Origin of the sequence: Pseudodonghicola xiamenensis DSM 18339 (assembly GCF_000429365.1) — a bacterium.
In the GTDB taxonomy this organism is placed as follows: Bacteria; Pseudomonadota; Alphaproteobacteria; order Rhodobacterales; family Rhodobacteraceae; genus Pseudodonghicola; species Pseudodonghicola xiamenensis.
In genome coordinates, this window is the sequence record NZ_AUBS01000019.1 from 1 (window position 1) to 57,671 (window position 57,671).

General features: G+C 63.7%; 50 protein-coding genes, 1 tRNA gene, 1 pseudogene and 1 CRISPR repeat array (1 of these 53 running past the window's edge). Of the genes and pseudogenes, 24 read left to right on the plus strand and 28 right to left on the minus strand.

The genetic code is table 11. The annotated features are described in order from the left end of the window. Window positions 1–290: pseudogene (locus tag G455_RS24235) on the plus strand (IS5/IS1182 family transposase); the annotation flags it as partial. Between the two features lie 26 nt (window positions 291–316). On the opposite strand, the gene G455_RS0114925 reads toward G455_RS24235, so the two are convergent. After that, the gene (locus G455_RS0114925; RefSeq protein WP_028094438.1) at window positions 317–1,189 is read right to left on the minus strand and encodes a LysR family transcriptional regulator; all 873 of its coding nucleotides are present in this window, start codon (window positions 1,187–1,189) and stop codon (window positions 317–319) included. Between the two features lie 103 nt (window positions 1,190–1,292). On the opposite strand from G455_RS0114925, the gene G455_RS24240 reads away from it, so the two are divergent. The 7 genes from G455_RS24240 to G455_RS0114965 all read left to right on the plus strand — a co-directional run bounded on the left by G455_RS24240 (window position 1,293) and on the right by G455_RS0114965 (window position 11,780). Then, window positions 1,293–2,240, plus strand: a complete 948-nt coding sequence (locus tag G455_RS24240) for a serine hydrolase (protein WP_051312540.1) — start codon at window positions 1,293–1,295, stop codon at window positions 2,238–2,240. Beyond that, window positions 2,237–3,211 (plus strand): prolyl aminopeptidase, encoded by a 975-nt coding sequence (gene pip, locus G455_RS0114935; RefSeq protein ID WP_028094439.1) that lies wholly within the window; start codon window positions 2,237–2,239, stop codon window positions 3,209–3,211. Before G455_RS24240 ends, pip begins: the two co-directional genes overlap by 4 nt. Before the next feature lie 65 nt (window positions 3,212–3,276). Further along, window positions 3,277–4,866, plus strand: coding sequence for a peptide ABC transporter substrate-binding protein (locus G455_RS0114940; RefSeq protein WP_028094440.1), 1,590 nt, complete (start codon window positions 3,277–3,279; stop codon window positions 4,864–4,866). A 60-nt stretch (window positions 4,867–4,926) separates the two neighbouring features. Further along, a complete protein-coding gene (locus tag G455_RS0114945; RefSeq protein WP_028094441.1) occupies window positions 4,927–5,850 on the plus strand; it encodes an ABC transporter permease in 924 nt (307 codons plus the stop codon). Next, entirely contained in the window at window positions 5,843–6,970 is a 1,128-nt protein-coding gene (locus G455_RS0114950) for an ABC transporter permease (RefSeq protein ID WP_028094442.1), read from the plus strand. The genes G455_RS0114945 and G455_RS0114950 overlap by 8 nt, the downstream gene beginning before the upstream one ends. Before the next feature lie 13 nt (window positions 6,971–6,983). Then, window positions 6,984–8,630: an ABC transporter ATP-binding protein gene (locus tag G455_RS24245; RefSeq protein ID WP_051312541.1), complete on the plus strand. Its 1,647-nt coding sequence runs from the start codon at window positions 6,984–6,986 to the stop codon at window positions 8,628–8,630. Window positions 8,631–9,398: 768 nt separating this feature from the next. Continuing rightward, window positions 9,399–11,780, plus strand: a complete 2,382-nt coding sequence (locus tag G455_RS0114965; RefSeq protein WP_028094443.1) for a heavy metal translocating P-type ATPase — start codon at window positions 9,399–9,401, stop codon at window positions 11,778–11,780. 289 nt (window positions 11,781–12,069) lie between these two features. On the opposite strand, the gene G455_RS25660 is transcribed toward G455_RS0114965, so the two are convergent. The 5 genes from G455_RS25660 to G455_RS0114995 form a co-directional block, all read right to left on the minus strand. After that, window positions 12,070–13,008, minus strand: coding sequence for a calcium-binding protein (locus G455_RS25660; RefSeq protein ID WP_051312542.1), 939 nt, complete (start codon window positions 13,006–13,008; stop codon window positions 12,070–12,072). Between the two features lie 109 nt (window positions 13,009–13,117). After that, window positions 13,118–15,661 carry a TonB-dependent receptor gene (locus tag G455_RS0114975; protein WP_161629399.1) on the minus strand — a complete coding sequence of 848 codons (2,544 nt, stop codon included), beginning with the start codon at window positions 15,659–15,661 and terminating at the stop codon, window positions 13,118–13,120. A gap of 155 nt (window positions 15,662–15,816) precedes the next feature. Then, window positions 15,817–16,764 carry a FecR family protein gene (locus tag G455_RS0114980; protein ID WP_028094445.1) on the minus strand — a complete coding sequence of 316 codons (948 nt, stop codon included), beginning with the start codon at window positions 16,762–16,764 and terminating at the stop codon, window positions 15,817–15,819. Between the two features lie 95 nt (window positions 16,765–16,859). Further along, on the minus strand, window positions 16,860–17,381 hold the full coding sequence (locus tag G455_RS0114985; protein WP_028094446.1) for an RNA polymerase sigma factor: 522 nt from the start codon (window positions 17,379–17,381) through the stop codon (window positions 16,860–16,862). Between the two features lie 133 nt (window positions 17,382–17,514). Then, window positions 17,515–17,846: direct repeats of the CRISPR family, unit length 27 nt; unit sequence GTTCATCCCCGCGCGTGCGGGGAACAG. A 253-nt stretch (window positions 17,847–18,099) separates the two neighbouring features. Next, window positions 18,100–18,309, minus strand: a complete 210-nt coding sequence (locus G455_RS0114995) for an uL18 family ribosomal protein (protein WP_028094447.1) — start codon at window positions 18,307–18,309, stop codon at window positions 18,100–18,102. 874 nt (window positions 18,310–19,183) lie between these two features. Here G455_RS0114995 and G455_RS0115005 point away from each other — a divergent pair. Next, window positions 19,184–20,407 (plus strand): cation:proton antiporter, encoded by a 1,224-nt coding sequence (locus G455_RS0115005; protein ID WP_028094448.1) that lies wholly within the window; start codon window positions 19,184–19,186, stop codon window positions 20,405–20,407. A gap of 131 nt (window positions 20,408–20,538) precedes the next feature. Here the strand turns inward: G455_RS0115005 and G455_RS0115010 are convergent. Continuing rightward, a tRNA-Leu gene (locus tag G455_RS0115010) sits at window positions 20,539–20,622 on the minus strand. A gap of 96 nt (window positions 20,623–20,718) precedes the next feature. Continuing rightward, window positions 20,719–22,269, minus strand: a complete 1,551-nt coding sequence (locus tag G455_RS0115015; RefSeq protein WP_028094449.1) for a bifunctional ADP-dependent NAD(P)H-hydrate dehydratase/NAD(P)H-hydrate epimerase — start codon at window positions 22,267–22,269, stop codon at window positions 20,719–20,721. 169 nt (window positions 22,270–22,438) lie between these two features. On the opposite strand from G455_RS0115015, the gene G455_RS0115020 reads away from it, so the two are divergent. From G455_RS0115020 to G455_RS0115035, 4 genes are all read left to right on the plus strand, one after another. Beyond that, window positions 22,439–22,777: a P-II family nitrogen regulator gene (locus G455_RS0115020; protein WP_028094450.1), complete on the plus strand. Its 339-nt coding sequence runs from the start codon at window positions 22,439–22,441 to the stop codon at window positions 22,775–22,777. A gap of 44 nt (window positions 22,778–22,821) precedes the next feature. Beyond that, on the plus strand, window positions 22,822–24,228 hold the full coding sequence (glnA, locus tag G455_RS0115025; protein WP_028094451.1) for a type I glutamate--ammonia ligase: 1,407 nt from the start codon (window positions 22,822–22,824) through the stop codon (window positions 24,226–24,228). A gap of 266 nt (window positions 24,229–24,494) precedes the next feature. Continuing rightward, window positions 24,495–25,289 (plus strand): lytic murein transglycosylase, encoded by a 795-nt coding sequence (locus G455_RS0115030; protein ID WP_028094452.1) that lies wholly within the window; start codon window positions 24,495–24,497, stop codon window positions 25,287–25,289. Window positions 25,290–25,477: 188 nt separating this feature from the next. Further along, window positions 25,478–26,356: a hypothetical protein gene (locus G455_RS0115035; protein ID WP_154664397.1), complete on the plus strand. Its 879-nt coding sequence runs from the start codon at window positions 25,478–25,480 to the stop codon at window positions 26,354–26,356. Here G455_RS0115035 and G455_RS24255 read toward each other — a convergent pair. Together G455_RS24255 and G455_RS0115045 are read right to left on the minus strand one after the other, a co-directional pair. Further along, window positions 26,285–27,121, minus strand: a complete 837-nt coding sequence (locus tag G455_RS24255) for a heme-dependent oxidative N-demethylase family protein (protein ID WP_084437096.1) — start codon at window positions 27,119–27,121, stop codon at window positions 26,285–26,287. The genes G455_RS0115035 and G455_RS24255 overlap by 72 nt on opposite strands. Before the next feature lie 56 nt (window positions 27,122–27,177). Then, window positions 27,178–28,068 (minus strand): endonuclease/exonuclease/phosphatase family protein, encoded by an 891-nt coding sequence (locus G455_RS0115045; protein ID WP_051312543.1) that lies wholly within the window; start codon window positions 28,066–28,068, stop codon window positions 27,178–27,180. Between the two features lie 85 nt (window positions 28,069–28,153). Here G455_RS0115045 and G455_RS0115050 point away from each other — a divergent pair, with 85 nt between their 5' ends. From G455_RS0115050 to G455_RS24260, 4 genes are all read left to right on the plus strand, one after another. After that, window positions 28,154–29,377 (plus strand): bifunctional alpha/beta hydrolase/OsmC family protein, encoded by a 1,224-nt coding sequence (locus G455_RS0115050; protein ID WP_028094455.1) that lies wholly within the window; start codon window positions 28,154–28,156, stop codon window positions 29,375–29,377. A 169-nt stretch (window positions 29,378–29,546) separates the two neighbouring features. Beyond that, window positions 29,547–30,851 carry an adenylosuccinate lyase gene (gene purB, locus G455_RS0115055; RefSeq protein ID WP_028094456.1) on the plus strand — a complete coding sequence of 435 codons (1,305 nt, stop codon included), beginning with the start codon at window positions 29,547–29,549 and terminating at the stop codon, window positions 30,849–30,851. 125 nt (window positions 30,852–30,976) lie between these two features. After that, window positions 30,977–31,132 (plus strand): hypothetical protein, encoded by a 156-nt coding sequence (locus tag G455_RS26430; protein WP_154664398.1) that lies wholly within the window; start codon window positions 30,977–30,979, stop codon window positions 31,130–31,132. A gap of 347 nt (window positions 31,133–31,479) precedes the next feature. Next, window positions 31,480–32,442 (plus strand): lysophospholipid acyltransferase family protein, encoded by a 963-nt coding sequence (locus G455_RS24260; protein WP_035366850.1) that lies wholly within the window; start codon window positions 31,480–31,482, stop codon window positions 32,440–32,442. 10 nt (window positions 32,443–32,452) lie between these two features. On the opposite strand, the gene G455_RS0115070 is transcribed toward G455_RS24260, so the two are convergent. Beyond that, complete coding sequence (locus G455_RS0115070) at window positions 32,453–33,169, minus strand: DUF1223 domain-containing protein (RefSeq protein WP_028094457.1); 717 nt, start codon at window positions 33,167–33,169, stop codon at window positions 32,453–32,455. Between the two features lie 231 nt (window positions 33,170–33,400). On the opposite strand from G455_RS0115070, the gene acnA reads away from it, so the two are divergent. Next, complete coding sequence (acnA, locus tag G455_RS0115075; protein WP_028094458.1) at window positions 33,401–36,151, plus strand: aconitate hydratase AcnA; 2,751 nt, start codon at window positions 33,401–33,403, stop codon at window positions 36,149–36,151. Window positions 36,152–36,290: 139 nt separating this feature from the next. Continuing rightward, window positions 36,291–36,629, plus strand: a complete 339-nt coding sequence (locus G455_RS0115080; RefSeq protein WP_229861777.1) for a TM2 domain-containing protein — start codon at window positions 36,291–36,293, stop codon at window positions 36,627–36,629. A 234-nt stretch (window positions 36,630–36,863) separates the two neighbouring features. On the opposite strand, the gene G455_RS0115085 is transcribed toward G455_RS0115080, so the two are convergent. Continuing rightward, on the minus strand, window positions 36,864–37,487 hold the full coding sequence (locus G455_RS0115085; RefSeq protein ID WP_028094460.1) for a glutathione S-transferase family protein: 624 nt from the start codon (window positions 37,485–37,487) through the stop codon (window positions 36,864–36,866). 89 nt (window positions 37,488–37,576) lie between these two features. Here G455_RS0115085 and G455_RS0115090 point away from each other — a divergent pair, with 89 nt between their 5' ends. Then, the gene (locus G455_RS0115090) at window positions 37,577–38,275 is read left to right on the plus strand and encodes a helix-turn-helix transcriptional regulator (RefSeq protein ID WP_028094461.1); all 699 of its coding nucleotides are present in this window, start codon (window positions 37,577–37,579) and stop codon (window positions 38,273–38,275) included. Window positions 38,276–38,479: 204 nt separating this feature from the next. Here G455_RS0115090 and G455_RS0115095 read toward each other — a convergent pair whose 3' ends face one another. The 10 genes from G455_RS0115095 to yajC form a co-directional block, all read right to left on the minus strand. After that, window positions 38,480–39,031, minus strand: coding sequence for a DsbE family thiol:disulfide interchange protein (locus G455_RS0115095; RefSeq protein WP_028094462.1), 552 nt, complete (start codon window positions 39,029–39,031; stop codon window positions 38,480–38,482). Next, window positions 39,024–39,182 (minus strand): heme exporter protein CcmD, encoded by a 159-nt coding sequence (gene ccmD / locus G455_RS0115100; protein WP_028094463.1) that lies wholly within the window; start codon window positions 39,180–39,182, stop codon window positions 39,024–39,026. Before ccmD ends, G455_RS0115095 begins: the two co-directional genes overlap by 8 nt. Next, on the minus strand, window positions 39,179–39,931 hold the full coding sequence (locus G455_RS0115105) for a heme ABC transporter permease (RefSeq protein ID WP_028094464.1): 753 nt from the start codon (window positions 39,929–39,931) through the stop codon (window positions 39,179–39,181). The genes ccmD and G455_RS0115105 overlap by 4 nt, the downstream gene beginning before the upstream one ends. Before the next feature lie 47 nt (window positions 39,932–39,978). Continuing rightward, window positions 39,979–40,635 (minus strand): heme exporter protein CcmB, encoded by a 657-nt coding sequence (gene ccmB / locus G455_RS0115110; RefSeq protein WP_028094465.1) that lies wholly within the window; start codon window positions 40,633–40,635, stop codon window positions 39,979–39,981. Next, entirely contained in the window at window positions 40,632–41,252 is a 621-nt protein-coding gene (ccmA, locus tag G455_RS0115115; protein WP_028094466.1) for a heme ABC exporter ATP-binding protein CcmA, read from the minus strand. The genes ccmB and ccmA overlap by 4 nt, the downstream gene beginning before the upstream one ends. Window positions 41,253–41,331: 79 nt before the next feature. Continuing rightward, window positions 41,332–41,685, minus strand: coding sequence for an Mth938-like domain-containing protein (locus tag G455_RS0115120; RefSeq protein WP_028094467.1), 354 nt, complete (start codon window positions 41,683–41,685; stop codon window positions 41,332–41,334). A gap of 15 nt (window positions 41,686–41,700) precedes the next feature. Beyond that, complete coding sequence (locus G455_RS0115125) at window positions 41,701–42,453, minus strand: sulfite exporter TauE/SafE family protein (protein WP_028094468.1); 753 nt, start codon at window positions 42,451–42,453, stop codon at window positions 41,701–41,703. Next, window positions 42,446–43,417, minus strand: coding sequence for a protein translocase subunit SecF (secF, locus tag G455_RS0115130; protein ID WP_028094469.1), 972 nt, complete (start codon window positions 43,415–43,417; stop codon window positions 42,446–42,448). Before secF ends, G455_RS0115125 begins: the two co-directional genes overlap by 8 nt. A 1-nt stretch (window position 43,418) precedes the next feature. Continuing rightward, complete coding sequence (gene secD / locus G455_RS0115135) at window positions 43,419–45,080, minus strand: protein translocase subunit SecD (RefSeq protein ID WP_028094470.1); 1,662 nt, start codon at window positions 45,078–45,080, stop codon at window positions 43,419–43,421. 79 nt (window positions 45,081–45,159) lie between these two features. Beyond that, on the minus strand, window positions 45,160–45,444 hold the full coding sequence (yajC, locus tag G455_RS0115140) for a preprotein translocase subunit YajC (protein WP_028094471.1): 285 nt from the start codon (window positions 45,442–45,444) through the stop codon (window positions 45,160–45,162). Window positions 45,445–45,706: 262 nt separating this feature from the next. Here yajC and G455_RS25665 point away from each other — a divergent pair, with 262 nt between their 5' ends. Beyond that, window positions 45,707–47,206 carry a pentapeptide repeat-containing protein gene (locus G455_RS25665; protein ID WP_051312544.1) on the plus strand — a complete coding sequence of 500 codons (1,500 nt, stop codon included), beginning with the start codon at window positions 45,707–45,709 and terminating at the stop codon, window positions 47,204–47,206. Window positions 47,207–47,489: 283 nt separating this feature from the next. Further along, the gene (serS, locus tag G455_RS0115150; RefSeq protein ID WP_028094472.1) at window positions 47,490–48,782 is read left to right on the plus strand and encodes a serine--tRNA ligase; all 1,293 of its coding nucleotides are present in this window, start codon (window positions 47,490–47,492) and stop codon (window positions 48,780–48,782) included. Between the two features lie 38 nt (window positions 48,783–48,820). Here serS and G455_RS25670 read toward each other — a convergent pair whose 3' ends face one another. Together G455_RS25670 and G455_RS0115160 are read right to left on the minus strand one after the other, a co-directional pair. Continuing rightward, entirely contained in the window at window positions 48,821–49,450 is a 630-nt protein-coding gene (locus tag G455_RS25670) for a helix-hairpin-helix domain-containing protein (RefSeq protein WP_028094473.1), read from the minus strand. 176 nt (window positions 49,451–49,626) lie between these two features. Further along, window positions 49,627–50,625, minus strand: a complete 999-nt coding sequence (locus G455_RS0115160) for a fatty acid desaturase (protein ID WP_028094474.1) — start codon at window positions 50,623–50,625, stop codon at window positions 49,627–49,629. Between the two features lie 305 nt (window positions 50,626–50,930). Here G455_RS0115160 and G455_RS24275 point away from each other — a divergent pair, with 305 nt between their 5' ends. Next, window positions 50,931–51,989: a calcium-binding protein gene (locus G455_RS24275; protein ID WP_051312545.1), complete on the plus strand. Its 1,059-nt coding sequence runs from the start codon at window positions 50,931–50,933 to the stop codon at window positions 51,987–51,989. Between the two features lie 160 nt (window positions 51,990–52,149). After that, window positions 52,150–53,235 (plus strand): calcium-binding protein, encoded by a 1,086-nt coding sequence (locus tag G455_RS27115; protein WP_051312546.1) that lies wholly within the window; start codon window positions 52,150–52,152, stop codon window positions 53,233–53,235. A gap of 163 nt (window positions 53,236–53,398) precedes the next feature. Here the strand turns inward: G455_RS27115 and G455_RS0115175 are convergent, their stop codons facing one another. The 4 genes from G455_RS0115175 to G455_RS0115190 form a co-directional block, all read right to left on the minus strand. Further along, window positions 53,399–54,634: a saccharopine dehydrogenase family protein gene (locus G455_RS0115175; RefSeq protein ID WP_028094475.1), complete on the minus strand. Its 1,236-nt coding sequence runs from the start codon at window positions 54,632–54,634 to the stop codon at window positions 53,399–53,401. A 57-nt stretch (window positions 54,635–54,691) separates the two neighbouring features. After that, window positions 54,692–55,783 carry a carboxynorspermidine decarboxylase gene (locus tag G455_RS0115180; RefSeq protein WP_028094476.1) on the minus strand — a complete coding sequence of 364 codons (1,092 nt, stop codon included), beginning with the start codon at window positions 55,781–55,783 and terminating at the stop codon, window positions 54,692–54,694. Between the two features lie 258 nt (window positions 55,784–56,041). Next, window positions 56,042–57,505, minus strand: coding sequence for a ribosome biogenesis GTPase Der (gene der, locus G455_RS0115185; protein ID WP_028094477.1), 1,464 nt, complete (start codon window positions 57,503–57,505; stop codon window positions 56,042–56,044). 49 nt (window positions 57,506–57,554) lie between these two features. Continuing rightward, a protein-coding gene (locus tag G455_RS0115190) for a PQQ-binding-like beta-propeller repeat protein (protein WP_051312547.1) crosses the window boundary here: on the minus strand, window positions 57,555–57,671 show its end. Its footprint extends 1,218 nt past the window's final position; the window shows 117 of its 1,335 coding nt (coding positions 1,219–1,335); its start codon lies off the right edge, out of view — the gene reads right to left on this strand; it ends in the stop codon at window positions 57,555–57,557.

Sequence of the window (57,671 nt, forward strand, 5' to 3'; positions counted from 1 at the left end):
GCTTTCAGCCGAAGGACGATGTGGCGCCCGACCGGGACGATGATCCCGGCGCCCCGCCGGATGGCGGTGTGCCGCCCGCATCTGGCCCTGACCGATCCACCGCCGAGCCCGAACCTATGGTCCGCCCCACATGCCGCAACCGCAATGCCGAAGTCGATTTCCGTGGCGAGCGGCGATCGAACGCCACCCATGCGTCGATGAGCGATCCCGAGGCCCGGCTGTTCAAGACGTCTCCCGGCACCGGGGCCATGCTGTGCTTCATGGGCCATAGCCTGATGGAGAACCGTTCCTCACGGCAGCCTTTTTCAGCAGCCTGCTAGGCGATGCTCGCGCTCAGCTGCGCGATCAACTCCTGCGCGGCGCCGCGCAGGGTCTGGCCGCGGCGATAGAACAGGATCAGCGGCACCCCGGGCAGATGCACGACGGGTCGCACCGCCAAGCTGTCCGAACGGATGTTGTCCGCGGTGAGTTGGTCGATCACGCCAACCCCACCGCAGGCCTCGACCAGTTGGCAGACGGTCGAACAGAACGGCACCTCGCAAGACGTATCATAGGCGAGGTTGAACTTCTGAAAGGTCGATCGGATCGTGTCGCCCATCGGTGACCAGGCCGGATCGTAGGCGATCAGACGGCTTGCGGCCAGCGCGGGCAGCGTAATTTCCGCGCTGCCAGCCAGCGGATGCTCGCGCCGCATCACTGCCACCAGCGGGATCGTGGCAAAGGTCTGGGCCTGGAAATCGGCCTTGGCCGGAAAGGCCATCTGCATGCCGAAATCGGCGCGACCGCTGCGCACATCCTCTTCGGGGTCGGTCACCCAGAGGCGTAGCCGCCGCTTCCAATCGCGAAATCCCGCCTGCGCCAACCGCGTGCTGAGAAACCCTTCAACAATCGCCGGAGTGGCCGAGATCGTGACGCTGATGGTGTCGCGCTGTTGCAAGGCGCGGACCCGGGCGTTCACCCGCGCCTGGGTCGCGAAGATTGCGGCGGTGTCGGAAAACAGCGCCTGCGCCTCTGCCGTTGGCATCAGCCGGTTACCGGTCCGTTCGAACAGCCGCAGCCCGAGCTGGCTTTCCAGTCGTTTGAGCTGGGCGCTGACTGCCGGTTGCGACAAGCCCAGCACGCGGGCCGTCTCGATCGTCGTACCGACCCGCATCAGCGTGCCGAACAGCTCCATTTCGCGCAGGTTCACTATCAGAATTCCGATACTAGATGCCTTTTTAATAATTTTACTGATTGGACGGACGAATGCTATCGAAAAGCGACAGAATTAAGTCAGCCGGAAAGCCTCTCACATGTTTCTTACCCAGACCCCGGAATGGACCCGCCGCGGCACGGCGCTTGTCGCACGGATCGAGGCCGCGTTCGGTGCCCGCGGGGTGCATGGCGAGACCATGGGGCTGGTGCTGGTCGAACGCGGCGTCGACGGCCAGCCGCAGGGGTTTTCCTGGCGCGGTGACTGGCGCTGTTATCCGTGCAGCCTGGTCAAGAGCTTCCATCTGCTGCATGCGCTCGATCAACTGGCGCAGGGGCGGCTGGTGATGCACCACGATCTGGATCGTGCCCTGCGCGACATGATCCTGTGGTCGTCGAACACGGCGACGAATTACGTGATCGACCTGCTCAGTGGCACCACCGGCGACACGTTGCTCGAGGGAGCGGCCTTCGAGGCATGGCGTGATGCGCGCGAGGGGCTGAACCGGTATTTCGCCGCGCGGGACTGGCCCGAATTCGCGGGCTGCAACATCACGCAGAAGCTGATGGACGACATGCGCTATGGGCGGGAGGCGCAATATGCCGGGGCCGCGGGGGAATATCTCAACGTGCTGACACCGCTCGCCTGCGCCCGGCTGATGTGGGAGCTGTACGAGGGCGCCGACCTTGGCCTGCCGCCGGCGGAAACGGCGCGGGTCCGGGACGAGATGGCGCGCGACCGGCGCGATCCGCGCGCGCAGATGTCCGCCTATCAGCTGTCGGAATACCTCGGCGGCGGCATGTCCGAGGGCACACGCCTGTGGTCGAAGGCCGGGCACAACACCTGGACCGGCGATGCGGCCAGCTCGTATTTCAAGCATGACATGATGCGCTGGATCCGCCCCGACGGACGCGCACTGATCGTGGTGCTGATGACCCAGGGCAAGGAAACCAGCGTCGACGATCCGATGATCTTCCCCGAGATCGGCGCGCTGCTTGAGGCCGAATTCGCGGCCCCCGCCCCGCACCCCACCGAGGCACTGGCATGACCGCCCGGCGCACGCTGTTTCCCGCCTGCGCACCCTATCACGAAGGGTTCTTGCAGGTTTCGGCCCTGCACCGGATCTATTATCAGGAGGCCGGCAACCCGCGGGGCAAGCCGGCGCTGGTGCTGCACGGTGGTCCGGGCGGTTCGATCAGCGATGCGATGCGCCAGATGCACGACCCCGAGGCCTATCGGATCATCCTGTTCGACCAGCGCGGCTGCGGTCGCTCGACCCCCTATGCCGAGATCGCCGAAAACACCACCTGGGATCTTCTGGCCGATATCGAGGCGCTGCGGGCGCATCTGGGTATTGGCCGCTGGCAGGTGGTGGGCGGCTCCTGGGGCTCGACGCTGGGCCTTGCCTATTCGGTGCGCCACCCCCAGGCGGTGACCGAACTGATCCTGCGCGGCATCTTCCTGATGAGCGATGCCGAACTGGGCTGGTTCTATCAATCGGGTGCCTCGATGATCCATCCCGAGGCCTTCGAGGCCTTCGTGGCGCCGATCCCGCCGGCCGAACGCGACGATCTTCTGGGCGCCTATCACCGGCGGTTGTTCGGCGACGTGCCAGAGGAGGCGCTGATCTGCGCCCGGGCCTGGTCGCGCTGGGAGGGGGCGACGCTGTCGCTGTTGCCCGATCCGGAGCGCGCCGAGGCCTTCGAAGACCCCGAGACGGCGGTCGCGCTGGCCCGGATCGAGGCGCATTACTTCGTCAATCGCGGTTTTTTCCCGGGCCCCGACTGGCTGCTTGGCCAGGTCGCGCGGCTCGCCGGGCTGCCGGTCACGCTGGTGCAGGGGCGGTATGACATGGTGACGCCGATGATCGGCGCGCATCGGCTGGCGCGGGCGCTGCCGCAGGCCGAGCTGATCGTGGTGCCCGATGCCGGGCATGCCGGTTCCGAGCCCGGGATCATCGACGCCATGGTCACCACCACCGAACGCCATTCGCCGCGCGTGCCGATACCGCCCGGCTGACCCATTTCAACCCCACCAGACCCCTGACCAAACGGGGGCCCCCTTCCCAACCGAGAGGATCTTCCATGCAACATCGTTTCCTGCGCTCCACCCCTTCGATGCTGGCGCTACTGGCCGTGCTGGCGCTGCCCGCGGCGGGCTTCGCCGAAACCGTGCTGAACCGCGGCAACCTTGACGATCCGGAATCGCTCGATCCGCACCGCACCTCGACGCTGGCCGAGGCGAACCTGATGCGCGATCTGTTCAGCGGTCTGATCGGGCTCGATGCGGACGCACGCCTAGTGCCCGACGCAGCCGAAAGCTGGACCGTTTCCGACGACGGGCTGGTCTATACCTTCACGCTGCGCGCCGATGGCAAATGGTCCGACGGCAGCCCGGTCACGGCGCAGGATTTCGTCTTTTCCTGGCAGCGCGTGGTCACCCCCGAGACCGCGGCCGAATATGCCTACATGCTGGCGCCGGTAAAGAATGCCTCCGAGATCACCGCGGGCAAGTTGCCGCCCGAAGATCTGGGCATTCGCGCTCTGGACGATCACCGGGTCGAGGTGACGCTGAATGCGCCGACGCCCTATTTCCTCAAGATGTTGACGCATCAGTCGACCTATCCGGTACAGTCCGCCAATGTCGCCAAGTTCGGTGCCGCCTTCACCAAACCGGGCAATCTGGTCAGCAACGGCGCCTATACCCTGACGGACTTCGTGCCCAACGATCACATCACCCTGACCAAGAACCCCGAATTCTGGGATGCGGCAGGCGTCGCGATCGACCGGATCGACTATTACCCCACCGCCGACACCGCCGCTGCGGTCAAACGCTTCGAGGCGGGCGAACTGGACACCAACCGCGATTTCCCGACCAGCCAGACCGAGGATCTGCGCGCAAAATTCGGCGATCAGCTGCGGGTGGGGCCGACGCTCGGCACCTATTACTACGGCTTCAAGACCGATAAGGCACCGTGGAGCGATCCGGCGCTGCGTCAGGCGATCTCGATGCTGATCGACCGGGAGTTCCTGTCCCAGAAGGTCTGGCAGGATACGATGCTGCCCGCCTATTCCTTCGTGCCGCCGGGGATCGAAGGCTATCAGAGCGCGCTTCTGGACTATGCCACATTGGGGCAGATCGACCGCGAGGATGCCGCGACCGAGATCCTGACCGGGCTTGGCATCACGCCCGAGAGCCCGATCAAGCTGGAGCTGCGCTACAACACCTCCGACAACAACACCAACACCGCGGTCGCGGTGCAAGAGATGCTGGCCCCCTTCGGCATCGACGTGAGCCTGGTCAATCTGGATACCAAATCGCACTATGGCTATCTCGAGCAGAAGGGCGATTACGACATGGCCCGGGCCGCATGGTTTGCCGATTATGCCGACCCCGAGAATTTCCTGTCGCTGTGCACCAGCGGCACAGGGAACAACATGACCAATTATGCCAGCCCCGAGTTCGACGCACTGATGGCCGAGGCGGCGGCAGAGGCCGACCCGAAGGCGCGGATGCAGACCCTGCATCAGGCCGAGGCACTCGGGGTGGCGCGCGATCTCTGTGTCATGCCGCTGATGTTCTACAGCTATCACAACCTGGTTTCGGATCGGGTCGAGGGCTGGAACGACAACGTGCTCGACGTGCATCCGAGCCGTTTCCTGAGCGTGAAATGATCGCCCGGTGCCCGGCCTTTCCGGTCGGGCACCGCCCCTGACCGTCGCGAAGGACACTTGATGACACGCTATATCTTCTGGCGATTGCTGACCGCAGTGCCGACGCTGGTCGCCGTGGTCACGCTGACCTTCTTCATGATGCGCGTGGCGCCCGGTGGCCCGTTCGACCAGGAACGCGCGCTGGACCCGGTGATCCGCGCCAATCTCGAACGCGCCTATCACCTCGATCTGCCGCTGATGCAGCAATATACGATCTATCTGGGCAATCTGGTCCGGGGCGATCTGGGTCCCAGTTTCACCATGCCCGAATTCAGCGTGGCCGAACTCTTGGCGGCAGGGCTGCCGGTGTCGGTGCGGCTGGGCGGCTGGGCACTGGTGGTGGCTCTGGTGCTGGGCGGCGCATTGGGCGTCTGGGCGGCACTGCGCCGCAATGGCTGGGTCGACCGGCTGGTGGTGACGCTGGCCACCGCGGGCAGCACGATCCCCACCTTCGTGGTTGCCCCGGTGTTCCAGCTTGTCTTCGCGCTCGGCCTGCGCTGGCTGCCGGTGGGCGGCTGGGACGGCGGCGCGTTTCGCAACCTGGTCGGACCGGTGATCTGCCTGATGCTGCCGCAGCTTGCCGTCGTTGCGCGGCTTATGCGATCCTCGATGATCGAAGCGCTGCACAGCCATCATATCCGCACCGCCCGCGCATTGGGCCTGAGCGAACTGGCGGTGGTACTACGTCATGCGTTGCGCTCGGCGCTGCTGCCGGTGGTGTCCTACGCCGGCCCCGCCGCAGCGGCGCTGATGACCGGCTCGGTCGTGGTCGAAACGATCTTCTCGATCCCGGGCGTCGGGCGCTACTTCGTCGATGCCGCGCTGAACCGCGACTATACCGTGGTGATGGGCGCGGTCGTGGTGCTGGCGGTTTTCACCATCCTGTTCAACCTGATCGTGGACATCGTCTACACGATCATCGACCCGAGGGTGCGCTATGACTGACGTTGCGACCATGCCGGAACCGGCCCCCGAAGGGCGCGGACTGTCGTTCTGGGGCAATGCCTGGGCGCGGCTGCGTCGCAACCGGCTGGCGATGGCAAGCCTTGTCTATCTGGTGCTGATGGTGCTGGCCTGTGTGTTCGGGCCGATGCTCGCGCCCAACAGCTATGACCGGATCTTCCAAAGCTACACCAATGAGCCCGCCAGCCTGGCGAGCCACCCGCGCGCCGAGGCCGTCGGCCCCGCCTTCGAGGCCGCGGCACGGCGCGCCCGGCTCGAGGTGACCGACTGGCGCCGCGAGGGCGACGTGATCCATGCCACCCTCGCCACCGGGGGCCGTGCGGTCGACCCGCGCGCGGCGCGCTATTTCGACCGCTCGGACCTGTTCGAGGGCACCGAGCTTATCCCCGGGGACGCCGATACGGCGCAACTGACCACGCGGATCGAACGGCACCGCTTTCTGTTCGGCACCGATGCCACCGGGCGCGACCTGATGGCGCGCACGCTGATCGCAGGGCGGGTGTCGCTGTCGATCGGGCTGCTGTCGGGGCTGGTCGCGATGGTCATCGGCGTGCTTTACGGCGCGATCTCGGGTTTTGCCGGCCGGATCACCGATCAGGTGATGATGCGCATCGTCGATGTGCTCTATTCGCTGCCCTTCATCTTCTTCGTGATCATGCTGGTGGTATTCTTCGGCCGCAATTTCCTGCTGATGTTCGTGGCGGTGGGCGCGGTGCTGTGGCTCGACATGGCGCGGATCGTGCGCGGGCAGACGCTGTCGCTCCGGCGGCGCGAATTCGTCGAGGCGGCCGAGGCGCTGGGGGTCAGTTGGTCGCGGATCCTGATCCGGCACATCGTGCCGAACCTTCTGGGCCCGGTGATCGTGTTCATGACGCTGCTGGTGCCGAATGTGATCATTCTGGAAAGCTTCCTGTCCTATCTCGGCTTCGGGGTGCAGGAACCGATGTCGAGCTGGGGCGTGCTGATCGCCCAGGGTGCCCGGGCGATGCCTTCGGCGAACTGGATGCTGCTGTTTCCCTCGCTGTTCCTGATCTCGACACTGTTTGCACTGAATTTCCTCGGCGACGGGCTGCGCGATGCGCTCGACCCGCGCGACCATTGAAGGGAGAGGCCGGATGACCAAGCTGGATGAGATTGGCACCACGCCGCCGCTTCTGTCTGTCGAGGGGCTTTCGATCCGCTATCGTGGTGCAGGGGAGCCGATGCTTGCCGTGCGCGACGTGTCCTTTCATGTGAACCCGGGCGAGATCGTCGCGATCGTCGGCGAGAGCGGTTCCGGCAAGAGCCAGTCGATGCTGGCCGCGATGGGCCTCTTGCCGGGCAATGCCACCGCCGAGGGGCGCATCGCCTTCCAGGGGCGCGACCTTCTGGGGATGGCACGCAGCGATCTGCGGGCGCTGCGCGGGTCGCAGATGTCAATGATCTTCCAGGAGCCGATGACCTCGCTCGATCCGCTCTACCGGATCGGCAATCAGATCGTGGAACCGATCCTGCGCCATCAGCGGATCGGGCGCCGGGCAGCGCGGGCGCGCGCGCTCGAAATGCTCAAGCTGGTGCAGATGCCCGATCCCGAGCGCAAGATGCGCGCCTATCCGCATGAGCTTTCGGGTGGACAGCGGCAGCGGGTGATGATCGCGATGGCGCTGGCCAATCGCCCGTCGCTGCTGATCGCGGACGAGCCGACGACGGCGCTGGATGTGACGATCCAGGCCGAGATCATCGCCTTGATGCGCGATCTGCAGCGACAGAACGGCATGGGGGTGGTGTTCATCACCCATGATCTGGGGCTGGTGCGCCATATCGCCGACCGGGTCTATGTGATGCGTGCCGGCGAGGTCGTCGAACAAGGCGCAACCGACGCGCTGTTCACCGCCCCGAGCCATCCCTACACCCGCGCGCTGCTCGATGCGGAGCCGAGCGGACACAAGGCCCCGCCCGCCCCCGAAGCCCCCGAGATCCTGCGCACCCGGGCGCTGCGCGTCAGCTTTGGCAGCGGACGCTCTCGGCTGGAGATCCTGCATGGCATCGACCTTGATCTGAAGGCGGGCGAGACGCTGGGCATCGTCGGTGAAAGCGGATCAGGCAAGTCGACGCTGGCGCGGGCCATTCTTCGGCTGATCGACGCGAGCGGCGAAATCCGCTTTGACGGGCACGATCTGACAGCCTTGGGGCGGCGCGCGCTGCGGCCCTGGCGGGCGCAGATCCAGGTGGTGTTCCAGGACCCGTTCGGTGCCCTTAGCCCACATCTGAGCGCGGGCCAGATCGTGACCGAAGGCCTGCTCGTGCATCGCCCCGATCTGGATGCGGCCGCCCGCGACCGCGCCGCGATCGCCGCGCTGGAAGAGGTCGGGTTGCCCGGTGCGGCACGACATCGCTATATCCACGAATTCTCGGGCGGGCAGCGCCAGCGTATCGCGATCGCCCGCGCGCTGATCCTCAAGCCGCGTCTGCTGGTGCTGGATGAGCCGACCTCGGCGCTCGACCGGATGGTGCAGCGTCAGGTGATCGACCTGCTGCGCGATCTGCAGGCGCGGCATGGGCTGGCCTATGTCTTTGTCAGCCACGATCTGGCGGTGGTGCGGGCGCTGGCGGATCGAGTGATCGTGATGAAGCAGGGCGAAGTGGTCGAGCAAGGCGCTGTCGAGCAGGTCCTGACCGCGCCGCAAACCCCCTATGCCCGCAAGTTGATGGCAGCAGCAGGCCTTGAAGACCTGGGACGCATCGCCAATCCGATCCGCCAGATGCCGGAACTGAGCAGCTAACGATGATGAACCGCTTTGCCCTGCGTCGCGAATGAGCGGCAGCGCTCATCGCGGTTGCGCAGGCATCGGCGGCATATTCGGCGCGAAGACGAGGCAAAGGATCCGATCAGAAAGGATTTGTTCAAGCTTTGGCCAAGGCTGCCTTGGCCAAAGCTTGAGAATACGCGGGGCGCCACTTAACGGAAACCCTGACGGCGATTGAGCTGCAGACCGGTCCCGGCTCCTTGCATCCTGCCGTGAGCGGAGCCCGGGGATGCCCAAGCGGAGAGCGCAGGGGGCGCACAGGTTATGTGCTGCCCTTCATGACCGGCGCCAACCATGCCGGATACATCGCTTCGATGGACGTCAGCAGCATCTCCTCGTCGCGCGGCGCCGGCAATCTCAGCCAGGCCTCCACAGCGCCTGCCGCCCCGTGCCCCAGATAGGCCGCTTGGAGTTTGAATGCTTCTGCATCCCCCCTCGCGGCAGCGACATAGCCCTCGCCCGGGCTAGGCAATTGAGCTGCCCCAGCCGGTCAAGGATATCGTCAAACGATGCGGCGGCGGGACTGCGATTGCCGACCTGACCCAACGGGCTGCGGGCTTGCGATCAACACGACACCGCAAAATCCCGCCCTGTTGAGCGATCAGGTGACCTGCCCTGTCGCGCGCCGCCCGCTACAGAACTTCTCATCATTCGCGCCCCTCTGACATGATCGCCAATCGGACCTTGACCCTCCAGTGGGGGGAAGGACTATTTAACTGTGCGGAACAGTCAGGAATATTCGAAATGTCGCAACATTCCCATCAGCACCACGATCATTCATCCCATGACCACGCGGATCAGGGTCACAGCAGCCATGGCCACGCGTCTGCGGAAGCGGGAGAAACGGCGACTGATCCCGTCTGCGGCATGTCCGTCACCATCAAGCCGGACACCCGGACACGGGATTTCGACGGCGGCACCTTCTATTTCTGCTCAGCGGGTTGCCAAACGAAATTCGACGCCGATCCCTGGTTCTATGCCTCCGGCAATTCGGCGAAGGTGGGCAAGCCCGTCCCACGGGGCACCCAATGGACCTGCCCCATGCACCCGCAGATCGTGCGCGACGAACCCGGCGCCTGCCCGATCTGCGGCATGGCGCTGGAACCGGTGGTGCCAAGCGATGAACCATCCGAAGAGCTGACCGATTTCACCCGGCGGATGTGGATCAGCGCCGCCGCTGCCGTGCCGCTGATCATCCTGACAATGGGTGAAATGATCGGTCTGCCGGTGCGCGACGGGATCGGCCACAGGATCGCTGTCTATCTGGAATTCCTCCTGGCAACGCCGGTCGTCCTCTGGGCGGCGCGGCCCTTCTTCCGGCGCGGCTGGGACTCCATCAAGAACCGCTCGCCGAACATGTGGACACTGATTTCGCTCGGCGTCGGCGCGGCCTATCTCTATTCGCTGGTCGCCACCTTCCTGCCCGGTGTTTTCCCCGAGCAATACCGGTTGGATGGCAACGTCGGCACCTATTACGAGGCGGCGGCGGTCATCATCGCGCTGATCTTTGTGGGCCAAGTGCTGGAACTGCGCGCCCGCGAACGCACCGGCGATGCCATTCGCGCCCTCATGGTTCTGGCGCCCAAGACCGCGCGCCGCATCCTGCCGGACGGTTCTGAATACGACGCGCCGCTGGAAAACATCGTGGCGGGCGATCTGCTGCGGGTGCGCCCCGGCGACAGCGTGCCGGTCGATGCCGAAGTCATCGAGGGCCATTCCTCGATCGACGAGAGCATGATCACCGGAGAATCGTTGCCAGTCGAAAAGACCGAAGGTGATCGGGTGACCGGCGGCACGATCAACAAGAACGGCACGCTGGCGATCCGCGCAACCGCGGTCGGCTCCGACACCGTGTTGGCACAGATCGTCGATATGGTGGCCGGCGCGCGCCGTTCGCGGGCACCGATCCAGGGCCTTGCAGATCGCGTTTCGGAAATCTTCGTGCCAACGGTCGTGGGCATCGCCCTTCTCGCCTTTGCCGTCTGGCTGTTCGTGGGGCCAAGCCCGGCCTTCATCTTCGCCATCGCCGCGGCGGTTTCGGTGCTGATCATCGCCTGCCCCTGCGCGCTCGGGCTCGCGACGCCGATCTCGATCACAACGGCGGCGGGGCGCGGCGCGCAGGCCGGCGTCCTGATCAAGGATGCCGAAGCGCTGGAACGCATGGCCCGCGTCGACACCCTGATCGTCGACAAGACCGGCACGCTGACCGAGGGCCAACCGAAGCTGACCGATGTCATCGCGCTTGGGGACCTCCCAGAGGATGAGGTTCTCTCCTTCGCCGCGGCGCTGGAGCGCGGCTCGGAACATCCGCTCGCCGAGGCCATCGTCGAGGGGGCCCGCGCGCGCGGCGTGACGCTCGAGAAGGCGACGGAGTTCGAGGCGGTGACCGGCAAGGGCGTCACCGGATCGGTGGGTGGCCGGTCCGTCGCGCTTGGCAACAGCGCCCTGATGCAGGCGGTCGGCGGCGATATCGCCACCTATGAAGACCGGGCCGACGCGCTTCGGGCCGAGGGCAAGACCGCGATGTTCGTCGCCGTCGACGGCGCTTTGACCGGCATCGTCGCGGTGGCCGACCCGATCAAGGAGACCACCGCAGCCGCGATCCGCGACCTGCATGCCCAGGGCCTGCGGGTCATCATGGCCACCGGCGACAACCAGCACACCGCCGAGGTGGTGGCCGCAAAGCTCGGCATCGACGACGTGCGGGCGGGTGTCCTGCCAGAGGGGAAAAAGGCCTTCGTCGACGAATTGCGCGCGGCGGGCCGGTCGGTCGCCATGGCCGGAGACGGTGTCAACGACGCACCGGCGCTGGCAGCGGCGGACGTGGGGATCGCCATGGGCACAGGTGCCGATGTTGCGGTGGAAAGCGCCGGGCTGACGCTGCTGGGCGGCGATCTCACCGGTATCGTGCGAGCGCGCAAGCTGGCCAAGGCGACGCTGCGCAATATCAAGCAGAACCTGTTCTTTGCCTTCGTCTACAACGCGGCCGGCATCCCGTTGGCGGCCGGTGTGCTCTACCCGGTCTTCGGCCTGCTGCTCTCCCCGATGATCGCCGCCGCCGCCATGTCGATGTCCTCGGTATCGGTGATTGCCAATGCGCTCAGACTGCGGCGGCTGCAGCTGTAACGGCGCGGATCGCCACGGGCCCCTGACATTGGCCCCAGGTTCGCGGGCCGGGATGGTGTTGCAGTGATGATCGTCTCGCGTGATTGGCGCGAAGTTCGGATGTCACTCGCGGCCCATCCCTGGCCACGAGAATTCTCTTGGTAATCGAAGCAGTTACAAGCGCGGGCCGGTCACCGGCGGGCGCGGCAGGACGATCATCCTGGCGGATGTTGAAGCACGGCCCCCGCAGCCTCTGGCCGCGGGGAAAGGTGCCTTGCTCAGCGGGGTACCATGCCGTTCACGGGATCGCTCAGACGAAGAGGAAATCACCGGTGTCGAGATCGCCCAGCGTGACGCCCAGCAAAGTGATCGAATTGCTGGCGTCATAGCTGATCACCACGTCGCTGCCGACCTGAGCGCTCGCCGCAGAGACCGCCGACCAATCGGCGAAGGCCTCGGTGCTCAGTTCGATCAGATCGACCGAGGACGAAGCACTGCCGGCGTTGAAATCAGTAACCACATCGGCGCCGAAATCCGTTCCGCTGAAGACAAAAGTGTCAGCCCCGTTGCCTCCGGTCAGCGTATCGTCCCCGACCCCGCCATCGAGCGTATCGCGACCGGCACCACCGTAAAGCGCATCGTCGCCGGCCCCGCCCAGCAGCGTGTCCTGACCGGCCTGGCCGCGCAGGATATCATTCCCGGCCCCGCCGTCGATGTAATCGGCCCCGGCCCCGCCGAATACGGTATCATTGCCTGCCCAGGCCTCGATCACATCAGCGCCGCCGGTGCCGTTGATGGTGGTGCCATAGGTGTCGAAATAGCTGTTGAACCCGCTGAAGACCATCCCGAAGGCACTTTGGTCATCCAGCGTGCCATGGTTCGACAGCACATAGATCGCCTCGGTGAATTCGGTGTCAGTACCCTCGATGGTATTGTCAAAGACAACCTCCAGTTCCTCGGTCTGGGCAAAGCCGGTCGTCGACGACCCGTCCAGGCTGTTGCCGAAGGTCAGGCTATCGACATAACCGTTGAACCCACCGGGCGCGCCGTAAGTGAAATCCCCCGACAGGATCGCGGAAGAGGAGGAGTCACTGGTATCCCCGGCGGCCCATTGCGAATAGGATGCCCCCCCATCAGGATAGAAATAACCGCTGTTATCGGCGGTATAGCCATCTTCCCAATCGCTCAGATATTGCTGCAGATCGCTGCTGGCGCTGGTCAGGTTGATCGTCACTGGTTGAAGTGCCATCTTCTGTCTCCTTGATTGCACACTCGTCTTGTCCGCCTCATGGCGAACCCCTTCTCCCGGCTCCGCGCCGGGAATCTCCATGCGATTGCCTTGCGGGTTGTGCTTGGTTTCAGAACGTCACGGTCAATGACACGCGCGCGGTGCGGCCCGGGGAGGGGATCCCCCCCGAGGACAGCGCGGTGTAATAGTATTTGTCGGTAATATTCTCGATGCTGAAGTTCAGCATGGTGGTGTCGTTGAAGGCATAGCTGCCGAACAGGTCATAGACCTCGTAACTCGGCCAGGTGAAATTGGTGCCGACCTGACCCGTTTCGTTTTCCACCGCTCCCCAGTCGCTGCCGAAACGGACACCGGCGAATTGCGCCCGGGCGCCAAGGGTCAGCCGGCGATCCAGCAGACGCGCCCCGATGGATACTGTCCCGGAATATTTCGGCGGGATGTAATTGGCGGTATAATCCCGCCCCAGCGCGTCGGCCGATCCCGGCGTGCCGCATTGGCCGTTATAGCAATATTCGATCGAGTTATACCGCGTCAGCGCCGCCTCGACGAACCAGCCCCCGGCATCATAGGCGCCCGAGATTTCATAGCCCCGGTAATCGGCGCGGTCGATGTTGGTCCACTGATAGGGATACGTTGAGGCCGGGTCGGCCGAGGCGCGCACGATATAATCCCGATACCGGTTGCGGAACAGCGTGGCCTTGAGGCGCAGGTTGTCACCAGGCAGGAACACCCCTTCGCGCAGGACGTTCAGCCCCAGTTCGATGTCCTGCGCCTTTTCACCTTGGAGATCCGGATTGTTGACCAGAAGGTTCTGATAATTCCAGTGGGTTTCCCGCAGACTGGGCGGGCGCAGCCCCTCCTTGTAAAGCGCGAAAAGCTGGATGCCGGCATAAGGCGTATAGGTGATGCCGGCGTTCGGGCTCAGGTGCCCTTCGGACCGGTCGGGGTAATCGGCCAGATACCCCTTGCCACGGGATTCGTAATAATCATAACGCAGCCCACCCCGCAGCTCGATCCGGTCGGTGACATCCGCCCGCAGGTTCACATAGCCGCCGAAGGTCTTGCGGATGCCCGAGGGGCCCGGCGTCTCCCACCGGGTGCCGTTCAGCCACTGATCGGTCGAGGCGTCCTCTCGGGTGAAATTCATCCCGACCTCGATATCGAGCGGGACAAGTCCGACATCCACCGCCGCGGTGTTCGATATATCCCCGCCCCAGGTCCGCACCTGGCTGTTGCCATATGCGGCCGATCCCGGCGCAAAGCTGCCGTTCACCCGGTCAAGATCCGTCATCCAGAGGTTGGCGCGCAGGTTGACCCAGCTATAGGCCGCCGGCTGCCAGCGGTATTTCATCGTATAGGTGTCGACCGTCGTCTGGCTCAGCGCCCGCTGTGCGTTGCCGTACCAGGGGGCATACATCAGCTCCATGATCTCGCCATGGGTGCTGTCATAACGGGAATAGCCCAGTTGCAGGTTGTGGCCGTCGCCCCAGCGCAGGCTGCCCTTCAGCAATATAGACTGGGTATCTTCCGAGGTGTTGGACACCTCCTGCCCCGGCCGCACGATGGAGTTGGCATTGGTCTCGCCCGGGAAGCGGAAATAGGACGGCGCGAGGGACCCCGCGAAATAGTTGCCCTGCTTGCGTTTGGAAAACGCAGCGATGATGTCGAAGTTGTCGCTGGTGGTGGCGGCGGCGATGCTGCCGGTCCAGCTGTCGCTATTTAGAAAACTGGGGTCACTGGCCTGACTGGACGTGCCGATTGCCGACGGTGCCCTGGTATTTCCGCCCAGCCCCCCCTTCAGCCGCACACCCCAATCCTTGCCCTCGGGGATGATATCCTCGGGCAGCAGGGTCCGCACGGCGACCGATCCGCCGATGCCGCCGCCGGCGCCACCACTCGGCCCCTTGGTAATGTCGATGCCACCGATCAGGTCCGGGTCGATATAGGTCTCGTCCCGGCTGCCGATATAGCCGCGATAGGAACTGGTGGTCTGTTCGGTGCCGTCCACCGTCACCTTGACCCGGCCCATTCCCTGCAACCCCCGGATGTTCGGGTTGACCGAAGTGCCGACATGATTGCCTGCAGCGATCACACCGGGCGTGTTCGAGAACATGTCCCCGGCCGAGGTCGGCGGCACCCGGTCGATCTGCTCGCGCGAGATATGCGAGACCGACCCGGCGGTCTTATAGGGGGTATCCTCGGTGAACCCCTGCCCGAGGCTGCTGCTCGCGACGGTGATGGCGTCGAGCACGATCAGCCCATCCTCCGCCCCCAGTTCCGAGGCCATCGGCGGCGCCGGCGCCTGTTCGACAATCACCGCGCCACCCGCGACCCGCCAGCTCACCCCGGTGCCCCCCAGCAGCCGGGTCAGCGCCTCATCCGGGGCCATGGTGCCCTTGACCGGCTGCGAGCGGAGCCCTGCCGAGGTCGCCGAGGCAAAGGATACCGGCAGCCCGGCCTGACGACCGAACTGGCCCAGCGCATCGCGCAGGGGCTGGGCCGGAATGTCAAACGCCCGGGCGCCGGAAACGGACGGGCCCGCAGTCTGGGCACGGGCGACAGAGGCGATCGGCCCCGGTCCCGCCATCAGGGCCGCCAGCGCCACGCCGATCATCAGCAGCCCCCGTCCGCGACGGTGACCTTTCCGATCCAATCCACCCGTTCCCAACATGCGTCTTTGTCCCTTCGTTCCTTCTGCGCACCCCAGAATTTCGGCGCGCTCTCAGGAATAAGGACAAACAGCTCGGCCAAATTGTCAGGCCGGAGACCGGATTTTCACAAATTTCCGATATTTTTTGTCAGAAAACTTCAGAGCCGGGTGATCACCCGCCCCAGTGGAGTGAGATCGCGGACCTTCGCCCCGAAGGGGGCGGCCAGCAGCGCCAGCGCCGCATCAGCGTCGTTCAGGTCTATCAGCGCATTGACCCGTTGCAGGGCCAGGGTGCGATCGGGGATGACGATCCAGGCCGCCGGATGATATCGCCCGACCACCTCCACCGCCTCGGCCAGGGTCATGTCGCTCAGGAACATGCGGCCATCGCGCCAGGCACCGATGTCCTGCGGCGTGACGGTCTCGATCCGTGCGGCCCCGCTGCGATGATCGACGATGATCTTCTCTCCGGGTTTGAGCCGATACCCCGCCCCGGTGGCCTCGGGTGCGGCCTCCACCGCACCGCGGAGCAGCGCGACGGTGGTGGCCTCCGACGTCACCAGTACATCGAAGGCGGTGCCGTGCACCGTGATCTCGACCCCGGCAGCCTCGACGACGAAGGGGCGGGCACGATCCGGGGCGACATCAAAGAACGCCTCCCCCGCCAAGAGTTCCACCTGCCGCACCTTCCCCTTCAGATCGGCGCGAACCGCACTGGCGCCCCCCAGCTCGACCAGGGACCCATCGGCCATATGCACCGTCTCGGTCTCGGCCCGGGCGGTGCGGTAATCGGCGCGCACCGCCAGCAACATCGCCGGCAGCGCCAGCCAGAGCACGGCCGCAGCCGCCACCGCCAGACCGCCGGCCAGCAGCCTCCCCAGGCGCCGCCGATATGGCCGCAGCGGCACCACCGGCGCCGCCTCGGGCACCCCCAGCATGTCCCAGGTGCGCTGAACCTGCTGCCAGGCGACGCGATGGCGTGGATCGGCAAGCCAGCGCTCGAACGCCTGCCGCAGCTCGGCATCCTGCCCACCGGCATTCAGCCGCAGCAGCCAATCCGCCGCCGCCTCGAATACCGCACGCTCTGTTCCGTCTTCGTCGCTCACCCTGCCCAGTCCCTCGTGGCCGTGTCGCTGGCTTTATGGGACAGACCGCTGCGGCTGCCCCCCTTTTCTGTGCTATTCCTTGCCGCGCGCCGCCGCTACTCCACCGCGCTCTCGGCCTCCTCCTGCCTGAGCTGCAGGCTGACCTCGGCCAGCGCGGTCTGCGCCAGCCGATAGGCGGTGCGTTCGGACACCCCCAGATGCGCGGCGATCTCCTTCATCGAATGGCCGCCGATACGATGCATCCTCAGCGCCACGCGCTGATCCTCCGACAGTCGGGACAGACCCCGCATGACCCGCTGCACCCCCTCGCCGAATCGAACCGTTTCCTCTGGCGCCGGCAACGCGGCGGGCAGGCCCCAGTCTGGCACCTCCTGCTGCAACTGACGACGTTCGTAATGATCGCGCCGGCGCAGGTTCAGCGCCAGATTGCGCACAACCCGGAACAGATAGGCCCGCGGGTGACGCATGTGCTCCGGCCCCGATGCAAAGCGGATATAGGCCTCTTGCACCACGTCCTCGGCGGCCTCCCGCGATCCCAGCAGCCGGAAGGCATAGTCGATCAGCACCAGGCGGTTGCTCAGATAGGTCGCAAAGTGGATCTGCGGTTGGTCTGTCATCGGCCCTCGCTCTGGCGGCATACGTCTCAGGACGTTCCGAGGAGCGGCTGCCGTGACCCCATGCGAGACAGGTGGCCTCCTTCTGGGCGCCACCATAGGGCGTCACCGGGCGGGATGGAACCCGCATGAGACAGTTCATCCCCGCGCGTGCGGGGAACAGGACCTCTACACAGACGACACCCATACGGACGCCGGTTCATCCCCGCGCGTGCGGGGAACAGTTTCGCTCGATCCACTCAAGATCCACGGCGTGCGGTTCATCCCCGCGCGTGCGGGGAACAGTTCAACATTCTCGATATTTTCGAGCAGGACGCCGGTTCATCCCCGCGCGTGCGGGGAACAGACGACAGGCCGGGACGGCATCCTATCCAAGTCCGGTTCATCCCCGCGCGTGCGGGGAACAGTGCGTGAGCGGGATTTCCAGCCGCGCGCCGGTCGGTTCATCCCCGCGCGTGCGGGGAACAGTCTTCCTGTAGAGCATTGATCTACCACATTTTTTGCAATGTCAAAGAACGTACCGATTTTTTCGGCGAAAATTCCCGGCCCTCAGCCGCGCTTGTCGGGGAAGAAACTGACCAGCTTCAGCCCGTCGAAATCCACCGGAAGGCGCTGGTTTTTCGGTGATGAGGCCATCATATCCCTGATCCTGCGGCGCATTCCAGACCATCCCGCCATTGCAGCCCGGCGCCGGCGGCGCATTCATGCGCAGGACCCACCCCTAGAGGCTGAGCCCACGCTCCCTGGCCAGTTTCTCCAGCGCCGCAATGGTCCCGTCGTAGGAAGTCCCCGACTTCGGGAACCGGACCCGCTGGTCGCGATAGAATTTCAGCCAACTCCCGAGATCGTCTATCGGATAGGCATTCCACCACATGCCGATCTTCAGCGTGAAGGTATTGGAGGCGGAATCGTAGGTTGCTGTCGCAGTCATGCCCCAGCTTTACGACGGCTCCACGATAGCCTCCAGACCATTCTGCCCCTTCTCTCCAGGCGCCTGGACCACCCCGGGACACCCGCCGTTCCGGCGCGCCGCAGCTTCCGGCCTTCAGATTCTTCTGGCCTATTCTTCTGGCCTATTCTTCTGGCCTGAAATTCTGGCCGCACTTGCTGATCTCCGGTTCAGGATCCATTGATATGTTCGGATCGACATGAACCAGCGTTTGGCAATCACGTGTGAAAGCGCAACATGCCGGGGGCATTGGCTCTGCCCCCGATGGAGGTGCAGGAGCGGCAGGGACCGCAGAGGATGACCGAGCAGCGCAACGATGACATCGGCGCGCAGGCACGGCCCGGCAGACTGCCGGTTGCCGATTACCCGTTGGGGCATCGCGGTTTTTCCGGAACAGGGGTCAAGCTCGGTTCCCCCGAAGGCACAGGGCAGAGCTGTCACTGCCGACAAATCAGGGTTTTATCCGCATCGTCAATCTCCCCCATGAGGACCTGCGCAGTCCCGCGCGCCCGCGCAACGCGCGCATGCCTGCGCGCCTCATTCTTCACGGCCATAACCGGGAGATCGGCCTCTGCGCAGGGCCCGACAGTCGGGAGCCGGACAAGGTGCAGATCAACGGAACCGGCTGCAAGCGCTGGCGCTGGTGATTTCACAGTTTTTTTGGTAAACTGGATACAAGCACCCAGCCGGTCGGGCCCCCCCGATGCAGCACACGCACCGCCCAACGCGTGGGCCCATTGGGATCAGCAGCCCGCTGTCCACAGGCGCCACAGACCATCCTGTCAAATGCGGGGGGGCCATTCGCACAATCCAAGGTGACAAATCGAGACTGACGACTGCCTCACGAGGCGACGCTATGGAACTGTTCTACATTCTCTTGGTCTTGCTCGTCGTGACCCGCGCCTTTGGAGAACTGGCGGAGAGGCTCGCGCAGCCTGCCTTGGTCGGTGAGTTGGTCGCAGGCATCGCCCTTGGTGCGGCGGCAGCAGGATTTCCTGAGACCTTCCCGATATTGAGCGAACTGCCAGACAATGACGTCTTTGCCACGATCACGGATCTGGCGATGTTCTTTCTGATGCTCTACGCCGGCGTCGAGATGCAGTCCGAAAAGCTGTTTCAACGGTCCTCAGCCTCCCTCGCTGTGGCACTCGGCGGCATGATCGCGCCGCTCGGCCTGGGCGTCGCGCTTGGCTTGGCATTTTTGCCGGACACCCCCTTGCGGCTTACGCAATCCCTCTTCATCGGCGTCGCGCTGGCGATCACCGCGGTCCCCGCGACGGTGCGCATCCTCACGGATCTTGGAAACCTCGAGTCCCCTGTCGGCCAGATCATCGTCTCTGCTGCGGTCTTTGATGACATCCTGAGCCTGATCCTGCTGGCCTGGCTTACAGCGATGATCAGCGGCGGAGAGGCTCCGGACCTGGCCGACCTCGCCATTCTTTCCGGCAAGATCGCGCTATTCTTTCTGCTTTCCGCGGCAATCGGAAAATTCATCTTTCCCTGGGGCGGCCGCATCATGAGCCACCTTAAAATTCACGAGCTTGGGATCAGCGCGATATTGAACGGCGGATTTGCCTTTGCCCTGCTCGCCGAAGCGCTGGGGCTGCACTTCATCGTCGGCGCCTTTCTCGCGGGGCTTTTCTTCGGCCGTGGCACCATCGACAACGAGACCTATGAGCGGGTCAGTGAGACATTGTCCGCCGTCACATTCGGTTTCCTGGCGCCGATCTTCTTTGCCTCGATCGGCTTTCATGCCGACTTCTCCGTCATTTCCGCCGTTCCCTGGTTTCTCGCGCTCCTGCTGCTCAGCGCCTTCGTTGGCAAGATCGTCGGAGCCGGCGGCGCGGCGCGCATCTTCGGCTTCACGATGAATGAATCCGTCGCAATTGGTGTGGGAATGAGCCCGCGCGGCGCGGTCGAACTCGTCATTGCGGGGATCGCGCTCGACGCCGGCCTTTTCGTCTCGGTGTCCGAAAACGATGTCATTATCAGCAATCTGTTCTCGGCCGTCGTCATGATGTCGGTTCTCACCACCGTGATAAGCCCCATCATCCTGAAATTGGTCTTCGCGCGGCTCTGATCGCATGCCATCGCGCGGCACCAGCCCAGGCAACAGCCCCCGAAAGCGCGCCGGCATGGATTGGGAAACCTACGACCTCCCCCTTCCGCCCAAAGATGCGAAACAGAGCTCATTATCTTTTGAAATCAATGTGGTGCGGGTGAAGGGACTTGAACCCCCACGCCAAAGGCGCCAGAACCTAAATCTGGTGCGTCTACCAATTCCGCCACACCCGCACTCGGCGGCCCGGGCCGCGCGTGTGGGGCGTCATAGCAAAGCTCTCAGCGCGATGCGAGAGGAAATCCATTCCGCGATGCAGCATTTTCCGCAGATCATAGGCCGAGATCGCGGAAGACCTGCGGAAGGGTTTCAGGCAAATCCTCGGCGATCAGCCCGGGGCCGAAGCGGCGCGCCGCCTCGACATGCAGCCAGGCGGCCGTTCCGGCGGCCTGCATCGGCGGCAGCCCGCGGGCCAGCAGCCCGGTGATCAGCCCAGCCAGCACGTCCCCTGCCCCGGCGGTGGCCAGCCAGGGGGCGCTGCGGTCATAGATCGCCGCATGTATCGCGCAACGGCCATCCGGCGCGGCGATCACCGTCGAGCGCCCCTTCAAAAGCACCACGCACCCGGCCCGCTCTGCCGCCGCCCGCGCCGCATCCACCGCCGAATAGGCCGGACCATGTTGCGCCGGCGCAGCCAGACGCCGGGCCAGATCGGGGAAAATCCGCGCAAACTCGCCACCGTGCGGGGTCAGCACGCAATCGCTGTGCAACAGTTCGAACAGCTCTTCGGGCCCGTCACGAAACAGGCTCAACGCGTCAGCGTCCAGCACGGTCGCCCGACCGGCGGCCAGCGCCACCTCGACAAGTGCGCGGGAATGCTGCGTCACGCCCAGCCCCGGCCCGAGACAGAGCGCATTGAACCGGCGATCCTCCAGCACTGACCTGAGCGCTGCGAAATCGACGACCTCGACCATCATCAGCGCGGTGATCTGCGCCGCAACCTCTTCCATCGCCGATTGCGGCACCCCGAGGGTGACCAGCCCGGCCCCGACCCTGAGCGCCGCCCGCGCCGCCAGCCGCGCGGCGCCGGTATGCCCGGCGCCGCCGGTCAGCACCAGCGCATGGCCCTGAGTATATTTGTGCCCCACGCTGGGCTTTGCCAAAACCTCCGCCCGTGGCGCCCGCAGCAGGCACACCGCTCCGCGGCCGGCCGTCTGCGGCAGGCCGATATCATGAACCACCAACCGCCCGCAGTGTTCTTCTGCCGCGCCCAGATAATGGCCCAGCTTGGCGGTGTGGAAACTGACGGTCAGATCGGCGAAAACTGCGTGCCCCAGTACCCGACCGCTGTCGGAACACAGGCCCGAGGGGATATCGACCGCGACAACCTTTGTCCCGGCATCGACGCGCAGCGGCTCCAGCCGCCCCAGCAACATCGCGAGTTCGCCCTCGAGCGGCCTGGTCAGCCCGGTCCCGAACAGCGCATCGACCACGAGATCGGGAGCCGCCGCCCCAGAGACCGCGACGTCATCAAGGATCGAGGCATCGAGGCGCTCGCAGCCGCCGAGTTCAAGCCAGCGGTCATGATTGGCCCGTGCATCCTGCGGCAACCGGGTGGCATCGCCCAGAAGTGCCAGCCGCACTTGCCACCCCCGCGCCCGCAACATCCGCGCAACGACGAATCCGTCACCCCCATTGTTGCCGGGACCGGACAGAACGAGCGCCGATCGTGGCGCCGCCGCCAGTTCGGGCCAAGTCGCGAAAATCGCCTCGACGACCCCGCCGCCCGCGCGCTCCATCAGCTCGAGCCCGGACGCCCGCCCGGCCCCGATTTCCGCACTTTCCAAGCTGCGCATTTCTTCAGCGCTCAATATTCCCGTCATGCCAAGCCTTCGGCGTTTCATAAACGCATATAATTTAGTCATGTCGCACAAAAAGTAATCACACACCGAATTTCAACCCTTCGGTGCTTGACCACGGGTCGCTATCGGATTGTCGCTAACATTTAGAAATGATCTCACCCGGCGAGACAAGGTTGCGAGGAGTTCGTCGATGAAAAAGATCGAAGCCATCATCAAGCCGTTCAAACTGGACGAGGTGAAAGAGGCTCTTCAGGACGTCGGCGTCCAGGGGCTGAGCGTGATTGAGGTCAAGGGCTTCGGTCGCCAGAAGGGCCATACCGAACTCTATCGCGGTGCGGAATACGTGGTGGACTTCCTGCCCAAGGTGAAGATCGAGGTCGTGCTGGATGACGACCAGGTCGACGCCGCCATTGACGCCATCATCGCAGCAGCCAAGACGGACAAGATCGGCGACGGCAAGATTTTCGTCAGCACCGTCGAACAGGCGATCCGCATCCGGACTGGTGAGTCCGGCTCGGACGCGCTGTAACCCACACTCTCAAAGAACGACCCTACAAAAAAGGACATTGCAGAATGAGCAAGGATGCAGTTCTCCAACTGATCAAGGAAGAGGAAGTCGCCTACGTCGACATCCGGTTCACGGATCCGCGCGGCAAGTTGCAGCACGTCACCGTGGTCTCCGATCTGGTCGATGAAGACTTCCTTGAAGAAGGCTTCATGTTCGACGGCTCCTCCATCGCCGGGTGGAAGTCGATCGAAGCTTCCGACATGAAACTGATGCCCGACACCGACAGCGCCTATATCGACCCCTTCTATGCCGAGAAGACCCTGTGCATCCACTGCTCGGTGGTCGAACCCGACACTGGCGAAGCCTATGAGCGCGACCCGCGCGGCACTGCGGTGAAGGCCGAAGCCTATCTGAAGTCCTCGGGCATCGGCGATGCGTTCTATTGCGGCCCGGAAGCCGAGTTCTTCCTGTTCGACGACGTCAAATACTCGAACACCATGAACAAGGTGTCCTTCGAGGTCGACGCCACCGATGCGGCCTGGAACACCGACACCGACTATGAAATGGGCAACATGGGCCATCGCCCGGGCGTCAAGGGCGGTTATTTCCCGGTCAACCCGACCGACGAGGCGCAGGACCTGCGTTCGGAAATGCTCTCGACCATGAAGCGTCTGGGCATGAAGGTCGACAAGCACCACCACGAAGTGGCGTCCTGCCAGCACGAGCTGGGGCTGATCTTCGGGTCGCTGACCGAACAGGCCGACAACATCCAGAAGTACAAATACGTGATCCACAATGTGGCCCACGCCTATGGCAAATCGGCAACCTTCATGCCGAAGCCGATCTATGGCGACAACGGTTCGGGCATGCATGTGAACATGTCGATCTGGAAAGACGGCAAGCCGCTGTTCGCAGGCGACAAATACGCCGATCTGTCGGATGAGGCACTGTATTTCATTGGTGGCATCCTGAAACATGCCAAGACGCTGAACGCCTTCACCAACCCCTCGACCAACTCGTACAAGCGCCTGATCCCGGGGTTCGAGGCACCGGTTCTGCGCGCCTATTCGGCCCGCAACCGTTCTGGCTGCGTCCGTATTCCGTGGACCGAGAGCCCCAAGGCCAAGCGCGTCGAAGCCCGTTTCCCCGATCCCTCGGCGAACCCCTATCTGGCCTTCGCAGCCCTGCTGATGGCCGGTCTGGACGGGATCAAGAACAAGATCGATCCGGGCGAAGCCATGGACAAGAACCTCTACGACCTGCCCGCCGAGGAACTGGCCGATATCCCGACCGTCTGCGGCTCGCTGCGCGAGGCGCTGGAATGCCTGGCCGCCGACCACGACTTCCTGCTGCAGGGCGACGTCTTCACCAAAGACCAGATCGAGGGCTATATCGCGCTCAAGATGGAAGAAGTGCAGACCTACGAGCACACGCCGCACCCGGTCGAGTACGGCATGTATTACAGCTGCTGATCGGATCCCGATCGCAGTGGAAGGGCGCCCCTTGGGCGCCCTTTTTCGTTGCGAGAGCTGGGCTATAGGGGCGGATGCGTTCTGTCTGATGTCACAGGGGCTCCGCCCCGGCCGTGGGCTGTCGCCCGCGACCTCCCCGGGATATTTTCAGCCAGAAAAAGATCAGGGGCTCCCGCAGACCGCCGGGCTGAGAACGGCTTTGACGGTTGCCAGCCCGGCGCGACGCAGGCAAGCTCGGGCCATCGCCCGGATACGCCGTTGTCGTCATGAAACGCCTTGCCATCGCCTGTCTTCTGATCCTGCTGCCCGCCGCTGTCGGCGCGGCACCTGCCTGCGGCAATACCGCGGCGGGTTTCGAGGCCTGGAAGGCCGGCTTCGCGACCGAGGCGCGCCGGGCCGGAGTGGGCACCCGCGGATTACAGGCCCTGGCCCAGGCCCGCTATGCGACGCGCACCATTGCCGCGGACCGCAATCAGAAGAGTTTTCGCTACAGCCTAGAGAAGTTCATGCAGCTTCGTGGCGCCGATGCAATCGTGGCCGAGGGCCGCAGGCGCAAGGCGCGCGATCCCGCCTTCTATGCGTCACTGGAGCGCGCCTATGGGGTGCCGTCAGGCGTGCTGATCGCCATCCACGGGATGGAGACAGGGTTCGGGCGCTTCATGGGCGACAGCCCGGTGGTCTCGGCCATCACCACGCTGGCCTACGATTGCCGCAGGTCGGATTTCTTTGTCCCCCATGCGCTGGCGGCGCTGACGCTGGTCGACCGGGGCGAGATCAGCATCAATACGCGCGGCGCCCGGCACGGAGAGCTGGGCCATACCCAATTCCTGCCCGGAAATGCCCTGACCTATGGTGTCGACGGCAATGGCGATGGACGGATCGACTTCTACGACATCTCGGACGCGCTGGCCTCGACCGCGAATTTTCTGCATCGGAAAGGCTGGCGCCCCGGGCGCGGCTATCAGCCGGCAGAGCCCAACTTTGCGGTGATCCGCCAATGGAACGCGGCCAGCGTCTATCAGCAGGCGATCGCCCTGATGGCGGCGCGCATCGACCGCTGACACCACAATTTCGCCACATTCCCCAAGGCTCAACCAAAGGTATACCACGCCTTTCCTGCAGGTTTCCCGCCCGTCCAGATGGCGCGGTTTGACGGCTCTGCCCCGGACTTCCCCGGTTTCGGACATATTTCTTCCTCAATTCCTCAATAATTTTACTAAAGACGAGAGGACAACGGAGGTCATCCACCGTGCAACAGAGCTGCAGGTATCACGGTGGATTGGTTTTCTTCGAAGCCCCCGGCGGCGCGCTGGACCGTTTGGGCCAGATCGCCACCGCCACCTTCGGGGAATATGGCCAGTCGGTTGACCGGCAAAGCCTGCTGCCTGACGGACGGCTGCGTCTGGTCACCCCACGCTACACCCTCACACTGCGCTTCGATCCGCTGCCCTATGCCGGCCCGCTGGTCCGGCCCGGCACCGAATTGCAGGAGATGCTCCGAGGGGTGGCGCTGAAGCGTATGACGCTGGAGCTGTGTCCGGTGCCGGGCCTGCGCGAGGATATCGAGACCTCGGAACAGCTCATGGTGGTGATGCTCTACCGCATGTGCGAAACTTATCCGGCGCATCAGATCGAATGGATGGATCCCGAAATCCGCGTCGGGGTGGAGGATTTCCTCGGCGTCTTCGCCGCCGCCTGGCCGCGCCGGATCGAGCGGCAAAGCGCCCGACACTACGCCAAGGCGCAGATGTTCATCCCCGTCGACGAAGTGGCCGGCGATCTGTCGCAGCAGGCCGAAACGCTTCACAACCAGCTTCTGGCCAGTGTCGAGGACGGGCTGCCGCCGCTGCGCCCCGAACAGGCGCTGGCCCTGGCATTCCGCGCCGGACCGGGGGTTGCCATCGGCCGGCCGCCGGCCCCCACGGAACTGCAACGCATGTCCGCCTGGGGATTGACCGCGCTTCTGGCCTTCGTATCGCTGCCGATGGCAGCGGGGCTGGCGACGATGAATCTGATCCGGGGAGAGGATTTCCGTCTGAATTCAAAGATCGCCGCGCTAACCGCCGGCTGTGTCTCGCTCAGCAGCTCCGGCCTGCTGGGCGCCATGCTCGCCCGGCTGCCGATCTGACCCCCCGCCCTGGTCCGCGGCTGCGACCCCCATATCGACACGGGCCACCACGAAGGTATGAACCCCGAAGACCACGGCCCGGGTTTCTGGCAGGCGCCGCATGGTCTGGCGTTCGCTGCGGAAATAGCCGGTGCCCGGCGCCGTCCGATGCGGCCGCTGATCGCTTTCCCGCCGGGGATGGAACAGTTCGGGATCGTCGTACCACAACGCGTTGAACCGCCAGAGCGGCCGATCCACCTGAATTCCGTCGAACAAGCGCTGCACCCGGGCCGCGATATTATCGTCATAGGAGGGCACCGGCACATGAATGCGTGTCAGGGGCTTCATGAATTTCTCTGTCAGCGTCCAGCTTGCCGGAAAACACAAGACGCCCGCGGTCAGGATATGCTCAGCCGCCGCCTCGGGCTTTTGCAGGATCAGGAAATCCTCCTGCACCAGCCGACCCAGCGTGGCCATCGGATCGTCGCGGTCAACCGGCACCCGAACCCCGTCGGGCCGCAACACCTCCGGCACATCCGCCCCGGCCTCGGGATAGGCCGCCGCCAGCACCATATCCAGCAATTCCAGCGCCGCCGGCCGCGCGCAATCGTCCATCACGATCACCGCCGCGCGCCGGCTTGCCAACAGATCGTCCCGCCGCGCCATCTGGCCGGCAAAGGCCTCGTCCCGGATCAACCAATCCGCCACCGGCAGCGGCTGGATGCCCGGAAGGCGGCGCAGCGCACTGACGTCATAGGGAATGTTCTTCTGCAGAATCTCGCTCATGCCCAAGCCTTAGCAGCGCCGCCCCGCGCTGTCGGCGAAAAACATGCCCCTCCACTTCAGGGCGCCAGAAAAACCCGCCCCAAGACCCCCCGGTGATCAGAGCCCAGGCGGTCGAGCACCGTCACCCGCCCTGCCCCGCCGGTGGCCAGGATATGGTCGATCCCCACACCCAGCCCACCATGCGGCAACGCAAAGGTCGCGGCCTCGTGACCGATCCTCTTGGTGTCGCTGGCCCGGGCGATCCGGGCGACCCCTTCGGACCAGGCGACATTGTTGAAGTCCCCGCCGATCAGCTTGATGCCGCGCATGTCCCGCAACAGCGGCTCCAGTTGCGAAATCTGCCCTGGCTGCGGGAACGGCCAGGGCCAGCGCAGGTGCAGTGACACCGCCCAGATCACCCCCCAGGGTGCCTTGACCTGCATCGCCGCAAGCCCCGGACCACAGACCGCGCTTCCCGCCACCATCGGCCAGCGCGACAACACCGCCGGGCCTCCGACCTCACGGAAATCGCAGAAATTCTGCGATGGGAAATCCTCGCGCAGTGCCGCCAGCACCGCCTGATTGGGCCGCGAAACCTCCTGCACGGTGACCACATCGGGGCGCCGGGCACGAATGTCCTGAACTACCTGGTCAGGGCTTTTGAGCCGAAACAGCAGGTTCTTCTGATAAAGCACCGCCTCATGCGCGCCGGGCACGGGCTCCGCCTCGGGATGCCAATGCGCCAGGACCCGCGGCGCCACCGCCGCCGCCAGCAGCAGGACCAGCGGCAAAACAGCCCAGAGCGGTCGGCGCAGCACAAGCAGCAAGACTGCGGTGCCCAGGGCCAGCGGCACCCTGAACACGGCCCAGGAATCCAATGCAGGGTGCAAGCCGCCACCGAAACCGGCCGCCACCGCCGCCAGTCCGGCCCCCGCCAGCACCACCCCGAGTCCACGCAAGAGTTGCATCCGGTCGTCGTCCTTTCGCCTGACAGGGGTTGATAACACGGGTTCCAGTGCCCAAGCCTTAGGGAAACGACTGAAAGGACCGCTCATGCCCTCCGAACGCATCACCTTCCCCGGCCATTCCGGCGCCGCGCTCGCCGCCCGGCTCGACCTGCCCGAAGGACAACCGCTGGGCACGACGCTTTTCGCCCATTGCTTCACCTGTTCCAAGGACATTCCCGCCGCCCGGCGGATTGCCGCGCGACTGACAGCGATGGGGCTTGCGGTGCTGCGCTTCGATTTCACCGGCCTGGGGCACTCCGAGGGTGAATTCGCCAATACGGATTTCAGCTCGAATGTCGAAGACCTGAAGGCCGCGGCCGGCTATCTGGCCGCACGCGGACTGCCTCCGGCGTTGTTGATCGGCCATTCGCTGGGCGGCGCCGCTGCGATCCTCGCCGCCCCGGAGATCGCCACGATCAAGGCGGTGGTGACGCTGGGGGCACCGCATGATCCGGAACACATCACCCATCTGATCCGCGATGCCCTGCCCGAAATTCAACAAAAGGGCGTGGCAGAGGTCGAGCTTGACGGCCGAAGCTTCACCATCACCCAAAGCTTTGTTGAAGACATCCAGGCCAGCAAGCTCGACGCCGCGCTGCACCGGATGAAGGCGGCACTGCTGATCATGCACGCGCCCTTGGACGATGTGGTGGGGATCGACAACGCCACCCGCCTGTTCCTGGCCAAGAAACATCCCAAAAGCTTCGTCACCCTCGACACCGCCGACCATTTGATCAGCCGCCCCGAGGATGCCGAATATGCCGCCGAGGTGATCGCCGCCTGGTCGCGCCGTTATCTCGACCTGAAGCTCCCCGCCACAGCGGCGACCGCTCCCGAAGGCGTCGTCCGGGTGACCGAGGCCGATCCGGCGAGTTTTCTGCAGGATGTGCAGTCCGGGCCTGACCACCACCTTCTGGCGGACGAGCCGCGCGAGGTCGGCGGCAGCAACCGCGGCCTGTCGCCCTACGGGCTGGTCTCGGCCGGGCTCGGCGCCTGCACCTCGATGACCATCCGCATGTATGCCCGCCGCAAGGGCTGGCCGCTCGACGGCGTCAGCGTCGATATCTCGCACGCCAAGGTCCATGCCGAAGACGCCGCCAGCGGCCAGCCGGCGCAGATCGACCGCTTTACCCGGGTGGTGCGCCTGACCGGCGACCTGGATCAAGACCAGCGCGCCAGGCTTCTCGAGATCGCCGACAAGTGCCCGGTCCACCGCACGCTCACCCAGGGCGCGGCAGTCGAGACCACCCTGGCCCCATCGGACGCCTGAACTGCCAACCCTATCCAGCCTCCCCCTTCGATCTGGCGGCAAGTATCCCGGGGGAGGCTCCGCAGGAGACGGGGGCGGAGCCCCCTGCCGCCTTGTCGCCGCGCCGCCATCGGTTTATGACGCGCTCATATCGCCCCCGCACGACATGTACGAAAAGGTCACGCTGCCCATGATCCCCCGCTATTCCCGCCCCGAGATGGTCGCCATCTGGTCGCCCCAGACCAAGTTCAAGATCTGGTACGAGATCGAAGCCCATGCCTGCGACGCCCAGGCCGCGCTGGGGGTGATCCCGAAAGAGAATGCCGAAGCCGTCTGGAAAGCCAAGGACGTCGAATTCGACGTGGACCGCATCGACGAGATCGAGGCGGTGACCAAGCATGACGTGATCGCCTTCCTGACCCATCTGGCCGAACATGTGGGCTCGGAAGAGGCCCGCTTCGTCCATCAGGGCATGACCTCCTCGGACGTGCTCGACACCACGCTGAACGTGCAGCTGGTGCGCGCCGCCGATATCCTGCTGGCCGATCTCGACAAGGTGCTCGCCGCGCTGAAGAAACGCGCGCTGGAACATAAATACACCGTCCGCGTCGGCCGCTCCCACGGTATCCATGCCGAGCCCACCACCATGGGCCTGACCTTCGCCCGCTTCTACGCCGAGATGGACCGCAACAAGAACCGGCTGGAAAAGGCCAAATGGGAAATCGCCACCGGCGCGATCTCCGGCGCGGTCGGCACTTTCGCCAATATCGACCCGGCGGTCGAGGAACATGTCTGCGAAAAGATGGGCCTGCGCCCCGAGCCGATCTCGACCCAGGTGATTCCGCGTGACCGCCACGCGATGTTCTTCGCCACCCTGGGCGTCATCGCCTCCTCGATCGAGAATGTCGCGATCGAAATTCGCCACATGCAGCGCACCGAGGTGCTGGAAGGCGCCGAATTTTTCTCGATGGGCCAGAAAGGCTCCTCGGCGATGCCGCACAAGAAGAACCCGGTGCTGACCGAGAACCTCACCGGCCTCGCCCGTCTGGTGCGCATGGCGGTGGTGCCGGCGATGGAGAATGTGGCGCTCTGGCACGAACGCGACATCTCGCATTCCTCGGTCGAACGCGGCATCGGCCCGGATGCGACGATCACGCTCGATTTCGCGCTGAACCGGCTCGCCGGTGTGGTCGAAAAGATGCTGATCTTCCCCGACAACATGCTCGACAACATGAACAAATTCCCCGGCCTCGTGATGTCGCAACGGGTGCTGCTGGCGCTGACCCAGGCCGGCGTATCGCGTGAGGACGCCTATACGATGGTGCAACGCAACGCGCTCAAGGTCTGGGAAGATCGCGTCGATTTCCGCGAACAGCTGCTGGCCGACAAGGATGTCGTCGCGGCCCTGGGCGTCGACGGGATCAACGCCAAATTCGACATGGATTATCACACCAAACACGTCGACACGATCTTCAAGCGGGTGTTCGGCGAATAAGCCAGGCCGCCCGGCAGACGATCAGACCGCGCCCCGGCCCAGCCCGGCGGCGCGGTTTTTCTTTGGAGCGGAACACCTCTCGGGTTACCTTAGGTCAGGTAACCAGGCCCGAAAGGAGTATCCCGATGTCGATCAGAACCGTTCTTGCCAGTCTGGCCCTCTGCGTACTGCCGGCTGTCAGCTTCGCCTCCTGCCCTTATCACGAGCAGGCGCAGAGCTGCGCGCCAGGCACCTCCTGGGATACCGCGCAATCGGCCTGTGTGCCGCAGACCAGCAGCTAATCCCCCCGTCGGGCCACAGCAGCAGTTCGCGCCCCTGTGATCGGTGAGCGCCCGCACCGCCGCGCCCGGGCGGGCCGCCTATGCGGCTGTCCGTTGGCCGCCCCATGTGAAAGATAGACAACGGGACCGCCTCCCGCCTGTTGCGGCGGCTGTGATCCCCCTGTTCCCCGCCCGGCCCCCTGCCCGCAACGATCCGATCGCCGCCTTGATCTGGCGGACTGCCACAGTCCAAAGACCCTCCAAAGCTCTGGACGATCCTCGGCGTGCTTGTGATCGCGGAGGCCCGGCTCTATGTGTTGCACCGCGAGACCTGTCGCAATCAACCAGAGCCGAGCTTTCCAAACCGCATGCCCGCCGATCCTTCGACCCTCACCGCCGCAGAGCGCGCCAAATATTATCTGTCCGACCTGTTCCTGCGCGGGGTGATCGGCGCCGCCAAGCTGATCCCCTATCGCTGGCGCATCCCGACGATGGGCTGGCTTGTCAGCCGGGTGGCGCCTCTGGTCGGATGGACCGAGCGGATCCGCGACAATCTCAAGCTGGTGATGCCCGATCTGCCCGAGGCAGAGGTTGCACGGCTGTGCCGGGCAGTTCCCAATACCGTGGGCCGCGCCGCGATCGAGTTCTATTCCGGCGCCGAATTCGCCGAACGGGCCCGTCGCGCCCCTCTCACCGGACCGGGCGTGGCTTATTTCGAGGCCGCCCGCGCCGAAGGCCGGCCGGTGATCCTGATCACCGGGCATTTCGGCAATTACGATGCGGCCCGCGCCAATCTGTTCGGGCGCGGTCATCCGCTGGGCGCGCTCTACCGGCGCATGGCCAACCCCTATTTCAACGACCATTACGTCAAGGCGATGTACAGCGTCGGCTCTCCGATGTTCGAACAGGGCCGCCGTGGCATGATGGAAATGGTGCGCTATCTCAGAGGCGGCGGCACCATCGCCATCGTCAGCGACCTGCACGCCCATGGCGGCGAAAAGCTCGACTTCTTCGGGAAACCCGCCGTCAGTTCCCTAGTGCCAGCGGAGCTGACGCTGAAATACAACGCCGCCCTGATCCCGGCCTATGCGATCCGTCGTCCCAACGGGCTGGATTTCGACATCGTGATGCACGAGCCGATCGCGCATAGCGATCCGGTGACGATGATGCAGCAGGTCAATGACGATCTCGAAGCGCTAGTGCGGACCCATATGGACCAGTGGTTCTGGATCCATCGGCGCTGGAAACCCTATATGCCGGAGCTGGAAGACATCGCGGCGACCGAGGGCGGTGAAGCCGAGGACGGAGAAGCGCCAGCAGCCAAGGGCTGAAGCCGCGCTGTCAGCGCGTCACCCGGGCAGCTCCGATGATCGGGCCAAAACCGGCCTGTTGCACCAGCACCGCGCCGGGCCGGTCATCATCCTCCTCCAGCGGGCTCTGGAAGTTTGCCTCCGAGGTGCCGTCCCACCGGCCCAGAAGCTGCCAGCCGTCGACCACATTGACATAGTCGATGTTCTTGCCCGCGTTCTCCCCCCGGGCGATCCGCACATGTTCGATCGGAGTATAGCGCACCAGCTGCACGTCATAGGCCCCGGCGACCGTGGCCACCGGCCGCAACCGGACCGCGACACTCCCCGCCTTTCCACGACGGGCCGAGATCTCCACCTGCTTCGGCCGGCGCAACTGCGCCATGATCAGATCAGCCAGCTCCATCGCATCGGCGCCGACCACATCATCCTGCCCCATCACCACGATCTGCGGCGTATAGATCATCCTGCGCCCTGCCGCTCGGGCATAGCCCTTTTGCCGCAGGGTGAAGAAAGGATCGGCGAACGTGTCCTTCCAGCCGATATAATCCCAATAATCAACATGCAACGCCAGCGGCAGCACATCCTCGCGCCCGGTCAGCTTCTGCAACAGAAGGTCTGCCGGCGGACAGGACGAACACCCCTGTGAGGTGAAGAGTTCCACCACCACCGGCCCACCGCTTTCCTGCGCGGATAAAGGCCCTGCGAAAGCCATCCAGGCCACAGCCAGACTCGCGACGATGCGTTTCATCAGTTCAGCAATTCCCCCTGACGCCGTGTTAAGGTGTAGCCGTCCCGACACGCAACAACCAATCAATGTTTCTTGAAACCGCCGCGATCCCGGCATGGCAGCGAAAAATTGTGTGCAATGGTATACAAAAACGCCGCAACCGTGATGAACGCTATTGAATGCCGTGGCCGGCTGTTGCAGAACGCAGCCAGCGAATTCCCCTTTTCCACGACTCTCTGAGGGAGGCCATACATGCCTATCACCGTTGGACAGGATACAGCCAAGACACGCAAGACGCTGAGCGTGAATGGTCAATCCATCTCTTACTACTCGATCCCCGCGGCGACCGCAGCCGGTCTGGGCGATTTCTCGAAGCTGCCGGCTTCGCTGAAGGTCGTCCTGGAAAACATGCTGCGGTTCGAAGACGGCGGCTTCACCGTCTCCGTCGACGACATCAAGGCCTTTGCCGAATGGGCGCAGAAGGGTGGTAAGAACCCGCGCGAGATCGCCTATCGTCCGGCCCGCGTGCTGATGCAGGACTTCACCGGCGTACCCGCCGTGGTCGACCTGGCCGCCATGCGCGACGGCATCAAGGCGCTTGGCGGCGACGCCAAGAAGATCAACCCGCTGGTCCCCGTCGACCTGGTCATCGACCACTCGGTCATGATCGACGAATTCGGCAACCCGCGCGCGTTCCAGGCCAACGTGGATCGCGAATACGAACGCAACATGGAGCGTTACCAGTTCCTGAAGTGGGGTCAGGGCGCATTCGAGAACTTCCGCGTGGTGCCGCCGGGCACCGGCATCTGCCACCAGGTGAACCTGGAATACCTGGCCCAGACCGTCTGGACCGATAAGGACCAGAACGGCGAGGAAGTCGCCTATCCCGACACGCTGGTCGGCACCGACAGCCACACCACCATGGTCAACGGCGCCGCCGTTCTGGGCTGGGGCGTTGGCGGTATCGAGGCCGAGGCCGCGATGCTGGGTCAGCCGATCTCGATGCTGATCCCCGAAGTCGTCGGCTTCAAGCTGACCGGCGCGATGGTCGAAGGCACCACCGGCACCGACTTGGTGCTGAAGGTCGTGGAAATGCTGCGCAAACACGGCGTGGTCGGCAAATTCGTCGAATTCTATGGCGAAGGTCTCGACAACCTGCCGCTGGCGCAACGTGCCACCATCGCCAACATGGCTCCCGAATACGGCGCCACCTGCGGCTTCTTCCCGGTCGATGCCGAAACCCTGCGCTATCTGCGCCAGACTGGCCGCGACGAAGAGCGGATCGCCCTGGTCGAAGCCTATGCCAAGGAAAACGGCTTCTGGCGGGATGCCGATTACGCACCGGTCTATACCTCGACGCTGGAACTCGACATGGGCACCATCGTGCCGGCGATCTCCGGTCCGAAGCGTCCGCAGGATTACACCCCGCTGACCAGCGCCGCGCGCGCCTTCTCCAAGGTGGTCGCAGATTACCGCGGCGTCGACATCTCTGCCGCCGCCTCCGACATGGCCGAAGAAGGCAACGTCAACACCAAGCCCATTGACGTCTGCAAGACTGCCAAGGTCGAAGGTCAGGATTACGAAATCGGCGACGGGTCGGTTGTGATCGCCTCGATCACCTCCTGCACCAACACCTCGAACCCCTATGTGCTGATCGGCGCAGGCCTCGTCGCCCGCAAGGCGCGCGCTCTGGGTCTGAACCGCAAGCCCTGGGTCAAGACCTCGCTGGCGCCGGGTTCCCAGGTGGTGACCGAGTATCTCGAGGCCGCGGGCCTGCAAGAGGATCTCGATGCCGTCGGCTTCAACCTGGTCGGCTACGGCTGCACCACCTGCATCGGCAACTCCGGCCCGATCGCGCCGGAACTGTCGAAAACCATCGCCGACAACGATCTGGTTGCCACTTCGGTGCTCTCGGGGAACCGGAACTTCGAAGGCCGGATCAGCCCCGATGTGCGCGCAAACTACCTGGCCTCGCCGCCGCTGGTCGTCGCCTATGCGCTCGCCGGTGACATGAACATCGACCTGACCACCGAACCGCTGGCACAAACGCCGGACGGCAAGGATGTCTATCTGAAGGACATCTGGCCGACCGATGCCGAGATCGCCGAGCTGGTGGAAAAGGTCGTCACCCGCGAAGCGTTCCAGGCGAAATACGCCGATGTCTTCAAGGGCGATGAAAAATGGCAAGCCGTCGAAGTCTCGGGTGGTGAAACCTACGATTGGCCGCCGGAATCGACCTACATCCAGAACCCGCCTTACTTCCAGGGCATGGCGCAAGAGCCGGGCGTGATCTCGAACATCAAATCGGCCCGCGTTCTGGCCGTGCTGGGCGACATGATCACCACCGACCACATCAGCCCCGCCGGGTCGTTCAAACCGACCACCCCCGCCGGCAAGTACCTGACCGAACGGGGCGTGGAGCCGCGTGACTTCAACAGCTACGGCTCGCGCCGCGGCAACCACGAAGTCATGATGCGCGGCACCTTCGCCAACATCCGTATCAAGAACGAGATGCTGGACGGTGTCGAAGGCGGCTTCTCCAAAGGCCCGAACGGCGAGCAAACCACCATCTACGACGCGTCGATGGAATATCAGGCAGCCGGCACTCCGCTGGTGGTCTTCGGTGGCGAACAATACGGCGCCGGGTCCTCGCGGGACTGGGCGGCCAAGGGCACCAACCTGCTGGGCGTCAAGGGCGTGATTGCCGAAAACTTCGAACGGATCCACCGCTCGAACCTGATCGGCATGGGCGTCATTCCCTTCGAGTTCACCGGCGGCGACACCCGCAAGACGCTGGGCCTGACCGGCGACGAGGTGGTCACCATCGAAGGCCTCGAAGGCGACATCAAACCGCTGAGCCTGGTGCCCTGCACCATCGAATACAAGGACGGCACCACCAAGACGATCCAGCTCAAGGCCCGGATCGATACCGAGGTGGAGATCGAATACCTGAAGAACGGCGGCGTTCTGCACTATGTGCTGCGCAACCTGGCCAAGTCGTAAGACCGGCCGGAACTTATCTGAAAGAAAGGGCCGTAGCGAAAGCTGCGGCCCTTTTCCATTCCCAATTTCCAATTTCTTCTTGCCGAAAATAAAATGATCCCTCAGCATTGAATCCTAGCGTAATTTCATCGAGGGTTTCATGGTGACACTTTCAACAGAACAGCAAATGCTGGTCGAACAGCGCCTCAGCAATGATAAAAAATCAATGCTGGTTTGCTATCTTCTATGGTTTTTCCTTGGTGGGTTCGGCGCTCACAGATTCTATCTCGGCAAGACTCAAAGCGCTGTCATCATGTTGATTATATATATTCTCGGCTGGCTCATGCTTTTCATCTACGTCGGTGCCATTCTTCTTCTCGGGATTGTGGTCTGGCTTATCATCGACGCCTTCACCATCCCCGGAATGGTTGAGCAGGATTCACAAAGGCGGCGCGAAACCATCCAGCGGGAAGTTGGCCTCGCCTCTAAGGCAACCTAACTCCAGACGACAAAAATAGAATGCTCCCTCCATCTCACCGGCTTCCAAATCATTTATATCAGGAGCGGCGCACCGGAATTCGGAAAATAACCTGTTTTCCCATCCCGACATCATATTCGATCTTCAATCCCCGGCCGATTTTCTCCCGCCCCTTCTTCTCGGCGCAAATACGGTCGGGGGTGAATTGGGCCGAAGGCGCAAGAGGGGGCAGATAGCCCCCTCCCCGCCTCGAGCTCAACGCCCCGCCAGCTCTGCCTGCGCGCGGGTCTCGTGCTCCAGGATCGGCACCGTGCCGACCCGCGCCACCACCCGCGCCACCCAGTCGCGTACCGCCGGCTGATCGGGGGTGTATTTCGACGCTGCCCATTGGAAGGCCGAGGCCATGATCAGATCGGCGATGGTGAACCGCTCTCCCAGCAGGAAGGGCGCATCCCCCAGCCCCGCCATGATCTGCGCGCCGATCTCCTCCATACCGCGGAAAGTGGCGGTCATCGCCGGATGCTCTACCCCGGCGATGGCACAGAGCAGCGCCGGTTCCACCACGCCACCATAATAGCACATCCAGGACAGGAAGGCACCGCGCCCCGGCTGCCCTGGCGCCACGCCCAGAGGATAACCGAAAATCTCGTCGAGATAGAGCATGATGGCGGCGGATTCCCGCACCGCCTCGCCACTGTCGGTGATCAGATAGGGCACCTTGCCCTCGGGATGCGGATTGCCCATGTCACGCGCGCCCGATCCGTCCTGGCGCGGGATGGTGACCAGGCGGACATCGACTGCGTCGAGCTTGCCCATCAGCATCAGCTGGGTGATGATCCGGGTCGAACGGGTCATCGGCGAATGATAAAGGATCGGCATCAAAATCTTCCTTGGCTAGTGTAGATGCCCGCGGTATGGCAGAATCCTCCTGACAGAATCCGTCAAGAGAGATCCGCGATCCTGATCCCATGGCAAAATCCGACCGCCTGTTTCGTCTGCTGCATCTGATCCGGGGCCTCAGCCCGCCGGTCACCGCGGCGCGTCTGGCCGCGGCGATGGAGGTCTCTGAACGCACCCTCTACCGAGATGTCGAGGCGCTGCGCGCCGCCGGCGCCCGGATCGAAGGCGCGGCGGGCCTCGGCTATACGATGACCGAAGACCCCGCCCTGCCGCCGCAGACCTTCACCCAGCTCGAGCTCGAGGCGCTGGTGCTCGGTCTGTCCGAGGTCGAGGCGCGCGGTGATACGGCCCTTGCCGGCGCCGCCAGCGACGCGCTGGTCAAGATCACCGCCACGCTGAACGAACGCCAGCAACGGCAGACGGTTCAGGCAATCACCCTGGTGCACCGCTTCGCGCAACCGCCAATGCCGGCGGTCGACATGACCCTGCTGCGCGAGGCGAGCTGGGCCGAGGAGGTTCTGGAAATCACTTATCGCGACAATCACGGCGCCGAAACACAGCGGCGCATCTATCCACTGGCGCTGGCCTATCTCGACCATGTGGTGATGCTGCTGGGCTGGTGCTGCCTGCGCCAGGATTTCCGCCAATTCAAGGTGACCTCGATCCTCACCGCCAGACGCTGCGGTGAAAGCTTCCGCCCCCGCCGGGTGGCACTGCTGCGCGATTTCGTGGACCGGCTGCGGGCGGGCCGCCAACCGGATGGCTGACGGCCCTGCTTCTTCTCGGCACAAATACGGTCGGGGGTGAATTGGGCCGAAGGCGCAAGAGGGGGCAGACAGCCCCCTGTCCCTGCCCGTCGCCAGACGAACCGGTGACGGAAGAACACCAGGCCGAATTACGTCCCGCAATCCCCTGAGACGCAGCAGGCCGCGGCTTGGCGCCGCCCCCTCACCGATGGTCTCCGGCTCCGATCACTCGGCCGCGGCCGATTTCTCCGCCTTCTTCAGCAACGGGCGCAACTTCTCGGCGATCACCCGCTGGGTGATCGGGCCGGCAAAGCGCATCAGGACGGTGCCCTCGCCATCAATCAGATAGGTCTCGGGCACGCCATAGACCCCCCAATCCAATGCCATCTTACCCTCGGGGTCACGGCCCAGCGCGGCATAGGGATCGCCCAACTCGCTGAGGAACTTGACCGCGTTCGAGGTCTCGTCCTTGTAATTCACCCCCAGCACCTCGATCCCTTCGGCGGCCAGCGCGGTAAGATTCGGATGCTCCACCCGGCAAGGTGCGCACCAACTGGCCCAGAAGTTGACCAGCTTCACCCCCGGCGCCCTCAGGCGGGCGTCGTCAAAACCGTCGTGGCTGGGAAATTCGCTCAGCAGCACCGGCGGCGCGCTCTGCCCGATCCGGGCCGATGGCAGCGCCTCGGGATCGTCGCGAAACATGCCGACAGCAGCCAATACCACGAAACCCGCGAAGATCACCGGCGGGATCAACATGATCGGGGAAACCTTAGCCATCGCGGCGCATCCTTTTCTCAAGCGCGTCCATCTCAGCCCGGACCCTGCGGCCCCGCCAGAGGCTGATCGCCACCAGTCCGATCAGCAGCAGGATCGAGGCGCCATAGGCCGACAATACCGTATCGGCGTATTTTCCCAGATCAGGCATCATGCCCCCGCCCTTTCGCGTGCTTCCAGCGCTCGGATTCGGCGGGCACGGATCTCGGTTCCCGTGCGATAGAAGACCAGCGCGATGAACAGCAGGACGAACCCCGCGATACAGACCAGCAGCGGGATATAGAAGACATCCGCCACATTCTCTTTCTTGTCGAGGCTGAGCGACGCCCCCTGATGCAACCCCTGGTTCCAGAAGTTCACCGCATAGCGGCTGAGCAGCGCGAAGACCGAGCCGACGAGGCAGAGGACCGAGGTCAGATCGGCCGCGGTGTCCGGCTCCTCGATCGCCGACCACAGTGCCATATAGCCCAGGTAGAACAGGAACAGGATCAGGAAAGAGGTCAGCCGCGGATCCCAGGCCCACCAGGTGCCCCACATCGGCTGGCCCCAGATGGCGCCGGTGACCAAGGCGATCACCGTCATGGTGGCGCCGATCGGAGCCGCCGCACGGGCCGCCAGCGCGCTGACGTGATGGCGCCGGATCAGCCAGATCAGCGACATCACCAGCATCATCAGCCACCCGTTGATAGCCATCAGCGCCGAAGGCACGTGCAGATAGATGATCTTGACGGTAGAGCCCTGGCGGTAATCATCGGGGGTGAGGAAGAACCCCCAGATCAGCCCGACGATCAGGCAGGCGCCCGACAGGGCCCAGAGACCGGGCAGCATCCGCTCGGTCACCGCCAGAAACTTTCTGGGGTTGGCATAGGACCACAGGCTGTTCAATTTCTCGCTCGCCGCCATGATGCTTCTCTAGCCCCTCCTCCGGTCCGGCTCAACTCACAACACATTCAGCGCAGATTGACACGTAGCACCGCGGCGCTGGCGAAGGGCAAGAGCGCGATAACCCCGGCGCTGATGCCCGCCAGCAACAAAAGCGGCGTTGTCAGCTCCATCCCCAAGGCTCCGCGGCGGGCGACCTCTGCCCCGAAGATCAGGCTGGGCACGTAGAGCGGCAGCACCAGCAACGATAACAACAGCCCGCCGCGTTTCAGCCCCACGGTCAGCGCCGCGCCGAAGGTGCCCAGCACCGACAGCGCCGGAGTACCGAGCGCCAGCGAGACCAGCAGCCACAGATACCCCTGCGGCGCCAGGTTCAGCAGCACGCCGAGAAGCGGCGCCACCAGCACCAGCGGCAGACCGGTGGTGAGCCAATGCGCCAGCGCCTTGACGCTCACCACCGCCTCCAGCGGCAGCGGCGCCGTGGCCAGCAGATCGAGCGTGCCATCCTCCCAATCCAGCGCGAAGATGCGGTCGAGCGAAAGCAGGCAGGCCAGCAGCGCCCCGAGCCAGAGAACCCCCGGCGCGATGGAGGACAGCAGCGCGGTTTCGGGGCCGACACCGAAGGGCACCAGCACGGTAACGATCAGGAAGAACGCCAGCCCCAGGCCAAAGCCACCGCCGGCCCGCACCGCCAGCCGCAAATCCCTGAGCAACAGCGCAATCACAGGAAGGCCTCGTCGAAGTCGTCACTGACGGGGGCGAGCACCGTCTTGAAAGGGGCGAGTTCCAGCACCCCGGCCTCGGACAGGCCCAGGTCGATATGGGTGGCGATCAATGCGAGACCGCCCCAGGCCAGATGTGCGCGGACCGCTTCGGCGAAGAGACCCACGGCGTGGGTGTCGAGCGAGACCGTGGGTTCGTCCAGTACCCAGACCGACCGCCCGGTGACCAGCAGCCGCGCCAGCCCCAGCCGGCGTTTCTGCCCGGCCGAAAGGCTGCCGGCAGCGCGATGCGCCAAGGCCCCCAGCTCGAAAGCATCGAGCGCGGAGCCGATATCGCCGGCCCCGAAGACGCGGGCCCAGAAGGTCAGGTTCTCCGAAACGCTCAGTGTCGGTTTCAGCCCGTCGGCATGGGCGGCATAGGCGACGCGATCCTCCGCCCCCTCGATCCGGCCCGCAACCGGCGGCTGCAACCCGGCAATGGTGCGCAGCAAAGTGGTCTTGCCGATCCCGTTCGGGCCGCGCAGGATCAGCGCCCCTCCCGGCTCCAGCACGAAGCTGAGGCCAGAGAGCACCGGCAGCCCGCCCCGGGCCACGGTCAGATCGGAGACACGCAAATCCATAAGCCCCCGCTTACCCGATTGCTCTCTACCGAAAAAGACGCTTTGCGACGGACGACGCCGCAAGATGCAATCGGCAGGATCAGACCGGCAGCAGCGCCATGGCGACGCGGCGGCCTTCGGACAACAGCACGTTGTAGGTGCGGCAGGCCGCCGGCGAGGCCATGACCTCAACCCCCAACCCGGCCTCTTCCAGCGCGCTGCGCAGAGCAGTGGGAATATGGCCGATCTCGGCCCCGGTGCCGATAAAGATCACGTCGACCTCGGTCGCCAGCGCCAGCAGCGGCCCGGCATCCTCGAACCCGTCCCAGGCTGCGGTGCCTCTCGGGCCGGTCAGGACCGCCCCCTGGAACACCTTGCCGCCGATGCGGAAGAACCCCGGCCCATAGCCTTCGATCGGGCTCGAGTCGTTATAGACAACTTCAGTGACACGCATGTCGGTTCCCCAGAATTAGCCCCAGATCGGCAGCCCGGTCAGGGCAGATCCGGCGATGATCGTATAGGCGGCGCCGCGATAGGCCTTTTCAAGGCCGGGGCGGAACATCCGTCCGCCCACCACGTTGCCCGCGAGATTGGGCAGCGCCAGCATCAGCCCCAGCCAGACCGGCACGCCCCCCAGCAATCCCTGCCAGATCAGAAAGACAAGCAGCAGGGTATCGTAGAGAAACAGATAAGACAGGGTCGAGGCGCGCACAACCGGCGCCGGATGCGGGCTCGCCATGTACAGCAGGATCACCGGCGGCCCAGGCAGCCCGGCCGCGCCGCCAAGAAAGCCGGCCATGCCGCCAGTGCCGAAGATCAGGCCCGGCCCCAGCCGCCCGTGATAACGTAGCCCAGCGATCAGGCAGAACAGCATCCCCAGCGCCAGCAAAGACACGCCATAGCGAAACACCTCGGGCGCCACCGCCTGCAGCACCCAAAGGCCCAGCGGCAGCCCCAGAAGCGTGGCCGCCAGCATCCGGAGAAGATCGCGCCGGTCGGCGATCCGCAGCGCCCCGGGCAGGTTCGGCACAGGCCCGAACGCGTCCATCAACGCCACGGTGACGATAGCCCAGACCGGCGGCAGTACCAGCGCCGCCACCGGCATGAACACCAATGCAGTGCCAAAGCCCGAAAACCCGCGCACGGTGCCGGCCAGAAAAGCCGCCAGAGCCAGCCAGCCCAACCCCGGCGTCGCCAGGGCCTGGGCCAGAGCGTCAGGCATCAATATTGGCGAATTGATTGCCGCTCTGCTTGGGGTCGGGTTTGGACCAGTCGCGTTTGACGCCCAGGAACAGCAGGATCGCCGACGCCACAAAGATCGACGAATAGGTGCCGACGATCACGCCCCAGGTCATCGCGAAGACGAAGCCGCGGATCACGTCGCCGCCCAGCACCAGCAGCGAGATCAGCGCCAACAGCGTCGTGAGCGAGGTCATCAGCGTCCGGCTCAGCGTTTCGTTGATCGACAGGTTCAACACCTCGGCCAAAGGCTTCTGCTTGTACTTGCGCAGGTTCTCCCGCACCCGGTCGAACACCACCACGGTATCGTTCAGCGAATAGCCGACGATGGTCAGCAAAGCCGCGATGATCGACAGGTCGAACTTGATCTGCAGCTCCGAGAAGATGCCGATGGTCAGCAGCACATCGTGAACCAGCGCGATCACCGCGCCCAGAGCGAACTGCCATTCGAACCGGAGCCAGATATAGATCAGAACCGCCCCGATCGCCAAGGCAACGGCCAGAACCGCGGTCTGGATCAGTTCGCCCGAGACCTTGGGGCCAACGGATTCGACCGACACGAACTTGATGTCCGGCGCCACACCCTTCAGCGCGGCTTCGACCTTGTCGACCATCTCGGTCGAGACCGCCTCCTGATCGTCCTGGGCCTGAATGCGGATCATTGCCACATGCTGATCGGCGCGGAAATTCGGATCGAACACCTCGGAGATCAGCACATCGCCCAGCCCCAGCGGAGTGAGCGCGTCACGATAGGTGCCCACATCCACCGGTTGGGTGCTTTCGGTGCGGATGGTGGTGCCGCCCCGGAAGTCGATCCCGTAGTTCAGCCCCTGCATCAGGAAAGAGACCAAAGCCACCACCATCAGCGTGGCGGAAAAGCCCAGCCACAGCTTCCAGTGCTTGAAGAAATCGAAAGAGGTATGGTCGGGAACCAGTCGCAGTCTCATCTTACACCTCGATCGTTTTCGGGCGGCGGCGATCGTACCAAGTCGAGATCAGCAGCCGGGTGACATAGATCGCCGTGAAGACCGAGGTGATCAGCCCCAGCCCCAGCGTGATGGCAAAGCCACGCACCGGGCCAGAGCCGATGGCAAACAGGATCACGGCGGTGATGAAAGTGGTGATATTGGCGTCGAGAATAGCACTCAGCGCCTTTTCATAGCCCAGCTCGATGGCGCGCGCCGGGCCCTTGGCCGTCTTCAGCTCTTCTCGGATGCGTTCGAAGATCAGCACGTTGGCGTCGACCGCCATGCCGACCGTCAGCACGATACCGGCGATACCGGGCAGCGTCAGGGTGGCGCCCACCATCGACAGAAGACCGAACAGCAGGGTGACGTTCAGGATCAGCGCGATATTGGCGAAGATGCCGAACAGCCCGTAGGCCAGTGTCATGAAGACCAGCACCGCGGCAAAGGCCACACCCGTCGCCAGCTTGCCGGCGTCGATGCTGTCCTGGCCGAGTTCAGGGCCGATGGTGCGTTCTTCAAGGAAATCCAGCCCCGCCGGCAGGGCGCCGGCACGCAGCAGCACCGCCAGATTGGTGCTTTCCTCGACGGTGAAATTACCGGTGATGATGCCGGAACCGCCGGCGATATGCGCCTGAATCACCGGCGCACTGATCACCTCGTCATCCAGCACGATGGCGAAGGGGCTGCCGATATTGTCGCGGGTGTAATCGCCGAACTTGCGCGCGCCCGAGGTGTTGAAACGGAAACTGACCGCGGGACGGCCATTCTGATCGAAGCTCGGCTGAGCATCCACCAGCTCCTCGCCGGTGACGACAGGGGCGGCTTCGATGGTGTAATAGACGCCCGGTTCGTTCTGCGCCGGCACCAGCTTGTTGCCGACCCCGGCCGAGGCGTCGGGATTGGTGCCGCGGCTGACCACCGGGTTGAAGGTGAGCTGCGCCGTGGTGCCGATCACCGCCTTGAGCTCTGCCGCACTGCCGATGCCCGGCACCTGGATCAGGATGCGGTCGGAGCCTTGGCGCTGGATGGTGGGCTCGCGGGTGCCGACCTCGTCGATGCGGCGGCGGATGATCTCCAGCGACTGGCGCACGGTGCGGTCGTCGGTGGCCAGCTTTTCGGCATCCGACAGCTTGACGGTGATCTCACCGCCCTGCCCCGACACAACGATATCGCTGGAGCCGGCGCCTGACAGCGTCTGGATCGGGCGGGACAGGCCGCGCACGACCTCAAGCGCCTTGGCCATGCCGTCGGGCTGACTGATGCGGATCCGCAGTTCGTCATCCGGCGAGGGTTGCAGCCGGATGGTGCCGACGGTGGCCCGTTCGCCACGCAGCGCATCGCGGATTTCCGGCCAGAGCGCCTCCATCCGCGACTTGTAGACATCGGCGACGCGGACCTCGGCCAGCAGATGCGCCCCGCCCCTCAGGTCGAGCCCGAGGTTGACCAGATCGGAGGGCAGATAGGATGGCCAGCGCGCCGCCTGCGCCTCGAGCGCCGGGGTGGCGCCGGTCTTCTCGATCGCGGCGCGGGCGTCATTGGCCTGCTCGACCCGGGTGTAGAAGGCGTTGGGCAGGGAGAGGATGATGCCGGCCGCGCAGACGGCCCAGATCAGCACCCGTTTCCAGAGTTCGAATTGCAGCATTACCCGGCCTTTTAAGTGGGTTCGGAAAGCAGGTTAAGGCTGGGGCCCGACCGGCCCCCAGCCAAAGGAGCAGGTGCGATCAGCTCGCCGGTTCTGTCTTGCTCAGCACCTGAGCGATGGTGGATTTGACCACCCGCACCTTGACGTTCTCGGCGATCTCGACCTCGATCTCGCCATCTTCCTTGACCTTAGAGACCTTGCCGATCAGCCCGCCCTGGGTCACCACCTGATCACCGCGGCGCAGCGCCTCGACCATGGCCTGATGTTGTTTGACCTTCTTCTGCTGAGGACGGATCAGCAGCAGATACATGATCGCGAAGATCAGGATGAGCGGGAGAAACTGGGCGATTGCGCCACCTTGCATGTGGTGTTCCTTCTAAACGGAGACAGGCGGGGCCAGCCCCCGCGAATTGCCGGGAACCTATGTCGGGACGGGGTCCAATGCAAGGCAACGAATGGGCGCACCAAAGCCTGTTCCGGCGACATTTCCGTGAAGCTGGACGGTCCGGGTGAAATGAGGGGCATCGCGGCAGCCGTCTTGTTGCCGTTCCGGGTCCCCCGCAGGAAACGCTTGGCCCTCCCCGCCCGGCGCGGCATGGTGAGCCGATCCACAACCGGAGCGCGACATGAGCGATCAGACCACCACCCTGCCGATCCCGCCCGAAGTCTTCTGGGCCATCGCCGGGATCGGCGGGCTTGCCCTGCTGACGCTGGTGATCTTCGGGGCGATGATCCCCACCGGCTCCGGCCATGTCGCCCCATTGGAGCGATTGAAGGATCGGCTGGGCCTCGCCAGCCTGAACTCCGGCCTGTTCCTGATCGCCTTGGCGTTCTGGGGTGCGCTGTTCCTGACCCTCACGGTGGGACTGATCTGGCTGATCTGGGATCTGATCTGGATGGGTATCCCGGAAGATACCGCGAAGGTCTGGGGCTTCTCCATCGCCCGCATCGCCGGGCTGACGGCGACATTGGGGGCGGTAGTGGCGCTGCCCTTCACGCTGATCAAGGTGCGGATGACCGGTGAGCAGACCCGGACGGCGCAGGAGGGGCTTTTCAACGAGAAGATCAAGGCAGCCAGCGACGATCTGCACGCAATGCGGCAACGGTGGGATGGGGAAGCGAAGCAAAACATCTGGGAAGCAGATATCGTCCGCCGTAACGCCGCCATCCACCGGCTGGAGGGGCTGGTGCGGGAGCGACCCGAGGAAGCACCACGCGTGTCGCGCTTGCTAAGCATCTATGTGCGGGAGATGTCGCGCGAAGTGCCTGCAGAAGAAATGCCTAAAGCGAAACCTTCGACCGAAAAAATGAAACTCTGGGCAGAATCACTGACCGTCAAACGTTCCGATATGGAAAATGCAGTGCGCGCGCTGGGACGTCTCAGAGAAATAAATGGAGTTGAGCAGAAGAGCGTCGTCATCGATCTGCGGCGTGCCAATCTACAGGGTTTCGATTTCCGTCTGCTCAATTTCAATGGAGCAGACCTCAGCGAGGCGCACTTACAGGGCGCAAACCTAATCATGGCACAGTTTCAGAAGGCTGACTTCTATGAGGCAAAAATGCAGGGAGCAAACCTGTTCTTAGCACACTTACAGGAGGCAAACCTCACTCAGGCACATTTACAAGAAGCGTTCCTAAATCGCGCGAAGTTAAAAAAGGCAGAGTTCAGAGGGACGCAGTTACAAGGCGCAAACCTAAGCGAAGCGCACCTACACGATGCCGAGCTCAACGGCATGCGGCTGGAGAGAGCAGTGCTCTTCAAGACTCAGTTGCAGGGGGGAGTTCTCAGCGGGGCAATGTTACAGGGAGCAATCCTCATGAACGCGCAGTTGCAAGGGGCCTGCCTCAAGGGAGCAGAGTTCAACGGGGCAACCAATCTAGCCAACACAAATTTCAGGGGTGCGGCCGTCACTTCTATCGATTTTACCAATACACCTCAAATTACCCCGCATATTAGCGAAATCTTCGGCGACGCCTCCGTCATCCTGCCTGGCGGCGTCACCCCGGATCACCCGAACTGGCCGCTGCATTTCTCGAAAGAAAGATTGAACGACAGTGCCTTCCACACCGCCTGGCGTGCCTTCCAGGCCTCCATCGGCTTCGACCTTGACGATCCATCGACGTGATGACCTCGCCCATTCAAACGTCAGCCCGGACGTAGGCCGGGCCGCGCCCGACCCTCCCCACGGGAGGGCGCATTGTTTGCCTTGTGCGCCGAAGCGATGTTCGGCGGGGTGGCGGCGTTATGCGCCGATCACGCGCTGCGGCGCCCCCCAGAGTCAGGCGCGTCCCTTTGTGCGTTGCCTCCTGCCGTTCCCCCGAATTCCCTCGCTGCGCGCAGCATGTTTCCCCGGCCCGCGGTTTGCGGCATAACCCCGGCCAAACCGACTCAACCCCGAGGATCATCCCATGCATGACATCCGTGCCATCCGCGAGAACCCGCAGGCCTTCGACGCCGCGCTTGCACGCCGGGGAGTTTCGGCCCTCTCGTCGCAACTCCTCACGCTGGACGAGGCGCGGCGCGCCAAGATCCTGGCGGCCGAGACCGCGCAGGCGGATCAGAACAAGGCCGCCAAGGCCATCGGCGCCGCCAAGGCCAAGGGCGACGAGGCCGAATTCGAACGGTTGCGCGCCGAGGTGGCGGACAAGAAATCCGAAGTCGCCGCCATGCAGGCCGAAGCCAAGGATCTGGACATCCAGTTGACCGAGATGCTGGCCGGCATCCCCAACCTGCCCTATGATGACATCCCCGATGGCGAAGACGAGGCCGACAATATCGAACTCCATCGCTGGGGCACGCCGAAGACCTTCGCTTTCAAGCCGAAGGAACATTACGAACTGGCCGGCGTGATCCCCGGCATGGATTTCGAGACCGCCGCGAAACTGTCGGGCGCGCGTTTCGTCGTACTCAAGGGGGCGGTGGCGCGTATCCACCGGGCCTTGGCGCAGTTCATGCTGAACACCCATGTCGACGAAAACGGCCTGACCGAGATGAACACTCCGGTCCTAGTCCGTGAAGAGGCGATGTATGGCACCGGCCAATTGCCCAAGTTCGGCGAGGACAGCTATCTGATGCGGGAAGGGCTGTGGCTGATCCCGACCTCGGAAGTGACGCTGACCAATACCGTCGCCGGCGAAATCCTCGATGAGGCCGCCCTGCCCCGGCGGATGACCTCGCACACGCTGTGCTTCCGGTCCGAGGCAGGCTCGGCCGGCAAGGACACCTCCGGCATGCTGCGCCAGCACCAGTTCGAGAAGGTCGAGATGGTGTCGATCACCAAGCCCGACGAAAGCGACGCCGAACAGCAACGCATGCTGCGCTGCGCCGAGGGGATTCTGGAAAAGCTGGGCATCCCCTATCGCACCATCGTGCTGTGCACCGGCGACATGGGCTTCGGCGCGCGCCGCACCTTCGATATCGAGGCCTGGCTGCCCGGTCAGGATACCTATCGCGAGATTTCCAGTGTCTCCACCTGCGGCGATTTCCAAGCGCGGCGGATGAACGCGCGGTTCCGCCCCGAGGCCGGCGGCAAGCCCGAATTCGTCCATACGCTGAACGGCTCTGGTCTGGCCGTCGGGCGCTGCCTGATCGCGGTGCTGGAGAATGGTCAGCAAGAAGACGGCTCGGTCACCCTGCCCGAGGCTCTGGCCCCCTATCTGGGCGGCAAGCTGACGCTGACCGTCGCGGGCGAACTGGTCTGATCAACGGCGCCGGTCGGGAAACCGTCCGGCGCGCGATCTCAATCTTCTCCCTTCTTGGCCTTGACCTTCTTGGCCTTTTTCATGGCCTTGGCAGCCTTGGCTGCTTTTTCCTTTTTCTTCGCTTTCTTGGCCTTCTTCTTGGCCTTCTTTTCCGCCGCCTCGAAGGTCTTGGTGAGCGCTTCGGCCTTTTTCAGCGCCTTGGCCGCCTTGGCCCGCGCCTTGGCCTTTTTCAGCGCGCCGGGTTCCTCGGCAGCAACAGGGGCAGAAGGCTGCAATGGGGCCGCCGGCATCGCCGGGGCCGAGGTCGCCGGCATGGCACTCTCGGTCAGTTTGGTCGCCTTGCGCGGTCCGGACCGTGGCGTTCGCTTGACGGCACCGGCGCGGGCCCGGGTGCCACGCGGCTTTGGTGCGGATTTGGCTGCGCCCGTCCCCGCGACCTCCCCAGTGGCGGCTCCGGCCACGTCCTTGGCGTCGCTTTGCTCGCCCGAGGCGATCAGCTCCTGCGCAGCCGCGATCATGGCAGCGGCGCGGACGACGCCGATCCGCGGCACCGCCAGCAGCTTGGCCGGCTCAGCTTTCGCCAGATCGATGACGCTCCTCACTCCCTGCGCGTCCAGTGCTTTCACCAGCGCCGGACCAATCCCGCGAATATCGGTCAGTTTGAACATAGGTCCTCCTTCCGGGGTGCGGCGGGACATGCCCCGCCCGCCTTCGTCATCCATACCGACACTGCCGGCCTGGACGAAGATTAACGCAGCAGCGCCCCGAATGTATATACAAAAAATATACAAAAATGCCGCCCCCTGAGGAGCGGCACCATCGTCCCGTTCTGTCGCAGTCCGGCTTACTCAGCCGCCTGAGCCCGACCGCGCACCGTTTCCTCGCCCCGTTTTGGGAAGGGCACCGGCCGCTTGCCCTCCTCATCCCAGAGCTTCAGGTTCAGCGCCGCCACCGCTTCGGGGAACTTGATCCGCCTCAGCGCGAACTCCTCCGGCAGGCCGTAATGGCAGGCCCGCAGCCGATAAGACGGAAGCCGCGAATTGAAATGATGGATATCGTGCAGGTTGATGCACCCCACCACCAGATCGAAGACCCAGCCGAAATTCAGTGCCGAGGATCCCCGCAAAGCCGCCAGCCTCGGGTCGAGATCGGGACGACGATCCCAATAGGTGTCTTCGAAGTTGTGTTGCCGGTAAACGAGGAAAACCCCCATCATCCCGCCGATCACCGAGAAGGTCAGGTAGATGCCCAGCCCGGTCCAGCCCGACAGGGCCCAGATCAATGCCAGCCAAAGAAGAACCACCGCCACATTGTGCAACAGCACGCTGCGCACCCCGTATTTCACCGTGTTGCGCGGCCAGCGGTAGCGGATGAAGTAGGTATAGATCGAACCAAGGGGAATCAGGATGAAGGGGTTGCGGTAGAGCCGGTAGAACAACCGCTCCCCAACACCGGCCGCCTTCCACTCCCGCAGGGTCATCGTGTAGATTTCCCCGGTTTCGCGATGCTCCAGATTGCCGACACCGGCGTGATGCTCGTTGTGGTTGCGCATCATCACCGTGAACGGAGAAAAGGTGAAGGGTGACAGGAACTCTCCGGCCAATTCATTCTGGCGCCGCGTCTCGAACAGAGAATGATCGCCGCAGTCGTGCTGCAACACATACAGGCGCACCGCGCAAAGCGAATGCACCAGCCCCGCAGGCAGCATGATATACCACCAGCCCGCATAGGCGATCATCACATAGAGCGATGAGAAATAAACAGCGAAGGTTCCGAAATAGCTAAGCGCCGCAAGACGGTTATCCTGCTGAGCGTATTGGCGGGTGTAGGCGGGAAGATCCATGATCGTCCCGTTTCTGCAGTGCTCCCGGTTTCTCTTGCAAACGAGTTGATTCAGTTGCGGCGAACACCCCATCTTTGCCGACGGAAGCGAAAAGAACGCAATGTCGCGCCCCAGCTCTGCCCCTCCGCCGGTGCCATTCGCCTCCCATGCGACAATCTCCACGGACAAATCCTTCGGATACCTTAAGGGAACGAATAAAGAACATCTTTAATCTGAAAATCTAAAAAACAACCTTAAGATATATGTTAACCCGTCAAGATCAGCCTGAGGGAGATCAGCAACCCGCATATTGGAGGAGCATCCCGATGGCAAATATCACCCTCTATTCCAACCTTCACGGCTGGAGCTTCGATGACTTCTGGTCAATCGACTTCGACAGCGCCAGCATCCTCAAGGCCACGTCTTCGACGCTCGCCGGATATTTCGACGGGGCCTTCGTCGCCGCGACGGGGTCCTTCACCATCGACGGTGGAGAGCTCGCCGGGGGGACCATCCGGAACCTGAGCTTTTCCGTCGGAGGTGACAGCCTGGCAGTGATCTCGGGGCTGTCGCTGGATGTCGATGATCTGGCCTCCAGCTCTCCGAGCTGGTTGGAGCAAAATGTTTTCAACCGCGCCGATATCCTGACGTCGAGCTGGAACGGCAGCGGCAGCTACGCCACCGGCGGTGGCGACGATCGGATCAGCCTGGGCGCGGGCGACGACATCGTCGATGGTGGCGCCGGTCTCGATACATTCGTTCTGGGCCTCGATTACGAACCGGATACGATCAGCCTCATTGACGGGGCGGTGGTGATCGACAGCGCCTTGGGGCACGACCGGCTCACCGGCATAGAGCGGATCGAATTCACCGACCGCAGCATTTCGGTACAGGTCGGCGGTGCGGGGCGGGATATTCTGCGCGGCGACAGCGATGCCTCCAGCCCCTGGGATATCCTGTTCGGTGGCGCTGGCGACGACCGGCTGGCAGGCCGCAGGGGCAACGACCGGCTGTTTGGCGGCGATGGCGACGACCGGCTCATCGGCGGCGCCCGGGCCGATCATCTGGACGGTGGCGACGGGGCCGATATCCTGCGCGGAGGCGGCGGTCGCGACAGGCTGATCGGCGGCGGTGGCGACGATATCCTGACCGGCGGCGCTGGCCGCGATACCTTCGTCTTCACCCCTGGCGACGGTCATGATCGGATCACCGACTTCCAGCTCGGGATCGACACGATTGCCATCGCCGACGGGGTCTCCGGCCTTGCAGATCTGGATTTTGTCCAGGACGGGTCCGATGTGCAGATCAGTTTCGCCGACGTGACGATCACGGTCGAGGATATCACCCTGGCCGATCTGCGGACGGCGGGAAATTTCGATTTTTGACGTCTCCGTCGCGGCATAACGCGCCAACGCCAAGCTTTGGGACTTGATCCCCCGCTTTTCTCATGAATTGATTTCAGAACCTGTCGGATGATCTAATGGGTTCTGAAAATCCGTTTCGGCAGGCGACTTTCACTCTCTGGTAATAAAGGCCGATCCCGTCATGACGACTTTGACGATTTCTTCATCCTTGAACGGTTGGAGCTATGATGACTTTCTGAGCATTGATTACGATGCCGTCTCCTCCCCTTCGATTTCCTCATCAGCCATTTCGGGGTACGTGGACGGTATTTATTTCCTGGCACGCGGCTATTTTACCTATGATTCCTACGGGATCACCGGCGGACGGCTCGACAGCATTCATATCAGCTACAGCGGCTCCTCCCTGGCGTCGATCACTGATCTCGGGCTCGACCTGAACAAGCTCGCCTATGCCTCTGAGGCCGAAATCGAGCGGATGATCTTCGGTGGTGATGATGTGATCTTCTCCGACTGGTCGGAGGGGTCCACCTATGCCACCGGCGCCGGCGATGACCGGATCACCCTGGGCATTGGAGACGACACCGTCGATGGTGGCAGCGGCGTCGACACCTTTGTCCTAAGAGCCCCCTATGCGCCGGGCAGCATCGGCTTTAACGGCAGCGCGGTGGTGATCGACGGCGACATGGGGCGCGACCAGCTTCGCAATATCGAACGTCTTGAATTTTCGAATAAAACCGTTGCGGTCCAGACCGGTGGATGGGGCAATGACGTGCTCAAGGGCGACACCTACGACGATGCGCTGACCGATATCCTGTTCGGTGGCGGCGGGGAGGACCGGCTGAGCGGCGGCAAGCTTGGCGATCGCCTGTTCGGGAATGCCGGCAACGACAAGCTCTATGGCGGCGCCGGCAGCGACATGCTGAACGGCGGCACCGGCAAGGATCTGCTGAAGGGAGGCACCGGCAACGACATCCTGCGCGGCGGCGGCGGCAACGACCGGCTGGTCGGCGGCAAGGGCAATGATGTGCTGACCGGCGGCGCCGGCCGCGACAGCTTTCTGTTCGCCCGCGGCGATGGCCACGACCGGATCACCGATTTCGAAGTCGGCCGGGATACCATCGTGATCGGCCGCGGCGCCACGGAGCTGTCGGACCTCGATTTCGCCCGCAAGGGCGCCGATGTGCTGATCAGCTTTGCCGATGTCACCATTCTGGTGGAAGACGTGAAGGTCGCCGACCTGAAAGATGCGGGAAATTTCGATTTCTGATCCCCTGTCCGCCCAGGATATTCCGGTGTCGGAAACAGGCGAATGGTTCGGGGCGCGACAGGGATAAACGAAAGGCCCGATTGTGCGCCCCACAATTCGCAGTATGAAAAAGGCGGGCCTAAATGGCCCGCCTTTCCTTTTCTCCAGACAGGAAAACCCTGCCTTACGCGTTCCAGGGATGATCCCCGCGCGCATCCTTCACCCGGGTCGGCAGGCCGATTTGGTCCAGAATGGTGAAGAAGGGTTTCGGGTCCAGTTCCTCGACGTTCTTCATGGTCTTGGCGTCCCAGTCACCACTGGCCACCAGCATGGCAGCCGCGACCGGCGGCACCCCGGCGGTGTAGGAAATGCCCTGCGAGCCCACTTCCTCATAAGCTTCCTTGTGATCGGCGACGTTATAGACGAACAGCTCGATCTCTTCGCCGTCCTTCACGCCCTTGACCAGATCGCCGATGCAGGTCTTGCCGGTGTAATTCGGCGCCAGGCTTGCCGGGTCGGGCAACACGGCCTTGACCACCTTCAGCGGCACGACCTCGAGCCCCTCGGCGGTTTTCACCGGTTGTTCGCTCAGAAGCCCAAGGTTCTGCAAAACGGTAAAGACATTGATGTAGTGATCGCCAAAGCCCATCCAGAACCGCACATCGGCCTGGGGATAGTTGGTGGCAAGGCTGTGCACCTCATCATGGCCCGACTGATAGGCGCGCTGGGTGCCGACGACGGGCAGCTCCCAATCGCGACCGCTCTCGAACATCTTCTTTTCCTTCCACTGCTGGTCTTCCCAGTAGTAGACGGTGCCGGTGAATTCGCGGAAGTTGATCTCCGGATCGAAGTTCGTGGCGAAATACTTGCCATGAGACCCGGCATTGATATCGACGATGTCGATCGACTTGACCTCATCCATCTGGTCGATGGCAAAGCGGGCGAAGGCATTGACCACACCGGGATCGAAGCCGGCGCCGAGGATGGCGGTGACGCCCTTCTCGGCGCAGAGATCGCGTTTCTTCCATTCGTAGTTGGCATACCACGGCGGGGTTTCGCAGATCTTGGCCGGATCTTCGTGAATGGCGGTGTCGATATAGGCCGCGCCGGTTTCGATACAGGCGTCGAGCACATACATGTTCACGAAGGCAGAGCCGACGTTGATCACGATCTGCGCCCCGGTGTCCCGGATCAGATCGGCCACCGCCTTGGTGTCCATCGCGTTCACCTGATGGGCCGCCAAGACGCCCTCTTGTTTCATCGCGCCCTTTTCGCGGACCGACTCAAGGATCGCCTCACATTTGGAAAGCGTCCGGCTGGCGATATGGATATCGCCAAGCACATCGTTATTCTGCGCGCATTTATGCGCCACGACCTGAGCGACGCCGCCAGCGCCGATGATGAGAACGTCTCGTTTCAACTCAAGGGACCTCCTTCGTGTTCCTGTAGTTCGGGGTAAAGCCTCAGTTTCAAGGTTTCACGACAAAGCGGCCGTGAAATCCTCATAGGTGAAATCGCGCACCAGGCGGGTGCTGCCATCAAGCTCCCGGATCGCAATGGCCGGCATCTTGACGCCATTGAACCAGTTTTTCTTGACCATCGTGTAACCGGCGGCATCCTGAATGCTCAACCGATCGCCGGCCTTCAGCGCCTCGGGAAAACGGAATTCACCGAAGATATCGCCGGCCAGGCAGGATTTGCCACAGACCATCCAGTCCTGATCACCGCTCTCGTCCATCTTGGCACTTTCGCGGTAGATCAGCAAATCGAGCATATGCGCCTCGATCGAACTGTCGACGATGGCCAGGTTCTTGCCGTTATAGAGCGTATCCAGAACCGTGACTTCCAGCGTGGTCGACTTGGTGATCGCCGCCTCGCCCGGCTCCAGATAGACCTGCACCTGGTTCTGGTCGGCGAAACGTTTCAGCCGGTCGGAAAGCTTGTCTAACGGATAGCCTTCGCCGGTGAAATGGATGCCGCCGCCAAGGCTGATCCAGTCCATCCGACGGATCAGATGGCCAAAGCGCTGTTCGATCGACCCCAGCATGGCGTCGAAGCGGTCGAAATCCGCGTTCTCGCAATTGTTGTGGAACATGAACCCGGTGATCTGATCCAGCACCGGTTCGATATCCTTGGGATCATGTTCGCCCAAACGGCTGAACGGCCGCGCCGGATCGGCCAGATCGAAGCCCGAGGTCGAGACCCCCGGGTTGACCCGCAGGCCGCGGATATGCCCCCGGCTGACCTCTTCAAAGCGGGTCAGTTGGCCCACCGTATTAAAGATGACCTTGTCGGAATTCTCCAGCACTTCGTCGATCTCGTGATCGGCCCAGGCCACCGAATAGGCATGGGTTTCTCCGGGAAATTTCTCCCGCCCCAGCTTGACCTCATAGAGCGAGGAAGACGTGGTACCGTCCATGTATTCGCTCATCAGGTCGAAGACCGACCAGGTGGCGAAGCATTTCAGCGCAAGAAGGGCCTTGGCGCCGGAATGCTCCCGCAGCCAGGCGATCTTTTCCATGTTCGGCAATAGCCGAGCCTTGTCGATCAGATAATAGGGGGTTTGCATCAGGGGTGCGCCTCCGACCAATAGGGACCCATAACCGAGAGCGGGGACTTAACAGGTTCGCGCCACAAAACAACCCCGGAATTTCGGGAATTTGGGAGAGATGTGGCTGGACAGCCATGGCACAGGAGGATTTGGCCTGTGGCGTGGCCCCTTCCTGGCCCTCCCGCCCCGACAAGCGCAGGGTCAGGCGGCAGGGTCGGGCGAAGGGGCTCCTCATGGAGAGAGGCGATTGAGGAAGGGACGCCTTGGCCCCTCCCCCTATTTCAGGTGCTTCCTCAGCGCCGAGGGCCCTGATTTCTTCCGCCCCTTGTAGGGGTTCTTGTCATTCTGGCTGCGCAGGGTCAGCCGGATCGGCGTGCCGGGCATATCGAAATCCTGCCGCAAGCCGTTCACCAGGTAACGGGTATAGCTGTCAGGCATCTTGTCGGGATGGCTACACATCACCACGAATCCCGGCGGCCGCGTCTTGGCCTGGGTCATGTAGCGCAGCTTGATCCGCTTGCCCTGCGGCGCGGGCGGCGGGTGCTGTTCCAGCATGCCAATCAGCCAGCGGTTCAGCTTCGCGGTGGAAATCCGGCGGTTCCACACGTCATAGGCACGCAGGATTGCACCGTGCAGCCGATCGAGCCCCCTGCCCGTCTTGGCAGAAACCGTGACCAGCGGCGCACCGCGCAACTGCGGCAACAACCGGTCGAACGCCTCTTTCAACTCGCGCAGCTTTTCCTGCTTGTGCTCCTCGACGTCCCATTTGTTGACGGCGACAACCACCGCGCGCCCCTCGCGCTCCGCCAGGTCGGCGATGCGCAGATCCTGTTGTTCAAAGGGGATGGCCGCATCCAGCAACACCACCACGACCTCGGCGAATTTCACCGCGCGCAGCCCGTCCGAGACAGAAAGCTTTTCCAGCTTTTCCTGCACCTTGGCCTTTTTGCGCATGCCGGCGGTATCGAAGATCCGCATCGGCGTGCCGTCCCAGTCGATGCGCAGGGAAATCGCGTCGCGGGTGATCCCGGCCTCCGGCCCGGTCAGCAGCCGGTCCTCGCCGAGGATCTTGTTGATCAGCGTCGACTTTCCGGCATTCGGGCGCCCCACCACAGCCACTTGCAGCGGCTTGGCCGCAGTCGGCACCGGAGTGGCGGCGATCTCTTCACCGTCCTCGTCGAAATCGACATCCTCGTCAATCTCCACTTCGGTCTCGGGCGCATCCTGGGCGGCGCGTTCGGCGAAATCGTCGGCGATGGGCATCAGCTGCGAATACAGATCATTCAGCCCCTCGCCATGTTCGGCCGACAGCCGAATCGGTTCGCCAAGCCCCAGGCCATAGGCCTCGATCACGCCGGCATCGGCAGCAGCACCCTCGGCCTTGTTGGCCGCCAGCAGCACATGGGCAGAGCGTTTGCGCAGGATATCGGCGAAAATCTCATCCGTCGGCGTCACGCCCACGCGGGCGTCGATCATGAACAGACAGACATCGGCCATATCCACCGCGCGTTCGGTCAGCCGCCGCATACGGCCCTGCAGGCTGTCATCAGTGGCATCCTCAAGCCCGGCGGTGTCGATCACGGTAAAGCGCAGATCGCCCAGCCGCGCCTCGCCCTCGCGCAGATCTCGGGTCACGCCGGGCTGATCGTCGACCAGCGCCAGCCGCTTGCCGACCAGACGGTTGAACAATGTGGACTTGCCGACATTCGGCCGGCCCACGATGGCGAGGGTGAAACTCATGCGAACGGACTTTCGAAAACCTGAATGCGCCCTTTAACGCATCCCCGCGTCAACGGAAAGCGTAGAGTGTTCCCTTGGTGCTGACCACGTAAAGCGTGCGCCCAGCGACAACCGGAGCCGAGGCCGCGCCTTCCGGCACCGACAATGCCGACAGCCAGCTCCCATC

Bases quoted from the DNA above. Each gene is read 5' to 3' on its own strand.
- secD (WP_028094470.1), bottom strand. From the start codon at position 45,080: ATGCTGCAATTCGAACTCTGGAAACGGGTGCTGATCTGGGCCGTCTGC.
- G455_RS24260 (WP_035366850.1), top strand. From the start codon at position 31,480: ATGCCCGCCGATCCTTCGACCCTCACCGCCGCAGAGCGCGCCAAATAT.
- G455_RS25670 (WP_028094473.1), bottom strand. From the start codon at position 49,450: ATGTTCAAACTGACCGATATTCGCGGGATTGGTCCGGCGCTGGTGAAA.
- yajC (WP_028094471.1), bottom strand. From the start codon at position 45,444: ATGCAAGGTGGCGCAATCGCCCAGTTTCTCCCGCTCATCCTGATCTTC.
- purB (WP_028094456.1), top strand. From the start codon at position 29,547: ATGATCCCCCGCTATTCCCGCCCCGAGATGGTCGCCATCTGGTCGCCC.
- G455_RS24245 (WP_051312541.1), top strand. From the start codon at position 6,984: ATGACCAAGCTGGATGAGATTGGCACCACGCCGCCGCTTCTGTCTGTC.
- serS (WP_028094472.1), top strand. From the start codon at position 47,490: ATGCATGACATCCGTGCCATCCGCGAGAACCCGCAGGCCTTCGACGCC.
- G455_RS0115085 (WP_028094460.1), bottom strand. From the start codon at position 37,487: ATGCCGATCCTTTATCATTCGCCGATGACCCGTTCGACCCGGATCATC.
- ccmD (WP_028094463.1), bottom strand. From the start codon at position 39,182: ATGATGCCTGATCTGGGAAAATACGCCGATACGGTATTGTCGGCCTAT.
- G455_RS0115160 (WP_028094474.1), bottom strand. From the start codon at position 50,625: ATGGATCTTCCCGCCTACACCCGCCAATACGCTCAGCAGGATAACCGT.
- G455_RS0115020 (WP_028094450.1), top strand. From the start codon at position 22,439: ATGAAAAAGATCGAAGCCATCATCAAGCCGTTCAAACTGGACGAGGTG.
- G455_RS0115090 (WP_028094461.1), top strand. From the start codon at position 37,577: ATGGCAAAATCCGACCGCCTGTTTCGTCTGCTGCATCTGATCCGGGGC.
- G455_RS0115050 (WP_028094455.1), top strand. From the start codon at position 28,154: ATGCCCTCCGAACGCATCACCTTCCCCGGCCATTCCGGCGCCGCGCTC.
- G455_RS25660 (WP_051312542.1), bottom strand. From the start codon at position 13,008: ATGGCACTTCAACCAGTGACGATCAACCTGACCAGCGCCAGCAGCGAT.
- G455_RS0114950 (WP_028094442.1), top strand. From the start codon at position 5,843: ATGACTGACGTTGCGACCATGCCGGAACCGGCCCCCGAAGGGCGCGGA.
- G455_RS27115 (WP_051312546.1), top strand. From the start codon at position 52,150: ATGACGACTTTGACGATTTCTTCATCCTTGAACGGTTGGAGCTATGAT.
- G455_RS24240 (WP_051312540.1), top strand. From the start codon at position 1,293: ATGTTTCTTACCCAGACCCCGGAATGGACCCGCCGCGGCACGGCGCTT.
- G455_RS0114985 (WP_028094446.1), bottom strand. From the start codon at position 17,381: ATGACAGACCAACCGCAGATCCACTTTGCGACCTATCTGAGCAACCGC.
- G455_RS0115015 (WP_028094449.1), bottom strand. From the start codon at position 22,269: ATGACGGGAATATTGAGCGCTGAAGAAATGCGCAGCTTGGAAAGTGCG.
- secF (WP_028094469.1), bottom strand. From the start codon at position 43,417: ATGAGACTGCGACTGGTTCCCGACCATACCTCTTTCGATTTCTTCAAG.
- der (WP_028094477.1), bottom strand. From the start codon at position 57,505: ATGAGTTTCACCCTCGCCATCGTGGGCCGGCCGAATGTCGGCAAGTCC.
- G455_RS24255 (WP_084437096.1), bottom strand. From the start codon at position 27,121: ATGAGCGAGATTCTGCAGAAGAACATTCCCTATGACGTCAGTGCGCTG.
- G455_RS0115125 (WP_028094468.1), bottom strand. From the start codon at position 42,453: ATGCCTGACGCTCTGGCCCAGGCCCTGGCGACGCCGGGGTTGGGCTGG.
- G455_RS0115105 (WP_028094464.1), bottom strand. From the start codon at position 39,931: ATGGCGGCGAGCGAGAAATTGAACAGCCTGTGGTCCTATGCCAACCCC.
- G455_RS26430 (WP_154664398.1), top strand. From the start codon at position 30,977: ATGTCGATCAGAACCGTTCTTGCCAGTCTGGCCCTCTGCGTACTGCCG.
- G455_RS0114945 (WP_028094441.1), top strand. From the start codon at position 4,927: ATGACACGCTATATCTTCTGGCGATTGCTGACCGCAGTGCCGACGCTG.
- G455_RS0115080 (WP_229861777.1), top strand. From the start codon at position 36,291: ATGGTGACACTTTCAACAGAACAGCAAATGCTGGTCGAACAGCGCCTC.
- G455_RS0115120 (WP_028094467.1), bottom strand. From the start codon at position 41,685: ATGCGTGTCACTGAAGTTGTCTATAACGACTCGAGCCCGATCGAAGGC.
- G455_RS0115095 (WP_028094462.1), bottom strand. From the start codon at position 39,031: ATGGCTAAGGTTTCCCCGATCATGTTGATCCCGCCGGTGATCTTCGCG.
- G455_RS0115070 (WP_028094457.1), bottom strand. From the start codon at position 33,169: ATGAAACGCATCGTCGCGAGTCTGGCTGTGGCCTGGATGGCTTTCGCA.
- G455_RS0115045 (WP_051312543.1), bottom strand. From the start codon at position 28,068: ATGCAACTCTTGCGTGGACTCGGGGTGGTGCTGGCGGGGGCCGGACTG.
- G455_RS24275 (WP_051312545.1), top strand. From the start codon at position 50,931: ATGGCAAATATCACCCTCTATTCCAACCTTCACGGCTGGAGCTTCGAT.
- ccmA (WP_028094466.1), bottom strand. From the start codon at position 41,252: ATGGATTTGCGTGTCTCCGATCTGACCGTGGCCCGGGGCGGGCTGCCG.
- G455_RS0115030 (WP_028094452.1), top strand. From the start codon at position 24,495: ATGAAACGCCTTGCCATCGCCTGTCTTCTGATCCTGCTGCCCGCCGCT.
- G455_RS25665 (WP_051312544.1), top strand. From the start codon at position 45,707: ATGAGCGATCAGACCACCACCCTGCCGATCCCGCCCGAAGTCTTCTGG.
- G455_RS0115180 (WP_028094476.1), bottom strand. From the start codon at position 55,783: ATGCAAACCCCCTATTATCTGATCGACAAGGCTCGGCTATTGCCGAAC.
- pip (WP_028094439.1), top strand. From the start codon at position 2,237: ATGACCGCCCGGCGCACGCTGTTTCCCGCCTGCGCACCCTATCACGAA.
- glnA (WP_028094451.1), top strand. From the start codon at position 22,822: ATGAGCAAGGATGCAGTTCTCCAACTGATCAAGGAAGAGGAAGTCGCC.
- G455_RS0114965 (WP_028094443.1), top strand. From the start codon at position 9,399: ATGTCGCAACATTCCCATCAGCACCACGATCATTCATCCCATGACCAC.
- G455_RS0114940 (WP_028094440.1), top strand. From the start codon at position 3,277: ATGCAACATCGTTTCCTGCGCTCCACCCCTTCGATGCTGGCGCTACTG.
- G455_RS0115005 (WP_028094448.1), top strand. From the start codon at position 19,184: ATGGAACTGTTCTACATTCTCTTGGTCTTGCTCGTCGTGACCCGCGCC.
- G455_RS0114995 (WP_028094447.1), bottom strand. From the start codon at position 18,309: ATGACTGCGACAGCAACCTACGATTCCGCCTCCAATACCTTCACGCTG.
- acnA (WP_028094458.1), top strand. From the start codon at position 33,401: ATGCCTATCACCGTTGGACAGGATACAGCCAAGACACGCAAGACGCTG.